General features: G+C 45.0%; 46 protein-coding genes and 1 pseudogene (1 of these 47 running past the window's edge). 43 read left to right on the plus strand and 4 right to left on the minus strand.

Annotation, left to right across the window (positions count from 1 at the left end; all coding sequences use genetic code 11):
• Positions 1-373: RNA-guided endonuclease TnpB family protein (locus tag HFM85_RS08065; protein WP_173737736.1), on the plus strand; the 373-nt coding region annotated here is incomplete at its 5' end.
• Between the two features lie 410 nt (positions 374-783).
• On the plus strand, positions 784-1287 hold the full coding sequence (locus tag HFM85_RS08070; RefSeq protein ID WP_173737737.1) for an SH3 domain-containing protein: 504 nt from the start codon (positions 784-786) through the stop codon (positions 1285-1287).
• A gap of 135 nt (positions 1288-1422) precedes the next feature.
• Here HFM85_RS08070 and HFM85_RS08075 read toward each other — a convergent pair whose 3' ends face one another.
• Positions 1423-1902, minus strand: a complete 480-nt coding sequence (locus HFM85_RS08075; protein ID WP_173737738.1) for an S-ribosylhomocysteine lyase — start codon at positions 1900-1902, stop codon at positions 1423-1425.
• A 572-nt stretch (positions 1903-2474) separates the two neighbouring features.
• Between HFM85_RS08075 and HFM85_RS16675 the strand changes: the two genes are divergently transcribed.
• The 4 genes from HFM85_RS16675 to HFM85_RS08095 all read left to right on the plus strand — a co-directional run bounded on the left by HFM85_RS16675 (position 2475) and on the right by HFM85_RS08095 (position 5881).
• Positions 2475-3053, plus strand: coding sequence for a peptidylprolyl isomerase (locus HFM85_RS16675; protein ID WP_334297450.1), 579 nt, complete (start codon positions 2475-2477; stop codon positions 3051-3053).
• A 14-nt stretch (positions 3054-3067) separates the two neighbouring features.
• Entirely contained in the window at positions 3068-4261 is a 1194-nt protein-coding gene (coaBC, locus tag HFM85_RS08085) for a bifunctional phosphopantothenoylcysteine decarboxylase/phosphopantothenate--cysteine ligase CoaBC (RefSeq protein ID WP_173737740.1), read from the plus strand.
• Positions 4262-4452: 191 nt separating this feature from the next.
• Positions 4453-5085: an ECF transporter S component gene (locus HFM85_RS08090; RefSeq protein ID WP_173737741.1), complete on the plus strand. Its 633-nt coding sequence runs from the start codon at positions 4453-4455 to the stop codon at positions 5083-5085.
• A gap of 31 nt (positions 5086-5116) precedes the next feature.
• The gene (locus tag HFM85_RS08095; RefSeq protein ID WP_173737742.1) at positions 5117-5881 is read left to right on the plus strand and encodes a type III pantothenate kinase; all 765 of its coding nucleotides are present in this window, start codon (positions 5117-5119) and stop codon (positions 5879-5881) included.
• Positions 5882-6036: 155 nt separating this feature from the next.
• On the opposite strand, the gene HFM85_RS08100 is transcribed toward HFM85_RS08095, so the two are convergent.
• On the minus strand, positions 6037-6933 hold the full coding sequence (locus tag HFM85_RS08100) for an RluA family pseudouridine synthase (protein ID WP_173737743.1): 897 nt from the start codon (positions 6931-6933) through the stop codon (positions 6037-6039).
• A gap of 145 nt (positions 6934-7078) precedes the next feature.
• On the opposite strand from HFM85_RS08100, the gene HFM85_RS08105 reads away from it, so the two are divergent.
• The 14 genes from HFM85_RS08105 (at position 7079) to HFM85_RS08170 (ending at position 23008) form a co-directional block, all read left to right on the plus strand.
• Complete coding sequence (locus tag HFM85_RS08105) at positions 7079-7570, plus strand: RNA polymerase sigma factor (RefSeq protein ID WP_173737744.1); 492 nt, start codon at positions 7079-7081, stop codon at positions 7568-7570.
• A 5-nt stretch (positions 7571-7575) separates the two neighbouring features.
• Positions 7576-8829 (plus strand): anti-sigma factor C-terminal domain-containing protein, encoded by a 1254-nt coding sequence (locus tag HFM85_RS08110; protein ID WP_173737745.1) that lies wholly within the window; start codon positions 7576-7578, stop codon positions 8827-8829.
• Positions 8830-9037: 208 nt separating this feature from the next.
• Positions 9038-10378 (plus strand): MATE family efflux transporter, encoded by a 1341-nt coding sequence (locus HFM85_RS08115; protein ID WP_173737746.1) that lies wholly within the window; start codon positions 9038-9040, stop codon positions 10376-10378.
• 437 nt (positions 10379-10815) lie between these two features.
• Complete coding sequence (cbiD, locus tag HFM85_RS08120) at positions 10816-12042, plus strand: cobalt-precorrin-5B (C(1))-methyltransferase CbiD (protein WP_173737747.1); 1227 nt, start codon at positions 10816-10818, stop codon at positions 12040-12042.
• Positions 12043-12138: 96 nt separating this feature from the next.
• Positions 12139-12840, plus strand: coding sequence for a precorrin-2 C(20)-methyltransferase (gene cobI / locus HFM85_RS08125; protein ID WP_173737748.1), 702 nt, complete (start codon positions 12139-12141; stop codon positions 12838-12840).
• Between the two features lie 3 nt (positions 12841-12843).
• Positions 12844-13602, plus strand: coding sequence for a precorrin-4 C(11)-methyltransferase (cobM, locus tag HFM85_RS08130; RefSeq protein WP_173737749.1), 759 nt, complete (start codon positions 12844-12846; stop codon positions 13600-13602).
• A 3-nt stretch (positions 13603-13605) separates the two neighbouring features.
• A complete protein-coding gene (locus HFM85_RS08135; RefSeq protein ID WP_173737750.1) occupies positions 13606-14697 on the plus strand; it encodes a cobalt-precorrin 5A hydrolase in 1092 nt (363 codons plus the stop codon).
• Positions 14690-15421 carry a precorrin-3B C(17)-methyltransferase gene (cobJ, locus tag HFM85_RS08140; protein WP_173737751.1) on the plus strand — a complete coding sequence of 244 codons (732 nt, stop codon included), beginning with the start codon at positions 14690-14692 and terminating at the stop codon, positions 15419-15421. The genes HFM85_RS08135 and cobJ overlap by 8 nt, the downstream gene beginning before the upstream one ends.
• A complete protein-coding gene (gene cobK / locus HFM85_RS08145; RefSeq protein ID WP_173737752.1) occupies positions 15414-17387 on the plus strand; it encodes a precorrin-6A reductase in 1974 nt (657 codons plus the stop codon). The genes cobJ and cobK overlap by 8 nt, the downstream gene beginning before the upstream one ends.
• Positions 17388-18785 (plus strand): cobyrinate a,c-diamide synthase, encoded by a 1398-nt coding sequence (locus HFM85_RS08150; protein WP_173737753.1) that lies wholly within the window; start codon positions 17388-17390, stop codon positions 18783-18785.
• Positions 18772-19746, plus strand: coding sequence for an adenosylcobinamide-phosphate synthase CbiB (gene cbiB / locus HFM85_RS08155; protein WP_173737754.1), 975 nt, complete (start codon positions 18772-18774; stop codon positions 19744-19746). Before HFM85_RS08150 ends, cbiB begins: the two co-directional genes overlap by 14 nt.
• A 60-nt stretch (positions 19747-19806) precedes the next feature.
• On the plus strand, positions 19807-20859 hold the full coding sequence (gene cobD, locus HFM85_RS08160; RefSeq protein WP_173737755.1) for a threonine-phosphate decarboxylase CobD: 1053 nt from the start codon (positions 19807-19809) through the stop codon (positions 20857-20859).
• The gene (locus HFM85_RS08165; protein ID WP_119238870.1) at positions 20844-22370 is read left to right on the plus strand and encodes a cobyric acid synthase; all 1527 of its coding nucleotides are present in this window, start codon (positions 20844-20846) and stop codon (positions 22368-22370) included. Before cobD ends, HFM85_RS08165 begins: the two co-directional genes overlap by 16 nt.
• Positions 22367-23008 (plus strand): precorrin-8X methylmutase, encoded by a 642-nt coding sequence (locus tag HFM85_RS08170; protein ID WP_173737756.1) that lies wholly within the window; start codon positions 22367-22369, stop codon positions 23006-23008. The genes HFM85_RS08165 and HFM85_RS08170 overlap by 4 nt, the downstream gene beginning before the upstream one ends.
• Positions 23009-23019: 11 nt before the next feature.
• Here the strand turns inward: HFM85_RS08170 and pdxR are convergent, their stop codons facing one another.
• Positions 23020-24339: a MocR-like pyridoxine biosynthesis transcription factor PdxR gene (pdxR, locus tag HFM85_RS08175; protein WP_173737757.1), complete on the minus strand. Its 1320-nt coding sequence runs from the start codon at positions 24337-24339 to the stop codon at positions 23020-23022.
• A gap of 92 nt (positions 24340-24431) precedes the next feature.
• Here pdxR and HFM85_RS08180 point away from each other — a divergent pair, with 92 nt between their 5' ends.
• The gene (locus HFM85_RS08180) at positions 24432-25298 is read left to right on the plus strand and encodes a pyridoxamine kinase (RefSeq protein ID WP_173737758.1); all 867 of its coding nucleotides are present in this window, start codon (positions 24432-24434) and stop codon (positions 25296-25298) included.
• Between the two features lie 60 nt (positions 25299-25358).
• Entirely contained in the window at positions 25359-26135 is a 777-nt protein-coding gene (locus HFM85_RS08185) for an inositol monophosphatase family protein (protein WP_173737759.1), read from the plus strand.
• A 77-nt stretch (positions 26136-26212) separates the two neighbouring features.
• Here HFM85_RS08185 and HFM85_RS08190 read toward each other — a convergent pair whose 3' ends face one another.
• Entirely contained in the window at positions 26213-28129 is a 1917-nt protein-coding gene (locus tag HFM85_RS08190; protein WP_173737760.1) for an ABC-F family ATP-binding cassette domain-containing protein, read from the minus strand.
• Positions 28130-28343: 214 nt separating this feature from the next.
• On the opposite strand from HFM85_RS08190, the gene HFM85_RS08195 reads away from it, so the two are divergent.
• From HFM85_RS08195 to HFM85_RS08295, 21 genes and pseudogenes are all read left to right on the plus strand, one after another.
• Complete coding sequence (locus tag HFM85_RS08195) at positions 28344-28988, plus strand: redox-sensing transcriptional repressor Rex (RefSeq protein ID WP_173737761.1); 645 nt, start codon at positions 28344-28346, stop codon at positions 28986-28988.
• A gap of 64 nt (positions 28989-29052) precedes the next feature.
• The gene (locus HFM85_RS08200; protein ID WP_173737762.1) at positions 29053-30570 is read left to right on the plus strand and encodes an NAD(P)H-hydrate dehydratase; all 1518 of its coding nucleotides are present in this window, start codon (positions 29053-29055) and stop codon (positions 30568-30570) included.
• Positions 30567-31736 carry an alanine racemase gene (gene alr, locus HFM85_RS08205; protein WP_173737763.1) on the plus strand — a complete coding sequence of 390 codons (1170 nt, stop codon included), beginning with the start codon at positions 30567-30569 and terminating at the stop codon, positions 31734-31736. Before HFM85_RS08200 ends, alr begins: the two co-directional genes overlap by 4 nt.
• 142 nt (positions 31737-31878) lie before the next feature.
• Entirely contained in the window at positions 31879-32226 is a 348-nt protein-coding gene (locus HFM85_RS08210; RefSeq protein ID WP_092069144.1) for a type II toxin-antitoxin system PemK/MazF family toxin, read from the plus strand.
• A gap of 134 nt (positions 32227-32360) precedes the next feature.
• Positions 32361-33104 carry a YebC/PmpR family DNA-binding transcriptional regulator gene (locus HFM85_RS08215; protein ID WP_173737764.1) on the plus strand — a complete coding sequence of 248 codons (744 nt, stop codon included), beginning with the start codon at positions 32361-32363 and terminating at the stop codon, positions 33102-33104.
• Between the two features lie 167 nt (positions 33105-33271).
• Entirely contained in the window at positions 33272-41815 is an 8544-nt protein-coding gene (locus HFM85_RS08220) for a leucine-rich repeat protein (RefSeq protein WP_173737765.1), read from the plus strand.
• Positions 41816-41915: 100 nt separating this feature from the next.
• Positions 41916-42647 carry a ClpP family protease gene (locus HFM85_RS08225; protein WP_173737766.1) on the plus strand — a complete coding sequence of 244 codons (732 nt, stop codon included), beginning with the start codon at positions 41916-41918 and terminating at the stop codon, positions 42645-42647.
• Between the two features lie 150 nt (positions 42648-42797).
• Positions 42798-43685: a sulfide/dihydroorotate dehydrogenase-like FAD/NAD-binding protein gene (locus HFM85_RS08230; RefSeq protein ID WP_173737767.1), complete on the plus strand. Its 888-nt coding sequence runs from the start codon at positions 42798-42800 to the stop codon at positions 43683-43685.
• The gene (gltA, locus tag HFM85_RS08235) at positions 43685-45079 is read left to right on the plus strand and encodes an NADPH-dependent glutamate synthase (RefSeq protein WP_173737768.1); all 1395 of its coding nucleotides are present in this window, start codon (positions 43685-43687) and stop codon (positions 45077-45079) included. The genes HFM85_RS08230 and gltA overlap by 1 nt, the downstream gene beginning before the upstream one ends.
• Positions 45080-45279: 200 nt before the next feature.
• A complete protein-coding gene (locus tag HFM85_RS08240) occupies positions 45280-46155 on the plus strand; it encodes an undecaprenyl-diphosphate phosphatase (protein ID WP_173737769.1) in 876 nt (291 codons plus the stop codon).
• Between the two features lie 53 nt (positions 46156-46208).
• Complete coding sequence (locus tag HFM85_RS08245; protein WP_173737770.1) at positions 46209-48968, plus strand: DNA translocase FtsK; 2760 nt, start codon at positions 46209-46211, stop codon at positions 48966-48968.
• On the plus strand, positions 48968-49447 hold the full coding sequence (rlmH, locus tag HFM85_RS08250) for a 23S rRNA (pseudouridine(1915)-N(3))-methyltransferase RlmH (RefSeq protein ID WP_173737771.1): 480 nt from the start codon (positions 48968-48970) through the stop codon (positions 49445-49447). The genes HFM85_RS08245 and rlmH overlap by 1 nt, the downstream gene beginning before the upstream one ends.
• 249 nt (positions 49448-49696) lie before the next feature.
• Positions 49697-49984, plus strand: coding sequence for a co-chaperone GroES (gene groES, locus HFM85_RS08255; protein WP_119238852.1), 288 nt, complete (start codon positions 49697-49699; stop codon positions 49982-49984).
• A gap of 92 nt (positions 49985-50076) precedes the next feature.
• Positions 50077-50496: pseudogene (locus tag HFM85_RS08260) on the plus strand (MATE family efflux transporter).
• 245 nt (positions 50497-50741) lie between these two features.
• The gene (locus tag HFM85_RS08265) at positions 50742-52316 is read left to right on the plus strand and encodes an ABC transporter substrate-binding protein (protein ID WP_173737772.1); all 1575 of its coding nucleotides are present in this window, start codon (positions 50742-50744) and stop codon (positions 52314-52316) included.
• A 123-nt stretch (positions 52317-52439) separates the two neighbouring features.
• Positions 52440-53390 (plus strand): ABC transporter permease, encoded by a 951-nt coding sequence (locus HFM85_RS08270; RefSeq protein ID WP_179976576.1) that lies wholly within the window; start codon positions 52440-52442, stop codon positions 53388-53390.
• A 13-nt stretch (positions 53391-53403) separates the two neighbouring features.
• On the plus strand, positions 53404-54237 hold the full coding sequence (locus HFM85_RS08275) for an ABC transporter permease (RefSeq protein ID WP_173737773.1): 834 nt from the start codon (positions 53404-53406) through the stop codon (positions 54235-54237).
• A 14-nt stretch (positions 54238-54251) separates the two neighbouring features.
• On the plus strand, positions 54252-55211 hold the full coding sequence (locus tag HFM85_RS08280) for an ABC transporter ATP-binding protein (protein WP_119238847.1): 960 nt from the start codon (positions 54252-54254) through the stop codon (positions 55209-55211).
• Positions 55208-56194, plus strand: a complete 987-nt coding sequence (locus HFM85_RS08285) for an ABC transporter ATP-binding protein (protein ID WP_173737774.1) — start codon at positions 55208-55210, stop codon at positions 56192-56194. Before HFM85_RS08280 ends, HFM85_RS08285 begins: the two co-directional genes overlap by 4 nt.
• A gap of 44 nt (positions 56195-56238) precedes the next feature.
• Complete coding sequence (locus HFM85_RS08290) at positions 56239-57459, plus strand: L-cysteine desulfidase family protein (RefSeq protein WP_173737848.1); 1221 nt, start codon at positions 56239-56241, stop codon at positions 57457-57459.
• A 183-nt stretch (positions 57460-57642) separates the two neighbouring features.
• Positions 57643-57671 carry the 5' portion of an NYN domain-containing protein gene (locus HFM85_RS08295; protein WP_173737775.1) on the plus strand. Its footprint extends 763 nt past the window's final position, so 29 of the gene's 792 nt are visible here — the first part of the coding sequence; its start codon is at positions 57643-57645; the stop codon falls past the right edge of the window.

The raw sequence follows: 57671 nt of genomic DNA on the forward strand, positions 1-57671 counted from the left end.
TCAGCGGAATGATTTCCTGCAGAAACAGTCAACGATGCTGGTGCGTGAAAACCAAACCATCTGTATTGAAGATCTGAATGTTAAGGGGATGATCCGGAATCATAAACTGTCAAAATCGATAGCGAGTGTTTCCTGGGCAAAATTTTTTGAAATGCTGGAATATAAAGCTGGCTGGTATGGAAATGAAATTCACAGAGTACCAACGATGTATCCGAGCAGTCAGACCTGCAGCTGTTGTGGCTACAGAAATCCACGGATAAAAAATCTGGGCATTCGTATCTGGGAGTGTCCCAAATGCCATGCGGTTCATGACCGGGATACGAATGCAAGTATCAATATTCTGAAAAAAGGACTGCAGATGCAGTCTGCATAAAGATAAAAACTGTACCGTAGGGCATACGGGAACAGTATAAATATAGCTTGTGGACACTGTGTAAGACATTGCAGTACCGTAAGGTGTTTGCCAATGCAGTAGTGGGAGAAGCAAGAATCCCCCTGCTTTAGCTGTGGGGAGTGTCAAATAAATGCCATGATACGTCTGTTTCAGGGAAACTATCAGCAGGCAGAGTATTGTTGTATGAAAAGTATAAATATATTAAAAAATTTTAAGCTTCACACTTACCAAAAAGAAAAGAGCAGAGATCTTCTGGAAAAAATAACCTCATTAGATTCCGATGACTTGCATAATAAGCCGTAATCATGTATATTAAAGAACAGGGTTATTTTGTACGAAATGCCGGATACTGGATATTTTTGTCGGCGTATAAGGAGGAACCATTCATAATGAAGAAAAAATGTATTTTGGCTTTAATATTAGGTGCGGCTTTTATGGCGCAGGGGTGTGGATTTACTGAAGGAACGGATGCGGTAGTGACTGTTGTAGATGCAACGCCGACTCCGGAGCCGACTAAGGCACCTAAGGCAACGGCAACACCGGAACCTACAGCAGAGGCAGCGGCGGATTCAGCAGCAGCCGATTCTGCTGCAGCTACAGAGCAGACACCAAGCGGAATTACTGTAGAAGTGAAGGATGAGACTTATTATGCAGTGGAGGGTGTGAATTTGCGTACCGATGCCAGTGCAGATGCGGATTTTGTAGCGGGAGTGCTTTCCGGTGAGTCTCTGAAATGTACTGGTGTGTGTGCCAACGGCTGGATCCGTGTGGATTACAACGGACAGACCTGTTATGCTTCCGGCGATTATGTGAGCACTACACCTCCGGTAGGTGCAGCAACTGCTGATACAGGTGCAGCAGATACTGGTACAACTGAGGAAGCAGCTCAGTAGAATGTGCTCATAGGTAAGGCACAGCGCGGAATGTAAATATGAAAAAGAACCCTGTTCTTTGTATCTGGAAGAAAATTCATCCGGTATAAAGCAAAGAACAGGGCTTTTTTTGTAAAATTTATCAGGGTTCCTGAATTATTCAGGATATACCAGACGATCCGGTTTGATGTCATAGAGAACCTCGTTCAGATATTTCCTGGCCAGGTATTTAGCCATACCTAGATTCATGTCCAGGTAGTTTCCGCAGTCTTTCGCAGATGCACCGGGAATCTCACCCTCGAAATCACGGATAAATTCAAACATCTCGATCATAAGCGGAACGATATCTTTGGATTCGTAATCACCATTCAGGAGAAGATAATTACCTGTACGGCATCCCATTGGTCCCCAGTAGATCACTTTCGGGCCGAATTCACTGTGATTGCGGAGAAAAGTTGCTGCCAGATGTTCCATAGCGTGAAGCTCTGCTGTGTTCATAACCGGCTCCTCATTTGGGGAGGTCATACGGATATCAAAAGTTGTGATAACCTGATCGCCGACCGGATCTTTACGTGAAACGTATACGCCGGGCTGAAGTTTGATGTGGTCTATGGTAAAACTTGTGATTTTTTCCATTTCTTTATTCCTCTCTTTCGAAAAAAATAACGGGAGCCATATCAGGCTGTTTCCCGTTTAACTCCAATGCTTATTTTAGCAGAGAAGTGAGGGAGTTACAAGATAAAACGCAAAGTCTTTCGCAAAGTTGACTTTATGAAAAGATAATGTTAAACTGAGGAAAGCTTACAGGGGGAGAGTGAAAAACTCATCTGAAAAAGCATAGAACATATGGCTTTTTCAGGATCTGATAAGGAGGATATATAATGAAACGTAAGGTTTTATCCGTATTATTTGCAACAGTTCTGACAGCAGGAGTTCTGGCCGGATGCGGAAGTGCAGACAGCTCATCTGACAAGACGACTTCTGATGCGAAGGAAGAAACGCTGGATGAGGATTCATCAGAAGGTCTGAAGGCTGTTGATGACGAAACAGCAGCCAAGGCACTTTCTGATGAGGAAGCTGAGAAAGCAGGATTTTCTGATTCAGCAGAGGACAGCTCAGAAGACAGCACAGCGGAAGAAAGCAAAGATGCCAGTGACAGTACTGAGTCCGATAAAGAGGACACTGAGGCTGAGGAGGAAACAGATACTGTGGAATCTGAGGATTTTTCTGATGGTTCTGAGGATGCAGCCATGGCAGGAACAACAGTGATCGACACCAGCAAACAGCTTACAGGAACTCATCATGCAGAGATCACAGTGAAGGATTACGGTGAGATTGATGTGGAACTTGATGCAGACACAGCGCCGATTACAGTAACTAATTTTGTAAAGCTGGTTCAGGATAATTTCTATGACGGACTGACTTTCCATCGTATTATTGACGGATTTATGATCCAGGGCGGAGATCCCAATGGTGACGGAACAGGAGGAGCCAACGAGGATATCAAGGGAGAGTTTACCAATAATGGTGTAAAGAATGATATTTCCCATGTTCGTGGAACTATTTCCATGGCCCGTGGCTCAGATCCAGACAGTGCAAGTTCACAGTTTTTTATCGTGCAGTCTGATTCAACATATCTGGATGGAGATTATGCAGCATTTGGGCATGTAACTTCAGGAATGGATGTTGTGGATAGGATCAGCAAGGATGCAAAACCGACAGACAGCAACGGAAGTATAGCAGATGATCAGCAGCCGGTGATCGAAAGTATCCGCATGGTTGACTGACAGGAGGACGAAGGATGCTGAAAGGGAAAACAGTACTTCTTGGGATCACAGGAAGTATCGCTGCATACAAGATCGCATATCTGGCCAGTGCGCTTCACAAGCTTCACGCGGATGTTCATGTGCTGATGACAGAGAATGCCACGAATTTTATCAATCCGATCACTTTTGAAACACTTACCGGCAATAAATGCCTGGTAGATACTTTTGACCGGAATTTTCAGTTTCAGGTGGAGCATGTTTCCATTGCAAAGAAAGCAGATGTTGTGATGATCGCACCTGCAAGTGCCAATGTAATTGGAAAGATTGCCAATGGTCTTGCCGATGATATGCTTACAACAACTGTTATGGCATGCAGATGTCAGAAGCTTTTTGCGCCGGCTATGAATACTGCCATGTACGAGAATCCTATTGTGCAGGACAATATCAGGAAACTTAAGCATTATGGATATGAAGTGATCACACCGGCAAGCGGATATCTGGCCTGCGGAGATACAGGTGCAGGCAAGATGCCGGAGCCGGAGACACTTCTGGAATATATTCTGAGGGAAGTAGCCTTTGAGAAAGATCTTTCAGGGAAAAAGGTCCTCGTTACAGCTGGCCCGACGCAGGAGGCTATTGATCCTGTCCGGTGCCTGACAAACCATTCCTCCGGAAAAATGGGCTATGCGATCGCAAAGATGGCGATGCTTCGCGGTGCGGAGGTCACGCTGGTAAGCGGACCTACTGCAATTGAGCCACCGCTTTTTGTGAAAGTACTTCCTGTGACATCAGCAAGGGATATGTTTGAAGCAGTGACAGGGGTAAGCGACCAGCAGGACATTATCATCAAGGCAGCAGCAGTGGCTGATTACCGTCCGAAGCAGGTCAGTGAAGATAAAGTTAAGAAAAATGATGATCAGGCATCCATTGAACTTGAGAGAACGGACGATATTTTGAAATATCTTGGCCAGCATAAAAAAGATGGCCAGTTCCTCTGCGGATTTTCCATGGAAACGAAAAATATGATCGGTAATTCCAGAGCCAAACTTGAGAAAAAGAACCTGGATATGGTAGCAGCCAACAACCTGAAGGTTGAAGGTGCAGGCTTCCAGGGCGATACTAATGTTCTGACTCTGATTACACAGGATGAGGAAGTGTCACTCCCGCTTATGAGCAAGGAGGATGCAGCCCTTAAAATCCTGGATAAAATTATCTCACTTACAAAATAAGCGGGATCGTAACACGGAAATGGCCGGACCATTCAGAAATAATATCCGGCCTGTATTTAAGTAAAGCGGATAAATAAAAATACATATCCGTTTTCCATCACCGTATTGTATCCGTATAGAAAATATCCGGTTAGTTTGTTGTATAACTGGAGTTTTTTTCGAAATGGAACGGTAACAAGGAGGAGGAAAAAATGAAAAGTAACAGATTTACAACAGCACAGCTCACTTTACTTGGCCTGATGGCGGCAATTCTTCTGCTGATGGCTTATACACCGCTTGGGTATCTGAATATCGGACCACTTGCGATTTCTTTTAATGTGATCCCGGTAGCGATCAGTGCAGTGGTTCTGGGGCCTGTCGGCGGAGCAGTAGCAGGTGCCATCTTCGGCCTCACGAGTTTTCTGCAGTGCATTGGCGTAGGCGGATCCAGTGCCATGGGAGTTGTGTTATTCGGTATCAATCCGTTTTTTGCCTTTATCCAGCGTTTTGTACCGCGACTTCTGGATGGTATCTGCCTTGGATTTATTTTCAAAGGCATGCGTAAAGTCAGCAATACCTATGCAGCTTGTGCAGTGACAGGATTCTTTTCAGCATTTCTGAACACTCTGTTCTTTATGGCTGCACTTGTAGGACTGTTCGGAAATACCGATTATGTTAAAAATCTGATGGGTGGTCATAACATTATCATCGGCTGTTGTCTGATGGTAGGAATCAATGCTGTATGTGAAATGGTCTCTTCTACAGTGATCACAGGCGCAGTGGGAGCAGCACTTTCCAAAGCACACCTGATTCCGGCAGCACAGCTTGGCCGTGAAAAAGCATGATTATTTTTGAAAAAGACGGGAAAAGAAAATTATGATTTTAGCAATTGATATTGGAAACACAAATATTGTTGTCGGATGTATTGATGATAAGAAGACATATTTCATTGAGAGGCTTTCCACTGTGCGTACCAAGACAGAGCTGGAATATGCTGTGGATCTGAAAACGGTATTAGACATTTACCATATTAAGAAAACGGATATTGAGGGATGTATTATCTCATCTGTTGTTCCACAGATCACCAATATTGCAAAACTGGCAGCGGAAAAAATTCTGAAAAAAGAAGTCATGGTTCTTGGACCTGGAGTTAAAACCGGCTTAAATATCATGATGGATAATCCGGGACAGCTTGGTGCTGACCTTGTGGCCAATGCAGTGGCAGGATTAAATGAATATCCGGTTCCGTTTATTGTGATCGATATGGGAACAGCTACTACAGTATCTGTTGTCAACAATAAGAAACAGTATATTGGTGGCATGATCATGCCGGGAATTGGAATATCTCTGGATGCTTTGACAGCGAGAGCCTCACAGCTCAGCGGCATCAGTATTGATGCACCTAAGCATGTGCTTGGAAAGAATACAATCGAGTGCATGAAGAGCGGCGTGCTTTACAGCAATGCGGCAGCAATCGATGGAATTATCGACCGTGTGGAAGAAGAGATTGGTGAGAAAACAACAGTTATCGCTACAGGCGGCCTTGCAAAAAAGATCGTTTCCCATTGTAAGAAAGACGTTATTCTGGATGAGGATCTTCTTCTGAAGGGACTTCTTGTAATCTATGAGAAAAATAAATAAAGAAATCTGAGAAATCAGCTGTCTCGGATTCGGAAGATGTTTTCGAAGAGACAGGATATAGCTGTGGGCTGTTATCCTGTTTAGTGAAAACTTCTGGATCAGGACAGCTGTTTTTATGTCATAATGGATTGCCTGTAACTTGTGACAGCTTTTTTTCAGTAGTGAAAATGAAATGCATTCAGGAAATCTTCCGGTACAGGTGCCAGAAAACGCATAGGTTTCCCGGTTATGGGATGGGTAAATTCCAGCTGAAAGGAGTGAAGAGCCTGCCGGCTGATCCTGTCAAAATCCGGATGGTAGAGAAAATCTCCGGGAAGAGGGCATCCGATATATTTCATATGGACACGGATCTGATGCGTTCGTCCAGTATCCAGATGAAGTTCCACAAGGGAATATCCATTATTGACATCCAACCGTTCATAATGGGTGACAGCGGTTTCTCCATGCTCAAAATTTACTTCTCTGGTAATTACGGAATCATCCATTCTGGCGATCGGTGCGGAAATAGTACCTTTTTTAGGAGGAATCCCGTCTGTGAGCGCAAGATAAGTGCGCCGGATCTGGCGCTGTTTCATCTGTGCTGAGAGCAGGGCACCGCTGAGAGGATTTTTTGCCAGTACAAGAACTCCTGTGGTGTCGCGGTCCAGGCGGTTGATGCAGCGGTAAACAAAAGTTTTCCCCTGCTGTTTATAATACCAGGCAACTCCGTTTGCCAGAGTGTTCTCATAATTTCCGGCAGAAGGGTGAACAGGCATATCTGCCGGTTTGTTAAGAACCAGGATATCCTCATCTTCGTACAGGATATCCAGAGGGATTTTTACCGGAATAATAGATTCTTCCGGCCCGACCTCTTCCGGGACAAGGATCTTAAGAACATCCTGCTCTTTTAAAATCGTTCGTCCAAAAGCCGGAAGTCCGTTAAGGAGAATGGCATGTTCTGCCCGCTTCATAGTTGTTAATATATGTTTGGAAAAGCCGTTTTTTCTAAGAAATGCAAGGATCGAGAGACCTGAATCCTGGGCTTTGACGGTATAGTGAATGATTCTTTGCATATAAAAAAGTTCCTTTTCTGAGATTGATGAAAGTTTTTGCAGTTTACAGTATATCATCAGAAAAATATTTTTTCTACTGCATGCAGATGTAACATTTTTCCGATATAGCTGTTATATAAGTGAAGACAGGAGAAAGGGGAGAAATATGGAACAGAAACTGCTGACATTAGTTTATGAAAAATACCATAGAGAATTATATCTGTACATATATTCTCTTAGCAGAAATCATCATATAGCCGAAGATCTTACTCAGGAAACCTTTTTAAAAGCATTGCTGTCACTTCCGGAAGAACATGGAAATATCCGGGCCTGGCTTTATATGGTAGCCAGAAATCTTTTTTTTAATTACAGGAAAAAAGCTTCCAGGAATGTTTCTCTTGAAGAAGAAATGAAAAGGTCAGATGAGGAAAAAGATCTCCTTGCCAATATGATTGAAAATGAACGGAAACTGCAGCTTTATCAGGCTCTGAAAAAATTGGATATGAAAAAAAGAGAGATCCTTTTGCTGCAGTATTTTGGAGATCTTTCACAGAAAGAGATAGCGGCAGTTCTTCATATAACACCGGAAAATGTCCGCGTGCTGGCATACAGAGCAAAAAAGGAACTGAAAAAATATATGGAGCAGCAAGGAGGGTGAACATTATGACATACCGGGAACTTTTGAAATTATATAAAGAAGGTCAGCTGGATGAAGAAACGAAAAAAAAGATAGCAGCAGATATTGAACGTCAGGATGCGATCAGTGAGTATCTTTACGAAGAAGGAGAGATTCCAGGCCTGGAAGATCTGGAACCGGAGAAAACGGATGTTTTTTCGGGAACAGATAAAGAACAGAAAATAGAAAACGAACGTTTTATAAAAGAAATACGAAAAGCAGTGCGCAGAGCTCTTCTGAAAACAGGAATAGCGGTTGGCTGTGTTATCCTTGCTGTTATCCTGGGAGCGGTTTTCATATTTCCGAAAGTGGTTTCAGCATTATTTTATGATCCAAATGAAGTTGTCGGGGAGAATTCGGAAAATACAGATATTAAAACTACCAGAATGAGCCTGGATCTTTCTGTATATTCAGAATTGTTTCTTGCGGGAAACAGGAGAGATCAGGTGAATGCTGTTGACAGGGGGTACGGTGTGTATGATATTACAATTCCGCAAACAGTAAGCAGAAATGGGAAGTTTACGTCTGTCAGCGGTAAACTTGTCCGGGGAAAACTTACGTTATATGATAATAATGTGCTTAAGGTTCCTGGCTGGCGTTTTTATCTTCCGGGAGATGAAGAAGCCTGGGAGGCGTGGGAAGTTAATTCTGACGGAACTGAGACGAAGATAGATGGGAAAGAACGGAAAAAAGATAGCATCCGGGCATCTAAAGAGGAGATCGAACAGTACAGTGATACGGACTGGTATACAGCATATGTATCGCTTGATAAACTTACAGATTATAAAGAATTCATCCAATGGGCAGAAGCCTTTTCGAAGAAGGAAAATATGGATCTGGGAGATCTCTGGTGTGCGGTATATACGGACACATATACGAATGTAAACACAGGTTTTGTTCCGGAGCCATCGGGTTCCAGCATGAACTGGGACAGAGAGAAGTACCCGTATCTTTCGCTTCTGGATGATCATGATCCTTATGAAATGATTGATGAAACGGATGAAAAGGTCATGGAGACACATTATATAAGTCTTTTGTCTTATCTTGCAGATCATAGTGACATTATAAAAATGATGGATGTAACAGAAGATTTTGCTGATGGATGTCAGAATATGATCACTTATGTAAAAAAGAACGGATTAAAAATACAAGGTTTTGCTGCAAGTGTACAAAAAGAAACACTTTTGGAATTGTATGAAGAGGATCTGGTAGATTATATTGATACACAGCCGCAGAGTTGAATGTGTGTCAGCTGCTTTTGCACCGCAGGGATGAGAGATCTCTGCGGTGTTTTGTACGGCTTTATGCAGAAAATCACCACAATTCAAGAAAAACACATAAAATATATTGGAAAAAATGAAAGAAAAGGGTATAATGTCTAAGAAAGCGTGACTAATAAATTACAGATAGATTTTTGTAAAATTTAAGAATAATCCAGGAGATGAAAACATGGAACAGCAGCATATGTTTACAAACCGGATGATCCGTAATCTGCTGGTTCCGGTAGTGCTGGAACAGATTTTGAATTCGATAATGGGAACCGCAGATACCATGATGGTAAGTAATGTGGGATCTGCGGCTCTTTCTGCGGTTTCCCTTGTGGATTCCATCAATATACTTCTGATCCAGGCTTTTTCTGCACTGGCAGCAGGAGGAGCTATTGTCTGCGCGCAGTATATCGGACAGAAGAATTATGAGAAAGCAAATATGTCGGCAAGACAGGTTTTGTTTATTATTACGGCGATTTCTGTAGCTGTATCTGCAGTCTGTCTTATTTTTCAGAAGCCTTTACTGCGGCTGATATTTGGTTCAGTAGAAGCGGATGTCATGCGTGCTTCTGAGACGTATTTCTTTTTTACAGCATTGTCATTTCCGTTTATAGCTTCCTATGATGCTGCGGCATCTATTTTCCGGGCGCAGGAGAATACGAAAGGACCAATGATCATTTCCATGATTTCCAATGTAATGAACATTGGCGGAAATGCGGTCCTGATCTGGGTATTTCATATGGGAGTTGCAGGAGCGGCGATCTCAACACTGGTTTCGCGAGTTTTCTGTGCTGTAGTAGTTTTATATCAGCTCAGAAAGGACAGACAGCCTATTGTTGTGAAGGATTACCTGAAGATCCGTCCGGACTGGTCTATGATAGGAAGAATTCTTGGACTTGGAATTCCGTCAGGAATCGAGAATAGTATGTTCCAGCTTGGAAAACTTGCGATCCAGTCAACAGTTTCCACACTTGGAACAGCGGCGATTGCTGCACAGGCTATGACAAATATCCTTGAGAACCTCAATGGAATTGCAGCGATCGGTGTAGGCGTAGGACTCATGACCATTGTTGGCCAGTGTCTCGGTGCCGGACGAAAAGATGAAGCTATCTATTACATAAAAAAACTCTGCGTGATCGCGGAGATTGTTATTATTGTAAGCTGTCTCACTGTATACGCACTGGCAAGACCGGTAACAATCCTCGGCGGTATGGAAAAATCCAGTGCTGCCATGTGCATTCACATGATCACGTGGATCACCATTGTAAAACCACTGGTATGGACCATGGCCTTTGTGCCGGGATATGGACTCCGGGCAGCAGGAGATGTGAAATTCTCCATGATCACATCATGCTGTACCATGTGGGCGTGCAGGTTCTGTCTCTGCATATTCCTCATAAGAGTCTTAGGCTTCGGCCCAATGGGAGTATGGATCGGAATGTTCGCCGACTGGACAGTACGAGGAATTCTATTCACGTGGAGATTCCACAGCCGGCGGTGGCTGAAGCACAAGGTAATTTGAGAAATTACCGTTAGCTTCCAGAAAAGTCAGCTGGTTGTTTTAACTGTTCACTGAGAATGGTTCTATTGGAAAATCAAGGGGAATGTTTATTCATTCGGAGAGGAATAGTAATAACAGGACAGCCTGCTATGCAGGCGCTTCCGTCCCTTATCATCAACCTGACACCAACTAGACAACATCGGCACAACGCTACACTCCCAATACCGCTGAATACATCATCCCTTCAAAATATCACATAGCCAACACCGTAGCTCAGCTGCGTGCCCAGAGGGGAGGAGCGCGAGGAGGGGAAACGGGCTTCGCAACTTTGAGTGCCTCCCCTCCTCGCAAACTTCCACAGCTTAAAAAGCAGAATTATATTATAAAAAGTAAAACACCCAATCAAAAAAATTTTCCTACAAAAAACTCATTAAAGAAAAAGGAGGTGCCAATGCAATATGACTGGTCTGGAAGATAAATACATTATAAAAAACAACAAACGCCTCCGCTATGGCTACACCACCGGTTCCTGCGCGGCAGGGGCAACCCGCGGCGCAGCCAGAATGCTACTCTCAGGAGAAGCTCTTTCAGAAGTAGAACTCCAAACCCCTAAGGGAATCACCCTGAATTTGCAGCTCCATGACATCACCAAAGGTGAAAATTACGTATCCTGTGCAGTCCAGAAAGACGCAGGAGACGATCCCGACACCACCAACGGCATCCTGGTCTATGCAAAAGTCGAAAAGATTTCCGCTGAAGTAGCGAAGAACATTATAGATAATCAAAATACAGATTCAAAAAAAGTAATCATTCATTCCAGCATCATCCTTGACGGCGGCGTCGGTGTAGGCCGGGTCACAAAACCTGGTTTATCTCAGAAGGTGGGCGAAGCTGCCATCAACCCGGTTCCGAAGGCAATGATCCTTCGTGAGGCAGAAGAAGCAGCACAGGAATACGATTACGAAGGGTACCTGAAGATCACAATTTCCGTACCGGAGGGAGAAGAAATCTCAAAGAAAACCTTCAACCCCCGTCTGGGAATTATGGGAGGTATTTCCATTCTTGGAACAAGCGGTATTGTGGAGCCAATGAGCGAGCGAGCCCTGATCGCCAGCATCCAGGTGGAAATGAAACAGCATTTCTGTCAGGGAGAAAATTACATTCTGGTGACACCGGGAAATTATGGGGCTGATTATCTCAGGGAACATATGACGATTCCTTTTGAGAATAATATCAAATGTAGCAATTATGTAGGAGAAACCATAGATATGGCCATAGATATGGGTGTAAAGGGAATCCTTTTTGTAGCCCATATCGGTAAATTTGTAAAAGTTGCAGCAGGGATCATGAATACGCATTCTCACTGCGCAGATGGCAGAATGGAAGTTCTCTGTGCAAGTGCCATACGGGCAGGTGGTACACTGGAATGTGCCCGGGAGATTCTGGAGGCAGGAACAACAGACGAAGCCTTGGCTGTTATTGACAGATATGGGATTCTGGAGGAAACGATGGCTATTGTGATGGAGAAGATACAGTTTTATCTGGATCATCGTTCTTATGAGCAGATCCTGCTTGGTGCAGTGGTATTCTCCAATGTATATGGACTGCTGGGGCAGACCCGGGATGCCAGGAAGCTGATGGGAGCGATTCAGGAGCAGGCAGATGCAAAGACTGACAAATTGTGAAAAATCGAATCAAGGAAGTTCTCTGTGGAGTTGCAAAAAGCAATAAGCAAGGTAGGAACTTGACTATAAAAAACAAACAACAGGAGGAAATAAAAAATGGCAGGTAAATTATACGGAATAGGCGTGGGACCAGGAGATCCGGAACTTCTTACTTTAAAAGCACTTCGTCTTGTAAAAGAGGCAGATGTAGTGGCTCTTCCGGGAAAAGTTCCGGAAGACACCGTAGCATTTAAGATTGTAGAAGGTGCATATCCGGAGCTTGGAAAAAAAGAACTTCTTGCGGTTCCGTTCCCTATGTCAAAAGATCCGGTAGTGCTGAAGAGCTATCATGATGAAGGAGCGGAAAAAGTTAAGGCAGTACTTGACCAGGGAAAAAATGTAGCATTTCTTACCCTTGGTGATCCGACTGTATATTCTACTTATCTTTACGTGCATCACAGACTTGTGGCACAGGGATATGAAACAGAAATCGTCTGTGGAATCACATCTTTCTGTGCAGTTTCCGCACGTTTGAACACAGGTCTTGTGGAGAAGGCTGAGCCTCTTCACGTAATCCCTGCATCTTACCAGATCGAGGATGCGCTGAAGCTTCCGGGAACCAAGGTACTTATGAAAGCCGGAAAGAAAATGAAAGATGTGAAAGCTGAGCTTCTTGCACAGGGCGCAGAAGCTATGATGATCGAGAACTGTGGCATGCCGGATGAGAAGATCTACAGAACTGTGGAAGAAATCCCGGAAGACGCAGGATATTATTCACTGATCATTATCAAAGAAAATAAAGAAAGGACTGAAGAATAGATTATGGTACATTTTGTAGGAGCAGGTCCGGGAGCACCGGATCTTATCACAGTAAGAGGAAAACAGTATTTAGAGGAAGCAGATGTGATCATTTATGCAGGATCTCTTGTTAATCCCAAGCTTCTGGAGTATTCCAAAGATGTCTGCACTATTCATAACAGTGCAAAAATGACTCTGGAGGAAGTGATCTCTGTTATGGAGAGAGCTGAGGCAGAAGGGAAGATGACTGTACGTCTCCATACAGGTGATCCATGTATCTACGGTGCGATCCGTGAGCAGATGGATATTCTGGATGAGAAAGGAATCCCTTATGATTCCTGCCCTGGAGTCAGTGCATTCTGCGGAGCAGCATCTGCACTGAACCTGGAGTACACACTTCCGGATATTTCCCAGAGCGTGATCATTACCAGAATGGAAGGAAGAACACCTGTACCTGCCAAAGAAAGCATTCAGTCTTTTGCAGCTCACAATGCAACAATGGTTATCTTCCTGAGCACAGGTATGCTGGAAGAGCTGAGCTGCAGACTTGTTGAGGGTGGATACCGTGAGGATACACCGGCAGCTATCGTTTACAAGGCAACCTGGCCGGATGAGAAGAAATTTATCTGTACAGTAGGAACTCTTGCGCAGACAGCAAAAGAGAACAACATCACAAAAACAGCACTGATGCTGGTTGGTGATGCAGTAAATGCAGCGCATTATGACAGATCCAAGCTTTATGATCCGGGATTTACAACAGAATTCCGTGAAGCTACGAAATAAGACATGAATATTGCGATTATTTGCTTCAGCATGACAGGACTGGAGACAGGGGAAAAACTTAAAAAAGCATTAACAGAAGAAGGAGAGCAGGTTACACTGGCAAAAAAGAGCCGCTATCTTCCGGACTCTATCGCTGTTTCCACCTCCCAGTGGGCAGGAGAACAGTTTCGGTCAGGGAAAGACGGCGTGATTTTTATCGGTGCCTGTGGGATCGCTGTTCGCAGCATTGCACCATACATTGTTGGGAAAAAAACAGACCCTGCAGTTCTTGTGATCGATGAGTGCGGGAATTTTGTGATCTCCCTTCTTTCCGGTCATCTGGGCGGAGCCAATGAGCTGGCACTTCGCTGTGCTGGATATCTTGAGGCAACGCCGGTCGTCACCACGGCGACAGATCTTCACAGCCGCTTTGCAGTAGATGTTTTTGCAAAAAAGAACGGCTGTGCCATCTTTCATATGAAAGCAGCTAAGGAAGCATCCGCAGCCCTTCTCGCTGGAGAAAAGATCGGCTTTTACAGTGAATTTCCGTGGGAGGGAGAACTGCCGGAAGGACTGGTACTCTGTAACAGAGCTGGCAAGCCCCTGTGCAGGGAGTGTCTTGCTGTATCTTCTGGAGCAGACATTGCACCGCCGGAAACCGGCATCGCAGTAACCATCCACAGAAACTGTCTGCCGTTTCCAAACACAGTCCACGTAGTTCCGCCATCCGCAGTCTTAGGTATGGGCTGCCGCAGAGGAAAGGAAGCTGCTCCTGTCCGGGAAGCAGCGGAAGAATGTCTGAAAGAAGCAGATATATACAAAGAAGCTCTTTGTGCTATTGCAAGCATTGACCTGAAAAAAGAAGAACCAGGTATTCTGGCCTTATCAGAAGCCTGGAGTCTTCCATTTCAGACCTTTGCAGAGGAAGAGCTGAAAGCAGTAAAAGGAGAATTTACTCCGTCAAAATTTGTCGAAAAAATAACAGGTGTGGATAATGTCTGTGAGCGCAGCGCAGTGCTGGCAAGCGGACAGGGTTCACTGATCAGAAAAAAAACAGGCCGGGACGGTGTAACCACCGCTCTTGCAGCCGGAAATCGGAGGATACATTTTGAGTAAAATTTATGTTGTGGGAATTGGCCCGGGTGCATATGACCAGATGACTGGAAGAGCGATCCGTGCATTAAATGAAAGTGATGTGATCATCGGCTACACAGTATATGTTGACCTTGTAAAGGAGTATTTTGCAGGAAAAGAATTCATGACAACACCGATGAAAAAAGAGGTAGACCGCTGTGTACTTGCTTTTGAGGAAGCAAAAAAAGGCAGGACAGTTTCCATGATCTGCAGCGGAGATGCAGGTGTCTACGGTATGGCCGGTCTGATGTATGAGGTTGGAGAAAACTATCCGGACGTAGAGCTTACTATTATCCCGGGAGTTACCGCAGCAACAGGCGGGGCAGCAGTTCTTGGCGCACCGCTGATCCACGATTTCTGTCTCATCAGCCTGAGTGACCTTCTTACCCCGTGGGAAAAGATCGAGGCAAGACTTCTTGCTGCTGCACAGGCTGATTTTGTAGTGTGTCTCTACAATCCGTCCAGCAGAAAGCGTAAGGATTATCTTCAGAAAGCCTGTGATCTGATGATGAAATATAAATCACCTGATACAGTCTGCGGAACTGTTGCACAGATCGCAAGAGATGGCGAGACTGCACAGGTCATGACCTTAAAAGAACTTCGCGACACAGAAGTAGATATGTTTACCACTGTCTTTGTGGGAAATTCCCAGACAAAGAATATCGGTGGCAGGATGGTAACACCAAGGGGATATAAGAATGTATAAAGCCATTGTTTTTGCCGGCACAACAGAAGGCTACGCGATCTGCAATTTTCTTGCAGAGAACGGAGTTTCTGTTTATGCCTGTGCAGCTACGGAGTATGGCGGCTCCCTCCTTAAGGAAAATGAGTTCCTTCATGTCAGTGCCGGAAGGCTGAAAACAGAAGATATGGAGGAGCTTTTCCATAAGGCGGCGCCGGAGGTCGTTCTGGATGCCACTCATCCGTATGCAGCAGAAGTAACAAAAAATATCCGGAAAGCCTGTGAAAATGCAGGGGTAAGATATCAGAGGGTTCTTCGTCCGGAGGGAGACAAAAGCAGTGAAGCTGTTTATGTGGAGAGCCCGGAAGAAGCAGCAGAATTCCTGTCCGGAACAGAGGGAAATATTTTTCTCACAACAGGCAGCAAGGAATTGGCGAAGTTTACCGTGATCCCGGATTACAAAGAGCGTATTTTTGCACGGGTGCTGTCTGTTCCGTCTGTGATCCAGTCCTGTGCGGAGCTTGGTATTGAGGGAAAACATCTCATAGGCATGCAGGGACCTTTTTCAGCAGAGATCAATGAGGCTATGCTGCGCCAGTTTCAGTGCAGTTACCTGGTGACAAAGGATACTGGACTTGCAGGCGGTTTTCCGGAAAAGATCGAAGCCTGTCAGAGATGTGGGGCCACACCTGTGATCATTGGCCGTCCTTTAAAAGAGGAAGGTCTTTCCCTGCCTGAGGCAAGAGGCTTTCTGGCGAAATTTTTCAATCTGAAGCTGTCTCAGAAGATTTCCCTTGTGGGAATTGGGATGGGTGCAGAGAAAACACTGACTCTGGAGGGAAAGAAAGCTTTTGATGAGGCAGAGCTTCTTATTGGGGCAAAACGTATGACAGAAGCCGTACAGAAGCCAGGTCAGAGTGTTCTCCATGAATACCGCAGTGAGAGAATTGTGGAATATATCAAAGCACATCCTGAGTATCGTACGGTTGCCATTGCTCTTTCCGGAGATGTGGGATTTTACAGCGGTGCTAAGAAACTGGTTGATCTTCTGGAAGGCAATGTGGAAGTGATCTGCGGAATTTCATCTGTTGTATATTTTATGGCAAAGATCGGTCTTTCCTGGGATGACGCGAAGATCGTCAGTGCCCATGGCAGAAAATGCAATCTTGTATCACTGATCCGTCATAATCCGAAAGTGTTTTCCATTCTCGGAACAGAGGACGGAGTAGCATCCCTTGCAAAGAAGCTGGTGTACTACGGAATGGGAGAGGTTATCCTTTATGTAGGAGAAAATCTTTCCTATGAAAATGAGAAGATATTCCACGATAAAGCAGAAAATCTTACAGAATACCGTGGAGATGCCTTAAGTGTGGTAACTGCGTACAACGAGGAGGCGACTCCTTTAAGTGCTGTACACGGGATCCGCGATGAGGAATTTTTACGGGGAAAAGCACCTATGACAAAAGAAGAAGTGCGTACAGTTTCCCTTTCCAAGCTGTGTCTTGCAGAAGATTCCGTATGTTACGATGTAGGAGCTGGTACGGGGTCTGTTTCCATTGAGATGGCTCTTCGTGCATGGAATGGTGAGGTCTATGCAATCGAGAAGAAAGAGGATGCCCTGGGGCTTTTAAAAGAAAACAGGCAGAAATTTGCAGTGGATAATCTTAAGATCATACCTGGAACTGCACCTGAGGCTATGATAGAACTGCCTGTTCCGACTCATGCGTTTATCGGCGGCTCATCAGGAAATATGAATGAGATCGTAAAACTTCTTCTGGAAAAAAATCCGGAGGTTCGTATTGTGATCAACTGTATCACACTGGAAACTGTGACAGAAGCCATGAATGCTATCCGTGATTTTAATCTGACGGATGTGGATATTGTGCAGCTTGGTGCAGCCAGATCCAAAACTGTTGGAAGATATCATATGATGATGGGCGAGAACCCGATTTATATTATTTCCTGCAGCGGAAGAGGGGAGGAAGTTTAAGTGAAGATCCCAAGAGTGCTTCTTGCAGCAGGAGCCAGCGGAAGCGGAAAAACTTTGATCACCTGCGGCCTCCTTCAGGCACTGGTGAACCGCAATTTAAAAACAGCTTCTTTCAAATGCGGGCCGGATTATATTGATCCTATGTTCCACAGCCGTGTTATTGGAACGAAATCACGAAATCTGGACACTTTTTTTACAGGAGAAGACAGAACAAGATATCTTCTGGCAAAAAACGCTGCAGGTTATGATATAGCGGTGATGGAAGGTGTTATGGGTTATTACGATGGCGTTGCGGGAACCACTACGAAGGCCAGTGCCTATGATCTGGCTTCCACCACAGATACACCGGTGATCCTGATCGTCAACAGCCGCGGGATGAGCGTGTCTCTGGCTGCCTATGTAAAAGGGTTCCTGGAATATAAGAAGGACAGTCATATCAGAGGAGTAATTTTCAACCAGATGTCTCCCATGCTGTATCCCAGGATGAAGGCACTTCTGGAAGAAGAATTATCTATAAAGGTTCTGGGATATGTTCCGAAAGTGGAGGACTGCGTGATCGAGAGCCGCCACTTAGGGCTGGTGCTTCCTGAAGAGATACCGGAGCTTAAAATCCGTCTTCAGAAGCTTTCCGAAGTGCTGGAAAAAACTCTGGATATTGACGGGATCCTTGCTCTTGCAGAAGAAGCACCGGAGCTTGAGACATCCGCAGATCTTAAAAGAGAGAATCCGGCATTCGGCTATCATACAGATGAAAAAGTACGCATCGGTGTGGCTGATGATGAAGCGTTCTGTTTCTTTTATGCAGATAATTTCAGCCTTCTGGAACAGATGGGTGCAGAACTTGTACATTTTTCCCCTGTTCATGAGAGCAAGCTTCCGGAAGAACTGGATGGACTTCTGCTCTGTGGCGGCTATCCGGAATTAAACGGAGAGGCACTGGAGAACAACCAGGCCATGTGCAGTGCAGTCCGGGAGGCTATTGCCGGGGGAATGCCCTGTCTTGCAGAATGTGGAGGCTTTATGTATCTTCATCAGGAGATGGAGACTATGGATGGAAAATTCCGTAAACTCTGCGGAGTGATTCCGGGAAAAGCGTTCCGGACGCCGAAACTGAACCGATTCGGTTATATTACCCTTACAGAAAAAGAGGATACAGGACTTGGAGAGATTCCTGCCCATGAATTCCATTATTTCGATTCCACCAACTGCGGAGAAGATTTCCATGCGGCAAAACCGGCATCAAAGCGAGGCTGGGACTGTATTCATAAAGAAGGCCGCCTGATGGCAGGATTCCCTCATCTTTATTATTATGGAAATCCGGAGGTTCCGGCGCGCTTCCTCAGCAATGCACAGGATTATAAGAAGGAACGGAGGCAGAGAAAAAATGCTGAAATATAGTCTGCCGGCACTTGCCATCGGTTTTGTGCTGGATCTTCTCATCGGAGACCCGAGATGGCTTTACCATCCCATCTGTGTGATCGGAAATCTGATTGCAGTACTGGAAAAAGCAATCCGAAAAATTTTTCCAAAAAGCAATGGAGGCGAGCTGGCAGGAGGTTTCGTGATTGTAGTTCTGATCTGCCTGTTCAGCGGCGGTGTACCGCTTCTTGTTCTTCATTATCTTTACCGTTTTCTGCCTGTGGCAGGTTTTGTGCTGGAGACATTCTGGTGCTATCAGCTTCTGGCAACACGTTCTCTGAAGGATGAGAGCATGAAGGTTTATGACCGCCTGAAAAACGGAACTCTGGATGAGGCACGTTATGCAGTTTCCATGATCGTTGGACGTGACACCAGGGAACTGACAGAGACCGGTGTTACGAAAGCGGCAGTAGAAACTGTTGCAGAGAATGCTTCCGACGGTGTGATCGCCCCGATGTTCTATATGGCTATTGGTGGCGTGCCGCTGATGTTCCTTTATAAAGGCATCAACACCATGGATTCCATGCTTGGATATAAGAATGATAAATATCTGTATTTTGGACGCGTGGCGGCGAAGCTTGATGATGTGGCCAACTATATTCCAGCCAGGATTTCAGGATGGCTGATGGTAGCAGGAACTGTTTTTGCAGGAATGGATACAAAAAATGCAGCAAAGATCTATCGTAGGGATCGCCGCAACCACTCAAGTCCCAATTCAGCACAGACAGAGGCTGCCATGGCTGGTGCCCTGGATGTACAGCTTGCGGGAAATGCGTATTATTTTGGAAAATTATATGAAAAACCAACGATTGGTGACCCGATCCGTCCGGTAGAGCCGGAAGATATCAAAAGAGCCAATCGTCTGATGTATGCGGCATCAACACTGGGAGTTGTCGTATTTCTTCTGATCAGCGGAGCAGTCCGGATGATGTTTTTCTGATCAGAAAGAATTATAGCGTTCCGGGAAATCAACGAAGTGAAACATACAGGAGAGTAACCAATGACAAAACACATACATGGAGGAGACGTTTACAAATACAGGAACTGCCTTGATTTTTCTGCGAATCTGAATCCTCTGGGAACACCGGAAAGTGTGAAAAAGGCTATTTGTGACAGCCTGGATCATATTGCCGAGTATCCGCAGGTGGGTAGTGAGCTTCTCAGAGAAAAAATCGCAGAGTATGAAGGTGTTAAGACAGAAGAAGTGATCTGCGGAAACGGTGCGGCAGAAGTGATCTTTACCCTGTGCCGTGCAGTAAATCCGAAGAAAGCACTGATCCCGGCACCTACATTTGCGGAGTACGGACAGGCACTAGCCAGTACAGGATGTGAGCTGGAATATTACATGCTGACTGAGAATGAGGGATTCGTGCTGGGAGAAGCTTATCTGGATATTCTGCATAAGGGTCTGGATATGGCATTTCTCTGCAATCCCAATAATCCTACAGGCATGCTGATCCCGCACCGTCTTTTAAAAAAGATACTGGAGAAGAGCAGGAAGCTGGGAATCCTTCTTGTTGTAGATGAGTGTTTCCTTGATTTTGTAAAAGAACCGCAGGAATATTCCCTGAAACGGTCGCTTTCCGGATTTAATAATCTTTTTATCCTGAAAGCATTCACAAAAAGGTACGCCATGGCTGGAGTACGTCTGGGTTACGGCCTTTGTTCCAATCGTGTTCTTCTGGATGAGATGGAACGGAATGTTCAGCCCTGGAATGTTTCCACAATGGCACAGGCAGCCGGTATTCAGGCACTTTCAGAAACTGAATATGTGGAAAAAGGACGCCAGCTTGTTTTCAGGGAGTCACAGTGGCTGAAAGAAGAGATGACCCGCATCGGGTATAAGGTATTTCCGTCAGAGGCCAATTATATTTTCTTTAAGGGACCGGAGGAGCTTTTTGATTTCTGTCTGCGAAAGAGAATCGTGATCCGCGACTGCAGCAATTATCCGGGGCTTACAAAAGGTTATTACAGGATCGCTGTAAAGACGCATGAAGAAAATGTAAAACTGATTGAAGTACTTGAGGGAGGTATATTATGGCAAAAGCAATAATGGTACAGGGAACCATGTCCAATGCCGGAAAGAGTCTGCTGGCTGCAGGGCTTTGCAGAATCTTCAGGCAGGACGGATATAAGGTGGCTCCCTTTAAGTCACAGAATATGGCACTGAATTCCTTTATTACGGAAGATGGCCTGGAGATGGGACGTGCACAGGTTATGCAGGCCGAGGCAGCAGGGATCAAACCATCTGTTCTTATGAATCCCATCCTTCTGAAACCTACCAATGATGTAGGCTCTCAGGTGATCGTAAACGGCGAAGTTCTTGGAACTATGAGTGCCAGAGATTATTTCAAATACAAAAAGAAACTTGTTCCGGATGTAATGAAAGCCTACAATGCTCTTGCAGCTGAAAACGATATCATCGTTATCGAAGGCGCAGGAAGTCCGGCTGAGATCAATCTCAAAGATGAGGACATTGTAAATATGGGAATGGCGAAGATGGCCAAGGCACCGGTGCTTCTTGTAGGAGATATTGACAGAGGCGGGGTTTTTGCACAGCTGATCGGTACGGTGGAGCTTCTGGAAGAAGATGAAAAAGCCATGGTCAAGGGTCTCATCATAAACAAATTCCGCGGAGATAAGACCATCCTTGATCCTGGCGTCGAGATGCTGGAAGAGAGAAGTGGCATTCCTGTTGTGGGTGTTGCTCCGTATCTTGATATCCAGGTAGAAGATGAAGATAGCCTGACAGAGCGTTTTGATCGGAAACAGGAAGCTGGTGTGATCGATATTGCGGTGATCCGTACGCCAAGGATTTCCAACTTTACGGATTTCAATCCGTTTGAGAGTATCCCCGGAGTTTCCCTCCGCTATGTAAAACATCCGAGAGATCTTCATTCTCCGGACATGATCATCCTGCCGGGAACAAAGAACACAATGGGCGATCTGATCTGGATGAGGGAAAGCGGTATGGAGGCAGCTGTTCTCAAAGAGGCTTCCAGAGGAAAGCTGATTTTCGGTGTCTGTGGTGGCTACCAGATGCTGGGAGAGACTTTGAGCGATCCTCATGGCGTGGAGAACGGTGGCTCCATGAAGGGTATGGGACTTCTTCCTATGGATACTGTATTTGCAGAGAAGAAAACAAGAACAAGGGTACAGGGACATTTCGGAGAGCTTTCCGGTGTGTTTGCACATCTTTCAGGTGCAGAAGTGGAAGGCTATGAGATTCATATGGGTGAGAGCATCCTGAAAGGGGAAGCTGGTACAGCTACCAGGATCACAGACAGCGTCAGCGGCGAGAAGAAAGAAGAAGGTGCTTTTGCAGGAAATGTCTGCGGAACCTATATCCACGGAGTTTTTGACAAGGAGGAATCAGCTGAAGCCATTATCCGTGTGATCGGTGAGAAAAAAGGCATTGATGTGGAAAATATGACAGGTGTTGACTTTGCGGCATTTAAGGAACAGCAGTATGATATTCTGGCAGCAGAGCTTCGAAAACATATGGATATGAAAAAAATCTATGAGATCCTGGAGAACGGGATCGCGGAGGACGAAGAGAAATGAAAGTAGAGCTTGAAAATGTAAAACCTATGGAGATCGAAAAAAGAAGCTTTGAGATCATCACAGAGGAGCTTGGGGACACACCTCTGATCCCTGGGACAGAACTGATCGTAAAACGCTGCATTCATACAAGTGCAGATTTTGATTATGCAAAAAATCTTTGCTTTTCCGAAGATGCTGTGGAACGAGCACTGGAAGCCATCCGTAATGGGGCGTGCATTGTAACAGACACGCAGATGGCAAAAGCAGGAATCAATAAACGTGCACTTGCAAGATACGGCGGTGAGGTGTTCTGCTTCATGTCTGATGAAGATGTTGCTGCAATGGCGAAAAAGAACGGAACAACAAGAGCTACAGCCAGCATGGATAAAGCAGCATCCATGAATGAAAAGCTGATCTTTGCCATTGGAAATGCACCAACCGCGCTGGTTCGTCTTTATGAGCTGATCGAAGAGGGGAAGATTTCCCCTGAGCTGATCATCGGCGTGCCGGTGGGATTTGTAAATGTTGTACAGTCCAAGGAGCTGATCATGCATGCAGATGTGCCTTACATTGTTGCAAAAGGACGTAAAGGCGGAAGTAACATTGCAGCGTGCATTGTGAACGCACTACTTTATATGATCGATAACAGAAGAGATTGATAACCATAATCTTAAAGATTGTCTGCCACGCTTTTCAGAAGCTGGCAGGCAGGCAGAAAATCATTCACAGGAATGGAAGAACAGGAGAGAACAAGGGTGATATCATTCTCTGTTTCGTTTAAGATTTCCAGGCGCAGCCCCTGTAAGCGGGCTGCCTTTTTTAATTGTTCGCCGGTGGATGAACAGGGGATGGTAAGAGCCAGGCTGGTGCCTGCTGCCCCTGTTATGATCTGGCAGTTTTTTCCAAAAGTATTCTTCACGGCAGCAGTGAGAGCTTTCAGCTTCTGTGCATAAAGGCGGCGAAGTTTCCTTGTCTGGGAAAGCATGTGGCCGTCCCGGATGAATTGACAGAGAGCAATCTGTTCTGCCTTGGAAGCTGTCTGATTATACCGGGCTGCTTTTTTTTCGTATAATTCCCGGAGAGATGGGGGCAGTACCATAAAGCTGACACGAATGGAAGGAAGCAGCAGTCTGGAAAAAGATCCGATATAGATTACATTCTCTCCGCCTGCAAGTCCGAACAGGGATGGAGTTGGCTTCTGGAGATAAACGAATTCGTTTTCGAAATCATCTTCAATGATAAGGTGTCCGTTGGCCTCTGCGTGGCGGATCAGTTCCAGACGTCGTTTCACAGGCATGATCTCACCCCATTTGGTCATATGTGCAGGGGATACGTAGATCACATCGCAGGTTTTGTCACGGTAATGGACGTCGAATCCGTAATCCTCAAAAACTGTGCTGCCCTGGATAAAGGAGGGGGTAGGGAACGAAACGGTCTTACGTTCACGGAGCAGAGGACAGAGGATCTGGAGGAGACTTTGGAGACCGGCACCAACCACAATATCGTCTGGAGAGCAGATCACGTTCCTACGTTCCCGGATGTAGTCGGAGAGAACTTCACGAAAATCCTTTTCTCCCTGAGGCTCTCCGTAGGAAAGCATACGTTCATCCTGGCGGAGTGCACTTTTGATATAGCGCTGCCAGAGGTCGAATCGGAAACTCTCCCTGTCAACGCCGGAGGAGGCGAAATCGTAGATACAGGGAATGATGTTCCGGGGATGTTTTTCCAGTGCATGCGGATGCTGTTTTCTGGCAATATCGGTGACATAGTAACCGCTCTGGGCTCTTGCGATAATGTAGCCGTCTGCGGCAAGCTGGAGATAGGCATTCTCAATGGTGGTGCGGCTTAGCTTAAGTTCCTGGGCACATTTGCGAAGAGATGGCATCTTGCTGCCCGGGGGAAGACGGTTCTCCATGATCAGTTTTTTGTAGTAGTGATACACTTCCAGATAAAGATGTTCTTTTTTATGTTCTGCGGATATATTTAACATAGGTATGGTAATTTCCTTCCAAAAATGATTGCGTAAACCTGATGATATATTCTATAATAATACAGAAAAAAACTCAAGACTGGAGAAGTAAGATGAAGAAAATTGCAGTGATCAATGATCTTTCCGGGCTGGGGAAATGTTCACTTACAGCAGCGATCCCTGTTATCTCGGTGATGGGAGTGCAGGCATGCCCTTTTCCTACCGCTGTTTTAAGTAATCAGACAGGCTACGAAACTTATTTCTGTGAGGATTTTACAGATGATATGGAACCATATATGGAACAGTGGAAGGAACGTGGATTTGTTCCTGACGGTATTTATACAGGGTTTCTTTCCGATGAGAAACAGGCAGATAAGATTCTGAAATTTATGGATATGTTTGCAGCAGAAGATACGCTGATCCTTACAGATCCTGTAATGGGAGATGACGGAGAGGTATATCCGATCTATACGGAAGCATTGAGAAGACGTTTTTGTGAACTTGTGAAACGTTCCTGTGTGATCACGCCTAATCTGACGGAAGCACTGGTCCTTCTTTATGGAAAAGAGAAAATGAAAACAGTCTGGAAAGAATTTCAGACCATCACCGGACAGGAACGGCTGGAGCGAATCGAAGAAACCGGGCGAAAACTTGCAGAAGAATTTTCACTTTCCGCAGTTGTGATCACAGGTGTGGATCAGCAGGAAGAGGGAGATACTGTAAAGATGGGAAATCTTGTTCTGGAGAACGGGAAATGTTCCTGGGTTTTCGCGGAGAAAGCCGGAGGCAGCTATTCAGGTACTGGAGATATTTTTGCATCGATACTCAGTGCAGGCCTGGTAAAGGGATACTCTATGGAGGCCTGTGCGGATATGGCAGTGGACTTTATTTCGGCATCTATCAGGGATGCAGTGAAAGAGGGTACTGACCGTAATGACGGAGTATGTTTTGAACTGCATCTTGGCAGGCTGGTCCGATAGAGAATATTGCAGCTGATTTTTTGATCATGGAACAGAGTATTGTTTATGGGAGGAAATATAATGATTTCAGCAGAAGAACAGAAACAGGTGCTCTTTCTTGTAAGACAGACGAAGGATCTGATCTTAAAAGAGATGAAAAATGAGGAAGTTATGGTGAAAGGTGCGGCCAACTATGTGACGAATGTGGATCTGGCTGTACAGAATTTCCTGAATGAAGAACTGGGAAAAGCTTTTCCGGATATTGCCCTGATCGCAGAGGAGAAGGAGAATACGGGACTTTCCGAAGAGGGAACTTACTGGATCCTGGATCCTATTGACGGAACGGCCAATCTGATCCTGGATTTCCGTATGAGTGCTGTTGCGCTTGGACTTTACGAAAAAGGAGAGATCGTTTTCGGAGCTGTGTTTAATCCGTTTACAGATGAGCTGTTTCATGCAGCGAAGGGTGAGGGAGCATATCTTAACGGTAATGCTATTCATGCTTCTTCCACAGAGCATTTCGGGGATGCTGTGATTTCCTACGGTTCCACGCCATATACGAAATCCGAAGCAAAGAATCTGTTTCCGATTTTCTATAATATCTTTATGAAATGCGGGGATTTCCGCCGGACAGGTTCCGCAGAGCTTGATATGTGCTATGTGGCATGCGGAAGAGAGCATGGTTATCTTGAGCGTGACCTGAAACCCTGGGATTATTCTGCAGGAACCATTATTGTCAGAGAAGCAGGAGGCGTGGTCAGGACCTGGAAAGGCGAAGAACCGGTTTATCTGACGAATGGTGATATCCTTGCCTGTGCACCGCAGTTTGAGGAAATCTTGTTGAAAGAACTTGCATAAATCTTCATGCAGGTAATCAGCAGATATTATTGCATAAATAAATACCGGGATCTGCCGGTCTAAAAAAGAGCTGACCATTAGGCCAGCTCTTCCCATTTCTCATAAAGCTCTTCCAGTTCTTCTGCGATGGCTGCTTTTTCGCGGCTGAGCTTCGTACATTCTGCCACGTTGGTACATATATCCGGGAGAACCATGGTATCATCAATTTCTTTATCTCTTGTTTCCAGCTCTTCAATGCGGGCTTCTACTTTTTTCAGTTCAGCTTCCCGTTTTCGTTTCCTTGACTGTTCCTCCTTCATCTGCTGCCAGGAAAGCTTGTTCTCGGAGACTGCTTTTTCTTCCTGCGGAGCTTCCGGGGTATTGATGTCAGGAGCGTAGGCACTGGTCAGCTCTTCTTTTTTCTCAAGATAATAGTCGTAATCACCGATATAATTTACAACAGCCTGATTGGTCAGTTCCATGATCCTGGTTGCTGTCTGATTGATAAAGTAACGGTCGTGGGATACATACAGCACAGTACCGGTATAGCTTACAAGTGCTTCTTCCAGAATCTCCTTGGAGGCAATATCCAGGTGGTTGGTAGGCTCATCCAGGATCAGGAAGTTGGCTTCTGAGAGCATCAGCTTGGCCAGGGAGACACGACCGCGCTCACCACCGGAAAGAGCGGAGATTTCTTTAAATACGTCATCCCCTGTAAAAAGGAAGGCTGCCAGCATGTTGCGGATCTCAGTCTCTGTAAGCGTCGGGTAAGTATCAGAGATCTCCTGGAAGATCGTCTTATCCATATGCAGAACATGATGTTCCTGATCGTAATATCCGATCTGCACCTTGGAACCAAGGGAAATTTTACCGGCATCTGCTTCCAGAAGACCATTTATGATCTTCAGCATGGTAGTTTTGCCTGTTCCGTTGTTTCCGATCAGTGCCACACGTTCTCCTCGTTTGATGTCAAAGGAAATATCGGAAAACAGCGTCTGTCCGGGAAATGCTTTGGAAAGATCCTCTACATGAAGAACATCATTTCCGCTTAAAACACGTGGTTCCAGGGAGATGCGCATCCGATCCTGGATTTCCAGCGGCTTTTCAATGCGCTGTACACGATCCAGCATCTTCTCGCGGCTCTCTGCACGTTTGATGGATTTTTCGCGGTTAAAAGATTTCAGCTTGGCAATAACTGCTTCCTGATGTTTGATATCTCTCTGCTGGTTCAGATATGCCTTATACAGGGCATCGCGAAGCTGTGCTTTCTTAAGCGCATAGGCAGAGTAGTTGCCACTGAAAACTCGGGTCTCACCAGCTTCGATCTCTACGACCTTGGTGACAACTTTATCAAGAAAGTAACGGTCATGAGATACAATAAATACAGCTCCCGGATAGTTAAGAAGATAAGTCTCCAGCCAGGAAATGCTCTCCATATCCAGATGGTTGGTAGGCTCATCCAGAAGCAGGATGTCCGGTTTGGAGAGAAGCATCTTTCCAAGTGCCACACGTGTTTTCTGGCCTCCGGAAAGCTTCTCAATCTGCTTGTCGTAATCTTCCTCTGTGAAACCAAGACCTTTCAGGACACCGGTGAGCTCACTCTTGTAAGCATAGCCGTTTTCCAACTCAAACTGATGAGTAAGGCGGGTGTAAGTTTCCATCAGGTGATTCAGGTCATCGCCTGTAACATTATTCATTTCCTGCTCCAGATTGCGGATGCGACGTTCCATATCAATGATGTGCTGCTTGGTGGTAAGAAGCTCCTCATAAATGGTGTGGTGGCCGTGAATATCCTGATACTGAGCGAGATAGCCGATATTTTTGTCCTTGGATAGAACTACAGTTCCGGAATCTGCGGAAATCTCCTGCATGATGATCCGAAGAAGCGTAGTCTTGCCTGCACCGTTACATCCAATGAGAGCCGCTTTTTCCCGTTCCTCGATATGGAAAGATGCGTTATTTAAGATAACGTTTTCGCCAAAAGCCTTGCATATATTTTGACATGATAAAATCATAAAAACTGTCCTCCTGTACAAAAGATCCTGCCTCTGCCTTTAGAAGACAGGGAAAATCCTCCACCTATTATAACGGAAACTGCCGGGATTTCAAAGAAAAAATCAATTTTTTAAAAAAATATGAAGAAATTTGTACATAACTCACAAGTTTGATTGACAGGAAAATGTCAATTCGGTATAATTAACCTAGTGTAGGACAAGGAGGGAAACTATCGTGGAGACAAAACAAATCTCGAAAGCGGTGATTAAGCGTCTGCCACGCTATTACCGCTACTTAGGAGAGCTGATGGAAGACAATGTAGAACGAATTTCTTCCAATGAGTTAAGCAAGAAGATGCATACCACAGCTTCCCAGATCCGTCAGGATCTTAATAATTTCGGCGGTTTTGGTCAGCAGGGTTATGGCTATAATGTACATTATCTTTATACGGAGATTGGTAAGATCCTGGGGTTGGATACCGTTCACCCGATGATCATCCTGGGTGCCGGTAATCTGGGACAGGCACTTGCCAACTATGTAGATTTTGAAAAACGTGGATTTAAGCTGGTAGGGATCTTTGACGTAAATCCGGTGCTTGAGGGCATTGCGGTTCGCGGACTTGAGATCCAGATGCTCAGTGAGCTTCCGTTTTTCCTTAGAGAAAACAACGTAGAGATTGCCATTCTCACCCTTCCTAAGAATAAAGCTAAGGAAATGGCAGATATTCTGGTAGAGAACGGGATCAAGGCAATCTGGAATTTTGCACATCTTGATCTTGAGACACCGGATGATGTTATTGTTGAGAACGTACATCTTTCCGAGAGCCTGATGACACTGTCGTACAATCTGAGCAAATACAGGCAGGAGCATGTGGAATAACAGAAGTGGAGTATGAGGCTGCCGGAAACGGCAGCTTTCTCTATGTGAGAGGGGAGGGGCCAGAATGAAGAAACTTGTTACCTGCGGGGAAATGAAGAACCTGGACAGTGCCACGATCCATAAGATCGGTGTGGCATCGGAAGTTCTGATGGAGCGGGCAGCATTAAAAGTAGTAGAGGAAACAGAGAAATACCTGGAAAAGAATGAAAAGATCCTGGTAGTCTGCGGAAACGGAAATAATGGCGGTGACGGGATCGCCATTGCCAGACTGTTTTATCTAAAGGGAATCCGGGCAGAATTTTATATGGTCGGAAACAAGGAAAAAATGACCAGGGAGACGACACTGCAGTACAAGATTGCAACAGGTTATCATGTGCCGGAAGTGAATAACCCGGACTGGAGCGAATATACTACTATAGTAGATGCCGTGTTCGGTGTGGGCCTTGCGCGTCCGATCGAGGGACATTATGCGAAGATCATCCATGAGATGAACAGTGCGCGGGCAAAGAAGATCGCTGTTGACATCCCGTCAGGAGTGAACGGAGATACTGGCCTGGAAATGGGAATTGCCTTCAGTGCCGATCTTACTGTTACATTTGCCTATGTAAAAAGAGGACTTTGTTTTTACCCGGGAAGACTGTATGCAGGAAAGATCGTCATAGCGGATATCGGGATCTATGAGCAGGAAGCTGTAAAGGCATCTGCACGCTGTCTGGAGAGAAAAGATCTTAAGCTGTTTCCGGAGCGTGATCCCGGCGGGAACAAGGGAACTTTTGGGAAAATCCTTTTTATTGCCGGAAGTGAGGGGATGTGCGGGGCTGCTTATTTAAGCGCCAGTGCAGCACTCCGGGCCGGAGCGGGAATGGTGAAGATCCAGACAGTGGAAGAGAACCGGATACCGCTGCAGATCCTTTTGCCGGAGGCCATGGTATGCACCCGGTTTGACGAGGAATCCAATGAACAGCTTCTTTCCTGGTGTGATGTGATCGTAATCGGACCGGGGCTTGGAACCTCGGGGGCCAGCCGTGAGAGAGAACAGTGGTTTCTTACGGCTGCTGCCCGGGAGAAAAAGCCGCTTGTCCTGGATGCAGATGGACTGAACCTATTGGCCATGCATCCGCAGTGGAGGGAATTCCTGGGAGAAAATGTGATCCTGACACCTCACATTGGAGAAATGAGCCGCCTTTGCGGCAAAAGCATCCGGGAGATTCAGGAAAACATTGCCGGAACAGCTGCAGGTTATGCAGGAGAAGCTGGCTGCGTATGTGTCCAGAAAGATGCATGCACAGTAGTTACAGATGGCAGCGGAGATATTTATCTGAATATTTCAGGCAATTCCGGTATGGCAACTGCTGGAAGCGGAGATGTGCTTTCCGGTATTCTGGCAGGTGTGTTATGTATGTATCTGAAAACGGAGGAACAGCCTCCAATGGTTTTAAAGGCCGCGTTAGGTGTTTATCTTCACGGACTTTGCGGCGATCTTGCAGCCGCTGAAAAGGGAAAGCGCAGTATGCTGGCAGGGGATATCATTGAAGCTCTGCCACAGGCTTTAGCGATAGGTGAAGAGGAGTCAAAATTATGAAAAAATACGAGAGAGTCAAGGCTCTGGTATCTCTGGATGCCATTGCCCATAACTTTGAAGAAATGCACAGGAATGTAAAAGAAGGAACCAGGATTATTGCGGTGATCAAAGCGGATGGCTACGGACATGGAGCAAGAGCTATCGCAAAACTGATCCATGATTATGATTATATCTGGGGATTTGCCACAGCTACAGCAGAGGAAGCACTGGAGCTTCGGCATGCCGGAATTACCAAACCGATCCTGATTCTGGGCATTGTTTTTGAGGAATATTATGAGGAGCTTGCTGCCAATGATATCCGGATCACCATTTCCGATTTGAATACTGCAGTGGAGTATGCCAGGGCAGGAGCGCGCATTGGAAAAGATGTACATATTCATTTGGCTCTGGATACCGGAATGACCAGGATCGGCTACGCGGATATTCCGGAGAATGCCGTCAGGATCGAAGAAATTGCAAAGATTCCGAATCTTGTGATCGAGGGAATGTTTACCCATTTTGCAAGAGCAGATGAGTTTGACCGTTCTCCTGCACTTGTGCAGCTTGACCGCTATTTGCGTTTTGCAGATCTTCTGGAAAAAAGAGGCGTGCATATTCCGGTCCGCCACTGCTCCAACAGCGCCGGCATCATCCGTGTTCCGGAAGCCAACCTTAATGTTGTCCGTGCAGGAATCACCATCTATGGCATTTATCCTTCAGAGGAGGTTGAGCGTGACATTGTGAAGCTGATCCCTGCCATGGAACTTAAGAGCCACGTATCCTATGTAAAGAATGTGGAGCGCGGAACTGCGGTAAGTTATGGAGGAACTTTTGTTACAGAACGTTTTACCAGAATGGCCACGATTCCGGTGGGTTACGCAGACGGCTATCCAAGACAGCTATCCAATAAGGGCTGGGTTCTGATACATGGAAAAAAAGCTCCGATCCTTGGCCGTGTATGTATGGATCAGTTTATGGTCGATGTCACAGATATTCCGGAGGTAAAGGCAGGCGATGAGGTGACGCTGATGGGAAGAGACGGAGATGAATTTATCAGTGTGGAGACACTGGGAGATATTTCCGGAAGATTTTCCTATGAGTTTGTCTGTGAGATCAGCAAGCGTGTTCCGAGAGTCTATATAAAAGATGGTAAGGAATGCGGTGAAGAAGAAAGCTTCTTTCAGTGATAAAAGAGATCTGTTTTACTGAGAGGTAAAGCGGGGAAAAATTACCACGCATGTATACACAATGAATTTGTGGAAATACTTATCTGTAAAAAGGACTACGGCTTACAAAGAAAAGCCGGACCAGAATCGGAGTGTGAATTGTGTGGTTATAAAAAGAGGGGATATTTTTTACGCAGATTTAAGGCCTGTGGTGGGAAGTGAGCAGGGTGGCATCCGTCCGGTGCTGATCATTCAGAACGATGTGGGCAACCGGCATAGCCCCACAGTGATCTGCGCAGCCATTACATCTAAAATGAACAAGGCAAAGCTGCCGACACATATTGAGATTGATGCATCTGCTTACGGAATTGAGAAGGATTCCGTGATCCTGCTGGAACAGCTGCGCACCATCGACAAGCGGAGGCTGAAAGATAAGGTGTGCCATCTGGACGGAGCTATGCTGGATAAAGTAAATCATGCACTTGAGATCAGCCTGGAGCTTACGTTTTAACCTGTCCTGGTATTCTGATTCTTGACGAAATCTTCCATAAGTGTTATATTTAATCGAGTTGCAATACGTGATCGGTACTTGTAATAAGACATTGTTCAACGAGAGAACAGTAAAAACGAGGAGAGGAAGATAACATGTCAGGACATTCAAAATTTGCCAATATTAAACATAAGAAAGAGAAAAATGATGCCAAGAAGGGTAAGATCTTCACAGTCATAGGACGTGAGATCGTTATGGCAGTAAAGGCCGGCGGCCCGGATCCTGCAAATAACAGCAAGCTTCGTGATGTCATTGCTAAAGCGAAAGCAAACAACATGCCGAACGATACCATTGACCGTGGAATCAAGAAGGCGGCAGGTGCTGATTCCGCAGACAGCTATGAGAAAGCTGTATATGAGGGCTACGGCCCGAACGGTGTTGCCATCATCGTAGAGACTCTTACAGATAACAAGAACCGTACAGCAGGTAACGTGCGTAACGCATTTACCAAAGGTAACGGAAGCATCGGAACACAGGGATGTGTATCTTTTATGTTCGATCAGAAAGGCCAGATCATCATCGACAAGGAAGAGCTTGAGGATGAGTGCGGTGAGATGGATGCGGACGAGCTTATGATGACAGCACTCGATGCAGGCGCAGAGGACTTCAGCGAGGAAGAGGACAGCTTCGAGATCATCACAGCACCGGATGACTTCAGTGCAGTACGTGAAGCTCTTGAGAAAGCAGGAATTCCGCTTGTAGAAGCACAGATCGCCATGATCCCGCAGACATATGTAGAGCTTACCGACGACCAGGCTATCAAGGATCTCCACAGAACATTGGATCTTCTTGATGAGGATGATGATGTCACTGATGTATGGACAAACTGGGACGAGTGATAAATAAATTGAAAAATTAAGGCTTTAACAGAAAAAACCTCATTTTTATGTACAGGATATTTTAGTATCCTGAAAAACATACAAAATGAGGTTTTTTGTTTTTGGACTTCTGAATAGCAGAGTAATATGGTAAAATAAGTATGATATTAAAAAACGGGAGGAAAAAGATGAAAAGGAGATTTTTGCAGAGATTTCTGGCAGTTTCTCTGTCTGTAGCCGTAGTGGGAACAAGTCTTCCTGCATCAGCGGCAGACTTCACAGATGCAGCAGCCGGAAATACAGTGACAGAAGATTCTTTTGAGGATCAGCATACTGATTCTTCATCTGAAACAGAGGAAGACAGCGGACAGGATTCCGCTCAGATCGTACTTACTCCGGAAGCGGAGGAAGAGGAAACGCCAGAACAGGAAGAATCTGGTACAGGAGAGAATGATCAGGAGGAAAATATTTCGTCGGAAGACAATTCGGATGAGGTGGAAGATCTTACAGACCCGTCCGATTCAGAACTTACAATGGAAGAAGAACCAGAGATAAGTCCTGCGGAAGTACCGGAGGAAATTACAGAAGAATCTTTTGATGAAGGAAATGCTGATGGTGCGCAGGCATCAGAAAAAGATTTTACTTATGATATCCAGTATAATAAAGCTTCGATCAGTGGATATACAGGTACAGCCAAAGAAGTAGAGATTCCGGCTACATTAGGTGGTAAACCTGTAGGATGGGTTTCTGAAAATGCTTTTAAAAATAATACCACACTTGAGAAAGTCACGTTTTCAGCGGAGAAGCTGCAAATCAGTTCCAGGGCTTTTTCCGGTTGTACAGCTTTAAAAGAAGTGGTAATCAAAAAATCTGTCAACTATGTAAACGGAGATGCTTTCTCCGGATGTACAGCATTTACTACCATTACAGTAGGAAAAGAAACTGCATTTCCGATCAGCTCTTACTGGGGGGAGTATGTAAAGGATGTTACGGTAGAAGCTGGTAATACTACACAGGAGGTAAAAGATGGAGTCCTTTTCAACAAAGCAACAAAAAATAACGGAAAGTGTCTTGTATATTATCCACCTGCGAAAGATGCACAGGAATATACAGTTCCCACAGACGTACAAGGGCTGGAGAGACATTCTTTTCTGAATGTAAAAAATCTGAAAAAACTAACTATTAACAGCAAGATCACAGGTGGATGGTTTTATGCGATCCAGAATGCTCCGGTACTGGAAGAACTGATTCTTGGAAAAGATTTTGATTTTTCCAAGAAAACAAATCTGTCAGGGCTTTTTGATGGGAGCGATGCGTTAAAAGTGCTGAATATCCAGGCTGTTGATCCGGGATTTGAAACATTCGGTTTCCATGTGCCGGAGATCAGGATCGGAAAAGATGCAGGTAATCTTGAGAATACAGAGATTTACAATATTGGTACAGAGAAATATACACTGGAAGATGGAAATAAATCATATCAGATCTTAAACGGAGCATTATGTAATAAGAGCGGACTTCTTATTGAATATCCAGTACACAGCTCTGCAACAGAGTTTCAGGTGCCAGATCAGGTAACTGACATCGGAAAAAAAGCCTTTGCCGATGCAAAGTACATTACAAAGGTTACAATGGGAGAGCAGGTGATTTCCATAGGCGACTCCGCTTTTTCGGGCTGTAAAAACCTCGTCTATGCAGACATAAGTCCGAAGCTTCGAACTATTGGAAGCAGAGCTTTTGACGAGTGCAGCAGCCTTGAGGAGATCAGTACAGGAAACCAGGTAGAGTTTATAGGGAATGGTGCTTTTAACGGATGTAGCTCTCTGAAAAACATAACGATCCGCAGCAATGCTGAGAATACAGAAATCGGAATGAGCATACTGGATGGATGCAGCTCCCTGAAAGAGGTTATGCTTGATGTGGCAGGAACTTTTAACCCGGAGATCCTGGGAAGACGGGAGATCATAGACACTGTAAATCTGGGATCAAGGATAAAAGTGGATACTTCAGATCTGACTGATTATATCAGTACTGTTGGCAGTTATCATGTAGACGAACAGAATACAGTAATTAAATCTGTTGATGATATGATCCTTACAAAAGACGGTGGGAAAGTACTGCTTTATGCAGGAGCGAGTGACAGGGAAGAACTGGAGATACCAGATGGCGTGACAGAGATTTCCAGAGGTGCTTTCTGGAATGCAGCTAGTCTCCGTAAGATCACTCTGCCGTCAAGTCTTGAAACTGTGGCAGAATACGCATTCGCAGAATGTTCCAGACTGAAAAATATTGAATTCCCGGAAGGAACCAAGACTATTGGGGCAAATGCTTTTGATAATGAGGTTTCTCTGGTCTATGCGGATATTCCGAAATCTGTCACATCAATTGGAAAAAGGGCATTCAGGAATTGTAAGATCCGAGGATACAAGGGAACAGCAGCAGAAACTTATGCAAAAGAAAATAAGCTGGTCTTTATTGACAAGGAGACTATGGATGAAGATGACAGCCCGGTACCGGGAGATTTTGAATCCAGCGAATGGGATGGTGTGAAGACAGAGGAGGTTAAACCAAAGGGCAGCGTCTATACCATTCAGAATGCAGCACAGCTTGCATGGGTATCCAAGGCAGTTTCAGAAGGAACCTCTTTTGCAGGTGCCAGGGTCAAGCTGGTGGCGGATATTGATCTGGCAGGCTATAACTGGATCCCAATCGGAAATATTGAGAATTCTTTCAGTGGAAGTTTTGATGGACAGAATCATACGATCTATAATCTGAAAACAGATACGACCCTGAACCGGGAATATGGTTTTGGATTGTTTGGATATGTATGGTATGAAAAACCGGAGGAGAATGTCTATATCCGGAACATCAACATTAAAGATGCAGAGCTTTCCTATGGAAATGAACAGGGAATCGTAGCCGGTGTTATCAACTGCTATGCCGGTGTAAATTTTACTTTAAGTAACTGTAATACGACAGGAGTCTTAAGCGGTGGAACCCTGGGAGGTATTGTAGGCCTACTGAAATGTGGAAGACTTGGAAACGATGTTACTGTAAAAAAATGTACATCAAAGGCAGATATCACTACAAATGGAGCCGGCGGCGGTATTATCGGTTCACTTGAGGTTACCGGCAGGGACTGGGTAGATGGAGATGGTGATGTTACAGTAGAAGAATGTAAGTTCTCCGGTGTCACCAGTTCAACGGGAAGATACGGAAAAGTTTCCGGCATTATCAGTTACATCGGTCACAGCAACAATTCAAAAGGCACAGTCCGGGTGAAACGCTGCGTCAACGAAGCCGGGATCAATGGATCTCCATATGTTTCACTTGGTGGAATCGTCAGTCAGATTGATGGCGGACAGAATAATGCCAAAGAGATCATTGAACAGTGCGTCAATAAGAGATATGTTTATGGAGGCTATAATACCGGTGGAATCTGCGGTGCAATTCCGGGAAGCACTACGATTTTCCAGTGCTATAATACCGGTACAATAGGGTATGCGGCTCTTGGCGGTTCCATGGGCGGTATAACCGGAAACAGCAGCGGAATCATTCAGGACTGCTACAATGACGGACAGATTCTCCATACATCTGCAATTGATTACAATGGTGGTATTGCAGGACATAATCATAATGTTATAAAAAACTGCTACAGCATCGGTACATTGCCGGAATCCGGAAATTCCAGTGTGGATGTATCGTTTCCGGGTGCGATTGCCTGTTTTAATAACAAAGAAATCCGTCACTGTTACTATAATCTGGAAGAGATTCCGCAGCAGTGGCTTCTGGCTAAGGCAAACTGCAAGGATGAGCCACGTACAGTGTATACTTCTCCTGATAATAAACGTATCGCGAGCGGTGGTCTTACAACTGTCCAGATGAAAACAGCGGGAAGCTATACAGACTGGGATTTCCAGAATGTGTGGGATATGGATTCTGAGTATGCTTATGGCTATCCGGTACTTACAGCGATCAAGGATCTGATCGACAAGCATCCGGACAACGAGGTACATCACAACAAACATAAGAAACAGGAAATCAAGATCACAGTTACAGGAAGGAAAAAGAAGGGTGATAAAAAAGAGCCTCTTCTGAATGGTGCGAAGGTAAGCATCGGCAGGGAAACTGTTACTACAAATGAAGCTGGTGTGGCAACTATCAAGATGGAAGAGAACGGCACGGATATCCTTGCTGTATCAAAAGACGGCTATACTACATATACAAATACAGAATTTAAATTTCCGAAGAACAGGGAATGCAGAGTAACTCTGATCCCGGCAGGGGAAGTTAATGAGTACAGTCTGGGCTCTGTAATTATGAAGTACAATACCAATGAGTATGAGCTTCTGTCTGAGACGAAGACAATTTCAAGGACAGCCAAAGACACGCAGTTTACGATTCAGGCGAAGCCGGCACTTGCAAATAACAAGATCGACAGATATGAACTGGTTCAGGGAAAGAAGGTTATTGCAAGCAGTACAGATGGTCTTTTTAAAGTGAAAAACGGAGATTTTGCGGAAACAGAAACAACAGATAAAAATGGGAAAGTTACATATAATGATGTGGTGATCCAGACTTGCAGTGACACAAAAATAGAATCAACCACAAAGATCAATCTGAAAGTTGAAGAGGATGTAGATAAGACCCTGAGTTATACTTTTGGCAAGGGCCTGAAGTTTACAATTGGAGAAGATGTTCCTATTTTCGGGGGTTCCAGCTTTTCAATGTCAGGCTTTGATCTGCCGGTGTATTTTGTGACAGAAGCTGCTGAAAATAATGAAAGTATGAAGATCAAGGTTGGCATCAATCTTCTGAAAGCTGATCTTAAGGATCCGGAAAAATCAAAAGCATTAAGTGCTTTTGCCAGTTCCACAGCGGAATCCCTGTCAGATCCACTTGGAAAACGCAAGGATTTTCTGAAAGAATTTTCAAAAAATGTAAATAAGAAAAAAGTAGTCGGAATGGGATCAACAAGCCTTGATCTTAAAGTCTATGGTTATGCCGAAGCAACAGTGCCATATAATAATCAGTTAAGTGGTACATTATGTGTGGAACTCAGTGGAGGCTACAGCGGTGAAGGGCAGGTAGTCGGAACTCCGATCGTATACGCCATTGACTTTACGGGTACGATCACAGGAACTGGAAACATTGTTCTTAATTTTGACAGCAGTGCGAAAAACAGTGCTAAAATCGGAATGAAAGGAGAACTTGAGCTTAGCCTTTATGGAGGTGTGGGAGCCGCTTATCTGATATCCGGTGGATTTTACGGAAGCGGAGGACTTGGCGTATCCGGATCGATCTATCCATTTGAAACTTCCGGATTTGAGAATTTTTATCTTAAAGGAAGCATTGGCGTTCAGGGACGGCTCCTTGGTGCGCAGGTGAAATTCCCAATTTTAAAAGGAACGTATGATATTTATAAACGGGATACATCAACCATACGGAGTGCGAGATCGTCCGGAGAAGTAACAGACGTTCAGGAACTTTTAAGTGATTATGACAGTTACGAAGCTATCAGCCGTGACAGCTACGATGAACAGGAATTCTGGGATGGAAATGCAGTATCCACGCAGGCTTCTTCGGGCGAGCGGACATTGGTATCCAACGGTTATCCGGAGATGGCACCTGCGATGTTTACCTGCGGCAGTGATACAGTTATGGTGTTTTTAAATGATGCCAAAGGCAGGGATACTGCTGATAAATCGGCACTTTATTACTCTGTTTATAATGCGGCTAAGAATACCTGGAGCACTCCGGCACTGGTAGCCGATAATAAGACAGCAGATTTTAATCCGCAGGTGGCAACTGACGGTACTCATGCCTGGGTAGTATGGAACGATGCTTCTTCCAGCCTGAAGGGTGTGGATGGAATTACTGCGATCTCTGCAAAAACAGAAGTTGCAGCAGCTGCATATGACAGTACAACACATAGTTTTAAGGCACAGGAGACACTGACATCCAATAATACTTATGAGATCCAGCCGCAGATAACAGTAGTAAACAGCAATCCGGCGATCACCTGGACAGTAAACAGCAAGGGTGATCTGTGGAGAGCAGAAGGTACTAACAGTATTTATGTTGCGCAGAAATCAGGTTCATCCTGGTCAACAAAGAATCTTGTTTCAGTAAAAGAGAGTATCCAGGGCGATGCGGTAGGTACGATCGGAAGTACTTTATATTATGCTTACAGTACAGGTACGCTGAATCAGGGGTCTGCAAGAAAAGGATATATCGTTGATGTTCAGAGCGGATCCAGGACTTCTCTGGAGGGAGAGCAGATTGAAAATCTTCGTTTTGGAAATATAGGCGGAGAGAATGCACTTCTCTGGACAGATACAGCAGGTACTCTTTATACAAGGGATAAATCCAGCCAGACTGCAGTAAATGCTTTTGAAAACGGCGGAATCACAGGTAATGTGCGTCAGGTTATCAAAGGTGAAAACGGTGATGCAGCAATCCTCTTTACAAAGAACGGAGAAAACTGCGCCAATGCATATGTGATCTACTATGACGGACAGAATAAGAAATGGTCCGGAATCACACAGCTTACAGATGCAGCAGATTATGTGGAACAGATTCAGGGTGCATTTGTAAACGGAAAGCTGGTACTTACTTATAATAAGCGAAAAATCGATATTTCAAAAGAAAATGACAATGGAACCAATAATCTGGTAAGCAAGTGTGTAGATCACGGAAAGACCGAGCTGAAAACAGAAAGTGTCAGCTTTGATACATCGAAAGTAAAAGCAGGAGAATCACTGGATCTTACTGTTTCAGTAAAAAATCAGGGAGATAAGACCTGCACAGGAGAAACTGTCAAGATCCTTAAGGGCAATACAGTGGTTCTGGAAACATCTGCAGATAAGACAATCCTTTCCGGGGAGACGGCAGAGATTCCGGTGAAATTTACACTTCCTGCTGACCTGAAACGTACAGAATACAGGGTTCAGGTGACAGAGAAAGGTTCCGCAGCGAATGTTTCAGACAGTCTGAAGACTTCTGTTGTGATCGGTTCTGCGAACTTCCGTGTACAGACAAAGACTTATAAAAATGAAGATATGTATACTATGGCAGCAACTGTATTTAACAATGGTTACGCTTCAGGTCCGGTGACAGCGATTTTCTATGATCCGCTGAATCCGGAAAAAGTCTACGCACAGCAGACAATGGCAAACCTTGCACCGGATGAAGTATGGAATGTATCACTGGATGTTCTTCCGGAGATGGCTGATGGAAGTCAGATCAAGAAAATCGCAGTCCGCGTGAAAAGTAGCAGTGAGCCGGAAGAAAGCTATTACGACAATACCTCAGAAGAAGCGTTCTACTGGGATAGTGATGAACTTCCGAAACCGACCCCAACTCCAAGTCCGAAGCCGACTGCAAAACCAACAGTAGCACCGAAGCCGACTGCGAAACCGACCGCAGCGCCGAAACCGACTGCAAAACCAACAGCAGCGCCGAAACCGACTGCAAAACCAACAGCAGCGCCGAAGCCGACTGCAAAACCGACCGCAGCGCCGAAACCGACTGCAAAACCAACAGCAGCACCGAGGCCGACTGCAAAACCAACAGCAGCACCGAAGCCGACTGCAAAACCGACTGTAACACCGAAACCAACTGCAACTCCGGTTCCGGATGGTGAAAAGACGGTTGTTACGAAGGATACCTTCAAAAACTGGCCTACAACATCAGCAGATATTGAAGGAAATGTCGGAAAGATAGAAGATGATATCTTAAGCGGAACAACCATATATTCTCTTTATTTCTACGGAGATGCACCGGAAATGGCACCAAATATGTTCCGCGGAAGTGCAGTGACCGCTTATTATCCGGCTAATAATCCTACGTGGACAGAGGATAAACTGCAGAGCTACGGAGGCAGCTGGACAACATGGAATCCATGGGATCCGGAAACAAGAACAGTATATGGTGCAAACCTTAAGAAATATGGCGAACTGAAGCTTCGATACACGACCATGCCATATACCGGAGCTGCACAGAAAATGAAAATTTATGTGCGGGACAAGGCATATTTGGGTGATTTCGGAGACCAGTTCCTGACAGAAAACCAGGATTACAAGGTCACCTGGAAGAACAACATAAATGTAGGAACTGCAACAGTAACAGTAACCGGAATAGCACCGAGATACAGAGGAACTCTGACAGCCACATTTAAGATCGTCCAGGGAAGCAACCGGATCACAGCATCCAATGTCAAAAAAATCCAGAGCACAAAGAAACAGACATTTTCACTTGGTGCAAAAGCACTGGATAAGGCAAAGCTGACTTATAAATCCAATAATAGAAGTGTTACAGTTGACAAGAACGGAAAAGTAACCATTGCGGCGAAATTTGCAGGTGCGGCGACGATCACCATAACATCATCTGCAACCAAAAACTGCAAAACAGCAAAGAAGAACATTACAGTAACAGTAAATCCATCTGGCACATCGCTGACAAAATGCACCAACATTAAAAAAAGAAAAGCAGATATCCGGTGGAAAAAGAACAGCTATGTGACAGGCTATGAAATCCAGTACTGTACAAGTAAAACTTTCAAGAGCGGAGTGAAAAAGAAAGTTATCACAAAATCTTCCACAACGAAATATACAGCTGCAGGACTGGCTTCCAAGAAGACATATTATGTAAGGATCCGAACTTACAAGACAGTAAGAGGAAAGAAATATTACTCTTCCTGGAGCAGGCTGAAAGCAGTGAAGATTACAAAATAAGATGTCAGTGTAATATATATGTTTTGGATAAAAACAGAATAAACTGAAGATTTTCGCACATAATACCTCCAGGATTTTGATTCTGGAGGTATTTTTATATATGAAAGAAAACGAAAAAGAAGAGATAAAACAAAAAGAGCTGGATCGTGAGGACAGCCGGAACGGGCAGATCCGGGAGATGGGGCAGGTGGTGCTTGACGGAAATTCAAGGAAGCATAAAGTAGAGCTTCTTACTGTGATCGGGGAGATCGAAGGTCATGAATCTGCACCTTCTCACAGCAAGACGACCAAGTATGAACATGTGCTGCCCAAACTGGCATTAATTGAGGATGATGAGGAGATTGAAGGTCTTCTGATCCTTTTGAATACTGTAGGCGGTGATGTGGAGGCGGGACTTGCCATTGCGGAGATGATTGCATCATTAAGTATTCCCACGGTTTCCCTTGTTCTTGGAGGCGGACATTCCATAGGAGTTCCAATGGCTGTTTCCGCAGATTATTCATTTATTGTGCCAAGTGCGACCATGGTGATCCATCCGGTGCGCCAGAGCGGTATGTTTATCGGGGTGGTACAGACTTACCGCAATATGGAAAAGATCCAGGACAGGATCACAGCTTTTGTATCAGGACATTCCCATATGAAAAGGCAGCGGATGGAAGAACTGATGCTGGATACTTCCCAGCTGGTAAAAGACGTAGGCACAATGCTGGAAGGAGAGGAGGCTGTCAGAGAAGGCCTGATCGATGAAGTAGGAGGGATTCGGGACGCTCTTGACAAGCTGTATGCTTTGATCGAAGAAAAAAATCCCGGAAATAACAGCTTATGTTTGTAACTTCTGGTAAAGTTAGGTTAAACATAACTAATATGATTACACTGCATTGCGGTAAAGAAAATTGACAGAAATTGTAAATCTCCCCTTGCCATATGATAAATTTTAGCGTATTATTAATGAAGGTTTATAATTTGCGCGAGGAGGAAGACCATGTATAAGGTTTTAAAAGCTGAAACACTGGCAGCTAAGATTCATCTTATGGTTGTGCATGCACCACGTGTGGCAAGCCATTGTCTGCCAGGACAATTTATCATTGTGAAACTTGATGAAAAGGGAGAGAGAATCCCGCTTACTATCTGTGACTATGACCGCGAAGCCGGTACAGTTACGATTGTATTCCAGGAGATCGGTGCATCTACTGTTAAGATGTCCGCTCTGAAAGAAGGAGATTCTTTCCGCGATTTCGTAGGACCGCTGGGATGTCCGTCTGAGTTTGTACACGAGGATATTGAAGAACTTAAGAAGAAGAAAATGGTATTTGTTGCTGGTGGTGTAGGTACTGCACCTGTTTATCCGCAGGTTAAATGGCTTCATGAGCACGGTATCACAGCAGATGTTATCCTTGGTTCCAAGACAAAGGATATGGTTATCCTTGAGAAAGAGCTTTCATCTGTTTCCAATCTTTATGTTACGACAGATGACGGATCCTATGGCCGTTCCGGTATGGTAACAAAAACTCTTGAGGATCTCGTAACAAACGAAGGCAAACATTATGATGTCTGTGTGGCAATCGGACCGATGATCATGATGAAATTTGTCTGTCTCCTTACCAAGAAGCTTGGTATCCACACAATTGTCAGCATGAACCCGATCATGGTTGACGGAACCGGTATGTGCGGCGCATGTCGTCTGCAGGTCGGTGATGAGATTAAATTTGCCTGTGTAGACGGACCGGAGTTTGACGGACATCTCGTTGATTTCGATCAGGCTATGAAGAGAAGCCAGATGTACAAGACCCAGGAGGGGCGTGCATTACTGAAACTTCAGGAAGGCGATACCCACCACGGTGGATGCGGACAGTGCGGAGGTGACAAGTAATGGCAGATGCAAAAATGTTAAAAAAAGTGCCTGTAAGAGAGCAGGATCCTAAGGTACGTGCGACAAACTTCGAGGAAGTATGTCTTGGATATAATCAGGAAGAAGCAATGGAAGAGGCACAGAGATGTCTCGGCTGTAAGAAACCGAAATGTGTGGAGGGATGTCCGGTATCCATCGACATTCCGGGATTCATTGAACACATCAAAGAAGGCAACATGGAAGAGGCTTACAAAGTGATCGGATTATCTTCTGCACTTCCGGCTATCTGCGGCCGTGTATGTCCACAGGAGTCCCAGTGTGAGGGACAGTGTATCCGCGGTAAGAAAGGTGAAGCTGTTTCTATCGGTAAACTTGAGAGATTCGTTGCTGACTATGCTCTTGAGCATGATATCAAACCTGCCGGAGCAGAAGTTAAGAACGGACACAAGGTTGCAGTTATCGGTTCCGGTCCTTCCGGACTTACATGTGCAGGCGACCTTGCAAAGGCTGGTTACGATGTAACTGTATTCGAGGCTCTTCATGAGCTTGGCGGTGTTCTTGTTTACGGTATTCCGGAGTTCCGTCTTCCGAAACAGAAAGTCGTTAAGAAAGAAATCGAGAAAGTTAAAGAGTTAGGCGTTAAATTCGAGACAAATGTAGTCATTGGTAAATCCACTACTATCGATCAGCTGATTGAGGAAGAAGGATTCGAGGCTGTATTTATCGGTTCCGGTGCAGGTCTTCCGATGTTTATGGGTATTCCGGGTGAGAATGCCAGTGGTGTATTTTCTGCTAATGAGTACCTTACAAGAAGCAACCTCATGAAAGCATTCGATGATTCATACGATACACCGATCGCAGCAGGCAAGAAAGTTGCAGTTGTCGGTGGCGGTAATGTTGCTATGGATGCTGCAAGAACAGCTCTGAGACTTGGTGCGGAAGTACATATCGTGTACAGAAGAAGTGAAGCTGAGCTTCCTGCCAGAGCAGAGGAAGTTCATCACGCTAAGGAAGAGGGCATCATCTTTGACCTTCTTACTAATCCGAAGGAGATCCTTGTGGATGAGAACGGACATGTAAACGGTATGAAAGTTGTTAAGATGGAGCTTGGTGAGCCAGATGCTTCCGGAAGAAGACGTCCGGTAGAGATTCCTGGTTCCGAGTATGAGATGGATGTGGATACAGTTATCATGTCTCTCGGTACTTCACCTAACCCTCTTATTTCTTCCACAACCAAAGGCCTTGACATCAACAAGAGAAGATGTATCGTTGCTGAGGAGGAGACTGGTAAGACATCTAAGGATGGTGTATACGCAGGTGGAGATGCCGTTACAGGTGCAGCTACCGTAATCCTTGCAATGGGTGCTGGTAAAGCAGGCGCAAGAGGTATTGATGAATATCTGAAAAATAAATAAACAGAAGCTCTGTTTATAAAGAGTCTTCCGGCTGCAGCTGCCATATATGGCACAAGCCGGGAGGCTTTTTTGCTCTTTTTTTAAAAAAATCATGAGAAAAAAAGAACATTTGTTTGATTTTCCTATCAAGTGTGGATTGTAAGTTGTCTGCAATTATGCTATAATGTGTTGGAAAAATTTTTAGAAAAGGAAATATAATTATGTCAGTAATACATGCGATTATATTAGGAATCCTGCAGGGCATCACAGAATTTCTTCCGGTGAGCAGTTTCGGACATCTCTGTGCAGCACAGCATCTGATGGGCGGAACCAGAGGTTCAGGTGCACTTTTTGAAGTAATGCTTCATATAGGAACAATGGCAGCCCTTATCTTATTTTTATGGAAAGATATCAGGAAGATCGGAATTGAGCTGATTGGAATGATCATGGATCTGATCGGTAATGCGAATATTTTTCTTTATAACAGAAGAACAGGAAAGAATCTTACTTATGCCAGGATCGTAACAGGTACTTACCGTAAACTTACTGCACTTCTTATTGTTTCTACACTTCCTACAATGCTGATCGGATATCAGTGTAAACGTCTTATTGTGCGTACAGCAGCATCTCATATGTTTTCTGGTATTGGATTGCTGCTTACCGGAGTAATTCTTCTTGTAGTAGATTACAGCAATATAAATGGAAATAAAGGAACAAGAGAAGCTGACTACGGGGATGCCATGTGGATGGGAATCTGCCAGGGAATTTCTGTATTTCCGGGGATATCGAGACTGGGACTTACTATGAGCGCGGGGCTTTTCTGTGGAATGAGCAGGAAATTTGCTGTAAAATATTCTCTGCTCATGAGCATTCCGGCAGTGATCGGAGCATTTTTTGTTGAGATGGGAGAATTCACCTCAGTAAGCATGACTGTAGGCAGAGGATTTACATACATTCTCGGAATGCTTGTGGCTGGAATTGTTGGGTACCTGGTGATCCGCTTTATGGTGAATCTTGTGAATCAGCTTAAACTGCGATATTTTGCATTTTATTGTTTCGCAGCCGGGATTATTGTACTGGCAGCGAATTATATTTAACCGAATGCGGATGATTTTATCCGCCTGAATTATTAACTGGGAGGAATCTGATAATGGCAGCATCAAAAACAACAAAAAAAAGAAAGAAAAAGACTGCACAGAAGCAGCAGCCTGCCGAAAACAGATTTCAGACCGAAATTCTTATTCTGGTAGTACTTGCAGCATGTATCATCCTGATGATCAGTGCTTTTGGAATGGGCGGTATTGTGGGCAATGCCATCAGCAGCATATCTTTTGGAATTATGGGAATGTGTGCATATCTGTTTCCTGTTGTGCTGTTTGGCGGAGTAGCATTTTTGCTGGTCAACAGTTCGAATCGTCTTGCGTATAAGAAATTTTTTGCGGGGATCGTTTTTTTTGTATTTCTCTGCGGTCTGCTGCAGCTTCTGACAGAAGGTTATACACCCAGCACAACATTTGCAGATTATTATTCTTTAAGCTCTGAGTATCATACAGGAGGAGGCGTATTCGGAGGTGCAATCTGTATTTCCACTGCTTCTGCGTTTGGTGTGGCAGGAGGTGCGGTGATCATTGTGCTGGTACTTCTGGTTTCCCTGATCATTATCACCCAGAAATCATTTTTCGGATTTATGAACAAAATCCTGGATCTGATTTCAGGTGCAGTGGAAGAGGGCAGGGAGGCTTATCTGGAAGGACAGCCTGACCGTGAAAAGAAAAAAGAGCTCCGCAGAAAGCTCCGCGCAGAGAAGAGAGCAGAGAAGATACGTCTTCTTGAAGAGGAACTGGCAGAGGAAGAACTGGCTATGGCAGGATCAGTTCCTGAGACCGCCGGAAAGAAGAAATTCGGGAAGAAATCTGCCAGAGCAGAAAAAGAAAGACAGGCGGCAGTGAAAGCGAACCGTAAGGGAGAGTTTAATCTTCCTTCTTTTCTTGATGAAGAAAAAGCAGAACTTCCGGCGGAGACTGATCTGACAGATAAGGAGAAGCAGGAAGCAGAGGAGAAACAGCCTTCTCATGAAGTTCCGTTGGAATTTCAAATCCATCGATCAACACCTGCACCACAGGCTTTTGAGGAGCCGGAGGAACCCGATTTTGAGCGTGATATCCAGGAAGATATTCCAGAGGATGATTACGATGGATATGAGGATGCAGATATCCCGGAAATGAATCAGATCCTTCCGTCAGAGCCGGTATCTGCACCTGAAAAAAGGCAGAGCCGGGAGGACAGAGCTGTATCTGCCGGTACGAAAGCAGCAGATCAGGAAAAAGCAATACTGACAGAGGAGGTATCCCAACAGCCATCCAGAAACCCGAAATCTTCAAAGGCCGAGATTGAGCATGGGATCAGGAATATCCAGCATGAAATCAGCCAGAAAGAACTTCCTGAGAAGAAACCATATCAGTATCCGCCTCTTAAAATTCTGAAACGTGGGGATGGCAGATCCCAGGGCGATTCGGATGCTCATTTAAGAAAAACTGCCCAGAAGCTTCAGGATACTCTGCATAATTTTGGCGTTAATGTAACTGTAACCAATGTAAGCTGCGGACCGACTGTTACCAGATATGAACTTCAGCCTGAGATGGGAGTGAAAGTCAGCAAGATCGTAAGCCTTTCTGATGATATTAAACTGAACCTTGCTACTCCGGATATCCGTATTGAGGCACCGATTCCCGGCAAGGCAGCTGTAGGAATTGAGGTTCCGAATAAGGAGAACAGTCCTGTTATGCTCCGGGATATTCTCCAGTCTGATGAATTTAAGAATGCCAAATCCAAGCTTTCTTTTGCAGCAGGTAAAGATATTGCAGGGAAACCGGTCGTGGCAGATATTGCCAAGATGCCCCATCTTCTGATCGCCGGTGCTACTGGTTCAGGTAAATCTGTGTGTATCAATACTCTTATCATCAGCATTCTTTATAAGGCAACACCGGATGAAGTTCGTCTGATCATGATTGATCCGAAGGTAGTAGAGCTGAGTGTATACAATGGTATTCCGCATCTGTTTATTCCTGTTGTCACAGATCCGAAGAAGGCTGCAGGTGCTCTGAACTGGGCTGTTTCTGAGATGACAAGCCGTTACAATGCTTTTGCAGAGTACGGAGTGCGTAATCTTGGAGAATATAATAAAAAAGTTGCAAATATGCGTGTTCCGGAGGGAGAAAAAGCTCCTGAGAAGATGCCGCAGATCGTGATCATCGTAGACGAGCTTGCGGACCTTATGATGGTAGCACCTGGTGAGGTGGAGGATGCTATCTGCCGTCTTGCACAGCTGGCCCGTGCTGCAGGCATTCATCTGATCATTGCAACGCAAAGACCGTCTGTAAATGTCATTACAGGTCTGATCAAAGCGAATATGCCGTCCAGAATTGCATTCTCCGTGTCTTCAGGAGTGGATTCCAGAACGATTCTGGATATGAATGGTGCGGAAAAACTTCTCGGCAAAGGAGACATGCTGTTTTATCCGCAGGGATATCAGAAACCTGCCAGACTGCAGGGGGCGTTTGTGTCTGATGAAGAAGTCAGTGCTGTTGTAGAATATGTTTCTAATAAGAATCAGGGAGCAGTCTATGACACTTCCATTGAGAAGCAGGTGAATACTGCCAGCGCAGCAGGAGGAGCCGGTGGAGGTGACAGAGACGTATACTTTACAGATGCGGGTAAGTTCATTATTGAGAAAGAGAAGGCTTCCATCGGCATGCTACAGCGTATGTTTAAGATCGGATTTAACCGTGCTGCAAGGATCATGGACCAGCTGTGTGATGCTGGCGTTGTAGGCCCGGAGGAAGGAACCAAGCCTCGTAAAGTACTGATGTCAGCAGAAGAGTTTGAGAATTATCTGGAGGAGAACGGCTGATGAAGATAAGCATTCTTACTGTAGGGAAAATCAAAGAAAAATATTTAAGAGATGCGATCGCAGAGTATTCCAAGCGGCTCAGCCGTTACTGCAAGCTGGAGATCATAGAGACAGCCGATGAGAAAACACCGGACAATGCCAGTGAGACAGTGGAGGATTCCATCAGGAACAAAGAGGGTGAACGTCTTTTGAAATATATTAAGGATGATGCGTTTGTGATTACCCTGGAGATTGCAGGAGAACAGCTCACTTCTGAGAAATTTGCAGAAAAGATCAACAATCTGGGAATCAGGGGAAACAGCCATATCCAGTTTGTGATCGGAGGTTCCATAGGACTTGGAAAGGAAGTGCTTAAAAGATCCGACTATGCTCTCAGCTTTTCCAAAATGACATTCCCGCACCAGCTGATGAGGGTGATCCTTCTGGAACAGATCTACAGAAGCTATCGCATTATTAACGGTGAACCATATCATAAATAAAATATCTGCTTTAAAGGAAGAGACCGTTTATGCCAGAACAGAGACATACCGCGCGAATTTATGCGATCAGCATAAATTCTGTGCATCGCGAAGCGTGTTACTGAGAACGGAGCGAACAGTAATTTGGCAGTGCCCAGCAGTATTTCAGGCGAAACAATAACTTGACAATTCCCTGATTTGTAGTATGATAAGAAAAGAGTAGCACTCGAGATAAAAGAGTGCTAATAATACAGAAAGAAGGAAATCATTATGGCATTAAAACCAGTTCAGGACAGAGTCATCGTGAAGTATTTTGAGACAGAGGATAAGACAGCATCCGGCATCGTACTTCCGGATAGCTCCAGGGAGAAGACACAGCAGGCAGAGGTTATCGCAGTAGGCGGCGGTAAGGTCGTAGACGGTAAGGAAGTACCGGTACAGGTGAAACCGGGCGACCGTGTTATCTATGGTAAATACACAGGAACTGAGATTAAATATGAAGGTGAGAAATATCTGGTGATCAATGCCGATGATATTATTGCCATTGTAGAGGAATAATGAAGAATTTTTACCGCAATTTTCTGAAACTGTGTTCCATGCTGGTGCTGCAGAATGTTGTGACTTTAAGCGTTAATCTTGCAGATAATATCATGCTTGGTGCATTCAGTGAAACTGCATTATCCGGTGTAACGACCGTGAATCAGGTACAGTCCGTCTTTCAGCAGCTGCTTATGGCACTGGGAGACGGACTTGTCATATTTGGCAGCCAGTACTGGGGAAAGAAGGAAACGCAGCCGGTAAGAAAGATCAGTGCCTGAGCCATGCGCACAGGCCTTTTTATTGCCCTGATCCTGTTTATTCTGGCGAGCTTTTTTCCGAGACAGCTGCTTGGGCTTTTTACAACAGATCAGACGATCATTGAGGCAGGAATGTCCTACCTGACGATCATCCGGTTTACATATTTTTCTTTGCCATTACTCAGATACTGCTGGAACACTTCGGTGTGTGGAGATCGCAGGGATTGCATTTGCCCTGTCTGTAATGACGTTGGTGATCAACTGTACCATTAACTGGATCCATCTTCGGGATTTTCGTTACAGAAGTCCTGGAGATTTTTATATAAAAAATTTCTTGACGCATCCTGTTTCTACAGGTAGAATAATACATAAGATTTTATCGAAATGCAGTGAGAAAATCCACATATATTTCCGGATAAACTTGACAATGAATAGAAGATATAGTACTATTTTACCTATATCATACTAACCCGGTGGGAAAATGGAGATATTCACTGGATCAGAGGAGGAACTAAGAGATGAGAAAAAAAGTACTAGCAGCACTTCTTGCAGCTGCAGTAGCAGGAACTACAGTTTTTGCAGGAACAGCGGTTTTTGCAGCAGAGAATACAGAAGAAGCCAAGGCAGAGGGCGGTAATATCACTATTGCAGAGACAGCAGACCCGCAGAACATCAATCCACTTTATGTTGTAGATCAGACAAGCTTTGATATGATGCAGGCACTGTATAGCCCGTTTTTTGAGATCGTGAACGGAGAGATGTATTACGGAAACGGACTTTGCGAGAGTGTAACAGCCAACGATGATGCCAGCGAATTTACCCTGAAGCTGAAAGACGGACTGAAATGGCATGATGGTGAGCCGCTTACAGCAGATGATGTTGTATTTACCATGCAGGTTCTGGTAGATGAGAAGCAGAACGTACCATATGCTTCTTATGGATATGTGAATGACAAGGCTGTAGAGGCGGAGAAGGTAGATGACCTTACAGTGAAACTTTCCCTGGGTTCTTCTTCAGCAGGTTTTCTCGGTGGACTAAGCCAGGTTTACTGCATTCCGAAACACATTTATGAGGGTGTTGAGAACATCGGTGAGAGCGATCTGAACAATAATCCGGTAGGAAACGGACCGTTTAAATTCGAAGAATATAAATCCGGCGAGTACTTTAAAGTAACGAAATTTGATGACTATTTCCAGGATGTAAACCTGGATTCCATCACATTTAAGATCGTTAAGGATTCTAGCTCTGCCAACGCAGCACTTGCAAGCGGCGATCTGGATGCACGTCTGATCAGTGCAGATGATTATGATACAGTCAGCGCATATGATAACGTAAACATCAATACATATAATTCCGGAAGAGTTAATGCGATGTTTATGAACGAGCTGAACGAGGATCTTCAGGATGTAAAAGTACGCCAGGCTATCGCATATGCCCTGAACAAAGAAGAGTTCTGTCAGTTTGCATTCCTTTCCGAGGATTACGCAGAGCCTGCAGACTCCCTGTTTACACCGGATACTCTCTACTATGCAAAACCGGACAACACTTATGATAATGATCCGGCTAAGGCACAGGAGCTTCTCTCTGAAGCAGGCAAGACAAGCCTTTCTCTGAACCTGATGTATATTTCCACAGATAAGACCATGGAGAGCGAGGCACTTTACGTACAGTCTGCACTGGCTAACGTAGGAATCACAGTAAATCTTCTTCCGACGGATGAGTCCACCTTCAAGAACAAAACAAAGGATCCGGAATGTGCAGACTATGATCTGGTACTCAGCTTCTATACTTTAGGAGAGGAGCCGAGCCTTTATGCAGATATGTGCTCTTCTGACAGCCGTTCCAACTACTCCAGGATCAAGGATACAGATCTTGATGCACTGTGGGAGAAGGGCAACAGTACAGCAGATGAGACAGAGCGAGGTGAGATATACAAGGAGATCCAGAACACCATCAACGATAATATGTATATCTACCCGATCGCATACTCCAACGGATTCTATGCTGTAAACAAAGAGTTCGGCGGTTTTGATGAGTGCCTGTTAAAAACTATTTACTATGATTACTCCAAAATCTATACACTGGCTGAATAATAAATAAACAGCTGTTGTCTGCAAAGAACAGATAACAGCAATAAACACGGAAAAGGAAGAGGCTGACGCGGTTTTCTGCGCCAGCCGATTTCCTGTTTTCGAGGAAATTAAAGGAGGTACATTTTGAAGAAGATCGTAAACCGTCTGATACAGTGTATTCTTACTCTGTTTATCGTTTCCGTCCTCTGTTTTGCCCTGACAAAAGCAGCTCCGGGAGACCCGGTCCTTACTTATGTAGAGCCGAACATGAGTGAAGAGTACATTCAGAATTTAAGAGAAAGCTTAGGTCTTACAAAGCCCTTATATGAGCAGTATTTTCTGTGGCTTGGAAGGATTTTACACGGAAATTTCGGAAACTCCCTGATGAATAACCGTCCTGTTCTTACACAGATGCTGGAACGTCTTCCTGCAACTGTGATCCTGATGGGAACCAGTATGCTTCTGGGATTTCTCATTGCCATTGTCCTTGGTCTGTATTCCGGAAAAAACAAGAACGGCATCCTGGATAAGATCACCAGTCTTTTCTGTTATGTGGGAATTTCTATTCCGACTTTCTGGTTTGGAATCATGCTGATCTATCTTTTCAGCGTTCATCTCCATATCCTGCCAAGTATCGGTATGCATTCCGATGGGAACCGCTCTTTCGGGGATCTGGTCCTTCATATGGTAATGCCATGTGCAGTCCTGACTTTTGCGAATGCATCGCAGTACATCCGGTACTTAAGAAGCAGTACCATCACAGAGATGTCCTCAGACTATGTTATGGTGCAGAAGGCTTACGGAATGAAAGAATCCGGAATCCTTTTCCGCCACGTTCTGAAAAACGCCATGCTGCCTATGATCACAGTCCTGGGAATGAGCCTGCAGTCACTGGTATCCGGTGCCATTATCACAGAGCAGGTTTTTGCATGGCCGGGAATCGGTCAGCTGGCAGTTACAGCAGTTATGCAGTATGATTATCCACTGATCATGGGAATCACCATGTTTACTGCACTTCTTGTGGTACTGGGAAATCTGCTGGCAGACATTCTGTATGCAGTTTTTGATCCAAGGATCCGCAAGGCCGGATGTTAGGAGGTGAAGGAACATGAGAGAAAATATCTGGAAAAACATCAAACTTGGTTTTAAGACAAATAAACTTGCAGTGGTAGGTGCAGCAGCTATTATCCTGCTGGCACTGATTTCCATTTTTGCTTTTCTGTATCCGGTGGATCCCAATGCCATCAGTGCAACAGAGAGACTGAATGCTCCTTCCATGGCGCATCTTTTCGGTACGGATGATATGGGACGTGATTATCTGGCCCGTTGTATTTACGGAGGAAGAGCATCCCTTCTGGTGGGATTTCTTTCCATGGTGCTTTCCACAGCCCTTGGTGTGGTCATTGGTTCTGTCAGCGGCTTTGTGGGTGGAACCGTGGATGCAGTACTGATGCGTCTTGTTGATGCTCTGATGAGTCTGCCTACATTCCTGATCATGATCGTTATGAATGCATTCCTGAAACCCGGACTTCAGAATATTGTCCTGATCATTGGTTTTCTGACCTGGATGAACATTGCCAGGATCGTCCGCGGTGAGACAATTTCCCTTAATGAGAGGGAATATGTAGTCTACGCAAAAATCTCCGGACAGAAAAAAATTGCTACGATCATCCATCACATCCTTCCGAATATCATGCCGACGATCATTGTAGCTGCGACCATGAACATTGCAAATGCTATTTTGATGGAGTCCGCATTAAGCTTTTTCGGCCTAGGAATCCAGCCGCCGACAGCTTCCTGGGGAAGCATGCTCAGCAATGCACAGCGTTACATCCAGCAGGCACCGTACCTTGCGATTTTCCCTGGAATCCTGATCCTGATCACAGTTATCAGCTTTAATTATCTGGGTGAGGTTCTGCGAAAAGTATTCGAGCCTAAGTAAGGAGGACATCATAAATGGAAAAATTACTGGAAGTAAAAAATCTGAAAGTGTCTTTCTTTACAGATCTTGGAGAGGCACAGGCAGTAAAAGATGCAGGTTTTGCCATTGAAGAAGGCGATTTCTTCGGCATTGTAGGAGAGTCAGGAAGCGGAAAAAGTGTGACAACAAAATCCATTCTCCGTCTGGGTCCATCCAACTGTAAGATCAAGGGTGGAGAGATCCTGTTTAAAGGCGATGATATCCTGAAAAAAAACGAGGCCGAGCTTCGTAAGATCCGGGGCGGCGAGATCGCCATGATCTTTCAGGATTCCCTTTCCGCGCTGAATCCTGTTTATACAGTTGGAAGCAAGATGGTGGAGCTGATCCGCCGTCATACAGATATGAACAAAAAAGAGGCAAAAGCCCGTGTGCTGGAGCTTCTCACAGCTGTCGGCATCACAGACCCGGAGAAAGCAATGCGCAGCTATCCCCACGAACTTTCCGGCGGTATGCGCCAGCGTGTGATGATCGCCATGGCCATGAGCAGCAATCCGAAGGTTCTGATCGCAGATGAGCCGACAACGGCTCTGGATGTTACTATTCAGGCACAGATCCTGCATCTCCTTCTGGAACTGCAGAAAAAGAACAATATGAGTATCATCCTGATCACTCACGATCTGGGCGTTGTGGCACAGACCTGCAAGCGTGTAGCAGTTATGTGCGGCGGCTATGTGGTGGAAGAAGGAACCGTGGAAGAGATTTTTCTCCGTCCGGGACATCCGTATACACAGGCACTGATCGCCAGCATGCCACGTGTAGGCGGAACGTTTGAGCAGTTTCTTGAAAGAGATCTTTCTGACGGAAGCGGAAATCTCTGTCCATTCCTCAACCGCTGCAAATATGCAGATAAGACCTGTGAGGCCTGTCTTCCGAAATATTATGAAGCTGCAGAGGGGCATCGTATCCTCTGTCACAGAAGGGAGGAGAACAAATGAGCAAGCCATTAATTGAAGTAAAAGATCTGAAAGTGTATTTTAAACAGAAATCTCCGAAACTTCTGTCATTCAAGCCGGGCATCCTGAAAGCGGTAGATGAAGTTAGCTTTTCTATTGAAAAAGGAAAGACATTTGGGCTGGTAGGGGAGTCCGGAAGCGGCAAATCCACCATTGGAAAAGCAATCTTAAGATATCATAAGCCAACAGGCGGTGAAATCCTTTACGAGGGCACAGAGATCGGAAACATGGGAGAAAAAGAGCTTCTTCCATATCGTAAAAAAATGCAGTCTGTTTTCCAGGACCCGTATTCATCCCTGGACCCAAGCCATACAGTGCAGGATATTATCTGTGAGCCTATGGAGATCCACAAGATGTATACTCCAAAAGAACGAAAAGACCGTGCAAAAGAACTGATCCGTGTTGTAGGACTGAAAGAACAGGATCTTCTGAAATATCCTCATGAGTTTTCCGGCGGACAGAGACAAAGAATCTCCATTGCAAGAGCACTTTCCGTGCAGCCGGAGTTTGTAGTCTGTGATGAGCCGATTTCTGCACTGGATGTTTCCCTGCAGGCGCAGATCGTTCAGATGCTTCAGGATCTTCAGGAGAAATACGGCCTTACTTATCTGTTTATCAGCCATCAGCTTCAGGTTGTACAGAAGATCTGCGATGAGATCGGAGTGCTTTATCTGGGAAATCTTATGGAGATTGCAGATGCAGACAAACTGTATTCCAATCCGTTGCATCCTTATACAAAAATGCTGATCTCATCCATCCCGGTGCCAGATCCAAGAGTAAAAACGCTGGATCAGATCGTTACAGATACTGGTGTTCAGTCAAGAACTATCAGCGGATGCAGGTTCCATAACCGCTGCCCGTGGTGCGAGGAACGGTGCAAAATGGAGACACCACATCTTCAGCAGGTGGAACCAGGGCATATGGTGGCATGTCATAAATATGAGAAAGGAAAAGAAAAAAGTTGAACAAACATATATACGATAACTATCTTTCCATCCTCAGAGAGGAAATGATCCCGGCCATGGGCTGTACAGAGCCGATCGCCCTGGCTTACGGAGCTGCGAGAGCCAGAGAAGTTCTGGGAAAAGAGCCAGAGCGCATCGTGGCAAAATGCAGCGGAAACATTATCAAGAATGTCCGCTGTGTGATCATCCCCAATTCCGGGGGATTAAAAGGAATTCCAGCAGGTGTGATCCTTGGCGCAGTTGCAGGGGATGCTTCCCTTGATATGGAAGTACTTTCCAATGTGACGGACGAGGGTCGGAACCGGTGCAGGGAGCTTCTGGATAAGGATATCTGTAAAGTAGAACTTCTTGACACACCTGTTGTCCTCCATATCGTTATTGAGATGGGAGCCGGGAAAGACAGCGTCAGTCTGGAAATCAAATACGATCACATCAATGTGACAAAGATTATAAAAAATGGAGAGATCCTTCTGGACGAGGATCAGGCGATGGAAGAGAGAGAAGAGGCAGACAGGTCGCTTCTGGATCTGGAAAATATCAGGGAGTTTGCAGATACTGTAGAGCTTTCTGAGGTAAAAGAACTTCTGGATACCCAGATCCGAAGCAACATGGCCATTGCCCATGAAGGAATGACAGGAAAATATGGTCTTGGCATCGGCCGCGTGATCCGCGAAAATTACTCCCATGATATGCTTACCAGAATGAGAAGCCTTACAGCAGCAGCTTCTGAGGCAAGAATGGGAGGCTGTGACATGCCGGTTGTGATTAACTCTGGAAGCGGAAATCAGGGAATTGCCTGTTCTGTTCCTCTGATCGTATATGCAAGAGAGATGGAACTGCCGGATTACAGTCTTTACCGGGCACTGGTATTTTCCAATCTTTTAACTGTATATCAGAAGTATTATATTGGCAAGCTTTCTGCCTTCTGCGGTGCAGTGTCTGCTTCCTGTGCAGCAGGTGCAGCTATCACCTACATGGTAGGAGGAAGCATTTCCCAGATCAAAAAGACTATTGAGAACACTTTGGCCAATATTCCGGGAATCATCTGCGATGGCGCAAAGATCTCCTGTGCAGCAAAGATCGCAGCCAGCCTGGATGCAGCTTTTCTTGCACACCATCTGGCTATGAACGGTCAGTCCTATGCACCGTACACAGGAATCCTTAAGGAAGAAACTGCCGAGACTATCAGCTGCGTGGGTCAGATCGGTAAGGATGGAATGAAAGAAACTGACCGGGAGATCCTGAAGATCATGCTGGAGCAGTAAAAACATAATATAATAGAATGAAATCCTTCCGTTTGCATTTATGTACTGAATGACGGAAGGATTTTTATGTTTTACGGGACTGCAGATGGTTTGACTTAAACCGGTATTTCGGCTATACTGAACAGGAACGATGCCGGAGCGGAGCTGGCATACGGCATATATCATATAGAAAAGGTTGGATTTATGGACAACGAATTAAGAATTGCAATACT

Source organism: Blautia schinkii (assembly GCF_013304825.1).
In the GTDB taxonomy this organism is placed as follows: Bacteria; Bacillota; Clostridia; order Lachnospirales; family Lachnospiraceae; genus Blautia_A; species Blautia_A schinkii_B.

Coding starts and splice junctions, on each gene's coding strand:
- HFM85_RS08200 (WP_173737762.1), top strand. CDS start 29,053: ATGAAGAAACTTGTTACCTGCGGGGAAATGAAGAACCTGGACAGTGCC.
- HFM85_RS08240 (WP_173737769.1), top strand. CDS start 45,280: ATGTCAGTAATACATGCGATTATATTAGGAATCCTGCAGGGCATCACA.
- HFM85_RS08285 (WP_173737774.1), top strand. CDS start 55,208: ATGAGCAAGCCATTAATTGAAGTAAAAGATCTGAAAGTGTATTTTAAA.
- cobM (WP_173737749.1), top strand. CDS start 12,844: ATGGTACATTTTGTAGGAGCAGGTCCGGGAGCACCGGATCTTATCACA.
- pdxR (WP_173737757.1), bottom strand. CDS start 24,339: ATGTTAAATATATCCGCAGAACATAAAAAAGAACATCTTTATCTGGAA.
- HFM85_RS08190 (WP_173737760.1), bottom strand. CDS start 28,129: ATGATTTTATCATGTCAAAATATATGCAAGGCTTTTGGCGAAAACGTT.
- cobI (WP_173737748.1), top strand. CDS start 12,139: ATGGCAGGTAAATTATACGGAATAGGCGTGGGACCAGGAGATCCGGAA.
- HFM85_RS08075 (WP_173737738.1), bottom strand. CDS start 1,902: ATGGAAAAAATCACAAGTTTTACCATAGACCACATCAAACTTCAGCCC.
- gltA (WP_173737768.1), top strand. CDS start 43,685: ATGGCAGATGCAAAAATGTTAAAAAAAGTGCCTGTAAGAGAGCAGGAT.
- HFM85_RS08220 (WP_173737765.1), top strand. CDS start 33,272: ATGAAAAGGAGATTTTTGCAGAGATTTCTGGCAGTTTCTCTGTCTGTA.
- HFM85_RS08245 (WP_173737770.1), top strand. CDS start 46,209: ATGGCAGCATCAAAAACAACAAAAAAAAGAAAGAAAAAGACTGCACAG.
- coaBC (WP_173737740.1), top strand. CDS start 3,068: ATGCTGAAAGGGAAAACAGTACTTCTTGGGATCACAGGAAGTATCGCT.
- HFM85_RS08230 (WP_173737767.1), top strand. CDS start 42,798: ATGTATAAGGTTTTAAAAGCTGAAACACTGGCAGCTAAGATTCATCTT.
- HFM85_RS08135 (WP_173737750.1), top strand. CDS start 13,606: ATGAATATTGCGATTATTTGCTTCAGCATGACAGGACTGGAGACAGGG.
- HFM85_RS08115 (WP_173737746.1), top strand. CDS start 9,038: ATGGAACAGCAGCATATGTTTACAAACCGGATGATCCGTAATCTGCTG.
- HFM85_RS08105 (WP_173737744.1), top strand. CDS start 7,079: ATGGAACAGAAACTGCTGACATTAGTTTATGAAAAATACCATAGAGAA.
- HFM85_RS08215 (WP_173737764.1), top strand. CDS start 32,361: ATGTCAGGACATTCAAAATTTGCCAATATTAAACATAAGAAAGAGAAA.
- HFM85_RS08290 (WP_173737848.1), top strand. CDS start 56,239: ATGATCCCGGCCATGGGCTGTACAGAGCCGATCGCCCTGGCTTACGGA.
- HFM85_RS08180 (WP_173737758.1), top strand. CDS start 24,432: ATGAAGAAAATTGCAGTGATCAATGATCTTTCCGGGCTGGGGAAATGT.
- cbiB (WP_173737754.1), top strand. CDS start 18,772: ATGCTGAAATATAGTCTGCCGGCACTTGCCATCGGTTTTGTGCTGGAT.
- cbiD (WP_173737747.1), top strand. CDS start 10,816: ATGACTGGTCTGGAAGATAAATACATTATAAAAAACAACAAACGCCTC.
- HFM85_RS08185 (WP_173737759.1), top strand. CDS start 25,359: ATGATTTCAGCAGAAGAACAGAAACAGGTGCTCTTTCTTGTAAGACAG.
- cobD (WP_173737755.1), top strand. CDS start 19,807: ATGACAAAACACATACATGGAGGAGACGTTTACAAATACAGGAACTGC.
- HFM85_RS08170 (WP_173737756.1), top strand. CDS start 22,367: ATGAAAGTAGAGCTTGAAAATGTAAAACCTATGGAGATCGAAAAAAGA.
- cobK (WP_173737752.1), top strand. CDS start 15,414: ATGTATAAAGCCATTGTTTTTGCCGGCACAACAGAAGGCTACGCGATC.
- HFM85_RS08090 (WP_173737741.1), top strand. CDS start 4,453: ATGAAAAGTAACAGATTTACAACAGCACAGCTCACTTTACTTGGCCTG.
- groES (WP_119238852.1), top strand. CDS start 49,697: ATGGCATTAAAACCAGTTCAGGACAGAGTCATCGTGAAGTATTTTGAG.
- HFM85_RS08095 (WP_173737742.1), top strand. CDS start 5,117: ATGATTTTAGCAATTGATATTGGAAACACAAATATTGTTGTCGGATGT.
- HFM85_RS08275 (WP_173737773.1), top strand. CDS start 53,404: ATGAGAGAAAATATCTGGAAAAACATCAAACTTGGTTTTAAGACAAAT.
- HFM85_RS08100 (WP_173737743.1), bottom strand. CDS start 6,933: ATGCAAAGAATCATTCACTATACCGTCAAAGCCCAGGATTCAGGTCTC.
- HFM85_RS08225 (WP_173737766.1), top strand. CDS start 41,916: ATGAAAGAAAACGAAAAAGAAGAGATAAAACAAAAAGAGCTGGATCGT.
- HFM85_RS08110 (WP_173737745.1), top strand. CDS start 7,576: ATGACATACCGGGAACTTTTGAAATTATATAAAGAAGGTCAGCTGGAT.
- alr (WP_173737763.1), top strand. CDS start 30,567: ATGAAAAAATACGAGAGAGTCAAGGCTCTGGTATCTCTGGATGCCATT.
- HFM85_RS08070 (WP_173737737.1), top strand. CDS start 784: ATGAAGAAAAAATGTATTTTGGCTTTAATATTAGGTGCGGCTTTTATG.
- HFM85_RS08265 (WP_173737772.1), top strand. CDS start 50,742: ATGAGAAAAAAAGTACTAGCAGCACTTCTTGCAGCTGCAGTAGCAGGA.
- HFM85_RS08280 (WP_119238847.1), top strand. CDS start 54,252: ATGGAAAAATTACTGGAAGTAAAAAATCTGAAAGTGTCTTTCTTTACA.
- HFM85_RS08165 (WP_119238870.1), top strand. CDS start 20,844: ATGGCAAAAGCAATAATGGTACAGGGAACCATGTCCAATGCCGGAAAG.
- rlmH (WP_173737771.1), top strand. CDS start 48,968: ATGAAGATAAGCATTCTTACTGTAGGGAAAATCAAAGAAAAATATTTA.